General features: G+C 54.2%; 46 protein-coding genes (2 of these 46 cut by a window edge). 26 read left to right on the top strand and 20 right to left on the bottom strand.

What is annotated here, in order from left to right; translation table 11 throughout:
- Positions 1–533 carry the 5' portion of an oligoribonuclease gene (gene orn / locus RKA07_RS04340; RefSeq protein ID WP_200369066.1) on the bottom strand. 10 nt of this gene lie to the left of the window's left edge, so only the first 533 of its 543 coding nucleotides appear in the window; its start codon is at positions 531–533; the stop codon falls past the left edge of the window.
- Between the two features lie 236 nt (positions 534–769).
- Between orn and rsgA the strand changes: the two genes are divergently transcribed.
- Positions 770–1,825 (top strand): small ribosomal subunit biogenesis GTPase RsgA, encoded by a 1,056-nt coding sequence (gene rsgA / locus RKA07_RS04335; protein ID WP_200202573.1) that lies wholly within the window; start codon positions 770–772, stop codon positions 1,823–1,825.
- 19 nt (positions 1,826–1,844) lie between these two features.
- On the opposite strand, the gene motB is transcribed toward rsgA, so the two are convergent.
- Together motB and motA are read right to left on the bottom strand one after the other, a co-directional pair.
- On the bottom strand, positions 1,845–2,804 hold the full coding sequence (gene motB, locus RKA07_RS04330) for a flagellar motor protein MotB (RefSeq protein ID WP_200202574.1): 960 nt from the start codon (positions 2,802–2,804) through the stop codon (positions 1,845–1,847).
- A gap of 25 nt (positions 2,805–2,829) precedes the next feature.
- A complete protein-coding gene (motA, locus tag RKA07_RS04325) occupies positions 2,830–3,681 on the bottom strand; it encodes a flagellar motor stator protein MotA (RefSeq protein WP_310965665.1) in 852 nt (283 codons plus the stop codon).
- Positions 3,682–3,879: 198 nt separating this feature from the next.
- Here motA and asd point away from each other — a divergent pair, with 198 nt between their 5' ends.
- Positions 3,880–4,743, top strand: a complete 864-nt coding sequence (gene asd / locus RKA07_RS04320) for an archaetidylserine decarboxylase (protein WP_200202576.1) — start codon at positions 3,880–3,882, stop codon at positions 4,741–4,743.
- Here asd and epmA read toward each other — a convergent pair.
- Positions 4,729–5,697, bottom strand: coding sequence for an EF-P lysine aminoacylase EpmA (gene epmA / locus RKA07_RS04315; RefSeq protein WP_200202577.1), 969 nt, complete (start codon positions 5,695–5,697; stop codon positions 4,729–4,731). The genes asd and epmA overlap by 15 nt on opposite strands.
- A gap of 7 nt (positions 5,698–5,704) precedes the next feature.
- Positions 5,705–6,277: an elongation factor P gene (gene efp, locus RKA07_RS04310; RefSeq protein WP_200202578.1), complete on the bottom strand. Its 573-nt coding sequence runs from the start codon at positions 6,275–6,277 to the stop codon at positions 5,705–5,707.
- A gap of 45 nt (positions 6,278–6,322) precedes the next feature.
- Here efp and epmB point away from each other — a divergent pair, with 45 nt between their 5' ends.
- The 3 genes from epmB to RKA07_RS04295 all read left to right on the top strand — a co-directional run bounded on the left by epmB (position 6,323) and on the right by RKA07_RS04295 (position 11,689).
- Positions 6,323–7,372, top strand: a complete 1,050-nt coding sequence (gene epmB / locus RKA07_RS04305) for an EF-P beta-lysylation protein EpmB (protein WP_200202579.1) — start codon at positions 6,323–6,325, stop codon at positions 7,370–7,372.
- A 225-nt stretch (positions 7,373–7,597) separates the two neighbouring features.
- Positions 7,598–9,406 (top strand): cyclic-di-GMP receptor FimW-related protein, encoded by a 1,809-nt coding sequence (locus tag RKA07_RS04300; protein WP_310965664.1) that lies wholly within the window; start codon positions 7,598–7,600, stop codon positions 9,404–9,406.
- Positions 9,407–9,604: 198 nt separating this feature from the next.
- On the top strand, positions 9,605–11,689 hold the full coding sequence (locus RKA07_RS04295; protein ID WP_200202581.1) for an EAL domain-containing response regulator: 2,085 nt from the start codon (positions 9,605–9,607) through the stop codon (positions 11,687–11,689).
- 17 nt (positions 11,690–11,706) lie between these two features.
- Here RKA07_RS04295 and serB read toward each other — a convergent pair whose 3' ends face one another.
- Both serB and parC read right to left on the bottom strand, forming a co-directional pair.
- Positions 11,707–12,939 (bottom strand): phosphoserine phosphatase SerB, encoded by a 1,233-nt coding sequence (gene serB, locus RKA07_RS04290; RefSeq protein ID WP_200202582.1) that lies wholly within the window; start codon positions 12,937–12,939, stop codon positions 11,707–11,709.
- Positions 12,936–15,257, bottom strand: a complete 2,322-nt coding sequence (gene parC, locus RKA07_RS04285) for a DNA topoisomerase IV subunit A (protein ID WP_200369061.1) — start codon at positions 15,255–15,257, stop codon at positions 12,936–12,938. Before parC ends, serB begins: the two co-directional genes overlap by 4 nt.
- A gap of 281 nt (positions 15,258–15,538) precedes the next feature.
- On the opposite strand from parC, the gene RKA07_RS04280 reads away from it, so the two are divergent.
- Complete coding sequence (locus RKA07_RS04280; protein ID WP_200202584.1) at positions 15,539–15,802, top strand: hypothetical protein; 264 nt, start codon at positions 15,539–15,541, stop codon at positions 15,800–15,802.
- A gap of 107 nt (positions 15,803–15,909) precedes the next feature.
- Positions 15,910–17,547, top strand: coding sequence for a methyl-accepting chemotaxis protein (locus RKA07_RS04275; protein WP_200202780.1), 1,638 nt, complete (start codon positions 15,910–15,912; stop codon positions 17,545–17,547).
- Positions 17,548–17,583: 36 nt separating this feature from the next.
- Here RKA07_RS04275 and RKA07_RS04270 read toward each other — a convergent pair whose 3' ends face one another.
- The gene (locus tag RKA07_RS04270; protein ID WP_200202585.1) at positions 17,584–18,165 is read right to left on the bottom strand and encodes a YceI family protein; all 582 of its coding nucleotides are present in this window, start codon (positions 18,163–18,165) and stop codon (positions 17,584–17,586) included.
- Between the two features lie 30 nt (positions 18,166–18,195).
- A complete protein-coding gene (locus RKA07_RS04265; RefSeq protein ID WP_200202586.1) occupies positions 18,196–18,756 on the bottom strand; it encodes a cytochrome b in 561 nt (186 codons plus the stop codon).
- 545 nt (positions 18,757–19,301) lie between these two features.
- Between RKA07_RS04265 and RKA07_RS04260 the strand changes: the two genes are divergently transcribed.
- The gene (locus tag RKA07_RS04260) at positions 19,302–20,582 is read left to right on the top strand and encodes an EAL domain-containing protein (protein WP_310965663.1); all 1,281 of its coding nucleotides are present in this window, start codon (positions 19,302–19,304) and stop codon (positions 20,580–20,582) included.
- A gap of 6 nt (positions 20,583–20,588) precedes the next feature.
- Here RKA07_RS04260 and RKA07_RS04255 read toward each other — a convergent pair whose 3' ends face one another.
- Both RKA07_RS04255 and parE read right to left on the bottom strand, forming a co-directional pair.
- Entirely contained in the window at positions 20,589–22,364 is a 1,776-nt protein-coding gene (locus RKA07_RS04255; RefSeq protein ID WP_200202587.1) for an SLC13 family permease, read from the bottom strand.
- Positions 22,365–22,466: 102 nt separating this feature from the next.
- The gene (gene parE, locus RKA07_RS04250; RefSeq protein WP_200202588.1) at positions 22,467–24,362 is read right to left on the bottom strand and encodes a DNA topoisomerase IV subunit B; all 1,896 of its coding nucleotides are present in this window, start codon (positions 24,360–24,362) and stop codon (positions 22,467–22,469) included.
- A 221-nt stretch (positions 24,363–24,583) separates the two neighbouring features.
- Here parE and RKA07_RS04245 point away from each other — a divergent pair, with 221 nt between their 5' ends.
- The 4 genes from RKA07_RS04245 to torD are packed head-to-tail and all read left to right on the top strand — an operon-like array spanning position 24,584 to position 29,173.
- Positions 24,584–24,775 (top strand): periplasmic nitrate reductase, NapE protein, encoded by a 192-nt coding sequence (locus tag RKA07_RS04245; RefSeq protein ID WP_200202589.1) that lies wholly within the window; start codon positions 24,584–24,586, stop codon positions 24,773–24,775.
- A 58-nt stretch (positions 24,776–24,833) separates the two neighbouring features.
- Entirely contained in the window at positions 24,834–26,021 is a 1,188-nt protein-coding gene (gene torC / locus RKA07_RS04240) for a pentaheme c-type cytochrome TorC (protein WP_200202590.1), read from the top strand.
- Between the two features lie 15 nt (positions 26,022–26,036).
- Positions 26,037–28,505, top strand: a complete 2,469-nt coding sequence (gene torA, locus RKA07_RS04235) for a trimethylamine-N-oxide reductase TorA (protein ID WP_200202591.1) — start codon at positions 26,037–26,039, stop codon at positions 28,503–28,505.
- A complete protein-coding gene (torD, locus tag RKA07_RS04230) occupies positions 28,502–29,173 on the top strand; it encodes a molecular chaperone TorD (protein WP_200202592.1) in 672 nt (223 codons plus the stop codon). Before torA ends, torD begins: the two co-directional genes overlap by 4 nt.
- On the opposite strand, the gene RKA07_RS04225 is transcribed toward torD, so the two are convergent.
- From RKA07_RS04225 to RKA07_RS04200, 6 genes are all read right to left on the bottom strand, one after another.
- Positions 29,162–29,680 (bottom strand): protease complex subunit PrcB family protein, encoded by a 519-nt coding sequence (locus RKA07_RS04225; protein WP_200202593.1) that lies wholly within the window; start codon positions 29,678–29,680, stop codon positions 29,162–29,164. The two genes, torD and RKA07_RS04225, sit on opposite strands and share 12 nt — an antisense overlap.
- The gene (locus tag RKA07_RS04220; RefSeq protein ID WP_200369057.1) at positions 29,677–32,340 is read right to left on the bottom strand and encodes a S8 family serine peptidase; all 2,664 of its coding nucleotides are present in this window, start codon (positions 32,338–32,340) and stop codon (positions 29,677–29,679) included. Before RKA07_RS04220 ends, RKA07_RS04225 begins: the two co-directional genes overlap by 4 nt.
- An 83-nt stretch (positions 32,341–32,423) precedes the next feature.
- The gene (locus tag RKA07_RS04215) at positions 32,424–34,475 is read right to left on the bottom strand and encodes a TRAP transporter large permease subunit (RefSeq protein ID WP_200369056.1); all 2,052 of its coding nucleotides are present in this window, start codon (positions 34,473–34,475) and stop codon (positions 32,424–32,426) included.
- Positions 34,476–34,490: 15 nt separating this feature from the next.
- The gene (locus tag RKA07_RS04210; RefSeq protein ID WP_200202596.1) at positions 34,491–35,501 is read right to left on the bottom strand and encodes a putative solute-binding protein; all 1,011 of its coding nucleotides are present in this window, start codon (positions 35,499–35,501) and stop codon (positions 34,491–34,493) included.
- Positions 35,502–35,575: 74 nt separating this feature from the next.
- A complete protein-coding gene (locus tag RKA07_RS04205) occupies positions 35,576–36,637 on the bottom strand; it encodes a hypothetical protein (protein WP_200369054.1) in 1,062 nt (353 codons plus the stop codon).
- Between the two features lie 272 nt (positions 36,638–36,909).
- Positions 36,910–37,524: a TetR/AcrR family transcriptional regulator gene (locus RKA07_RS04200; RefSeq protein WP_200369053.1), complete on the bottom strand. Its 615-nt coding sequence runs from the start codon at positions 37,522–37,524 to the stop codon at positions 36,910–36,912.
- 156 nt (positions 37,525–37,680) lie between these two features.
- Here RKA07_RS04200 and RKA07_RS04195 point away from each other — a divergent pair, with 156 nt between their 5' ends.
- The 8 genes from RKA07_RS04195 to RKA07_RS04160 all read left to right on the top strand — a co-directional run bounded on the left by RKA07_RS04195 (position 37,681) and on the right by RKA07_RS04160 (position 49,036).
- Positions 37,681–39,477, top strand: a complete 1,797-nt coding sequence (locus RKA07_RS04195) for an acyclic terpene utilization AtuA family protein (protein WP_200202599.1) — start codon at positions 37,681–37,683, stop codon at positions 39,475–39,477.
- A gap of 23 nt (positions 39,478–39,500) precedes the next feature.
- Positions 39,501–40,367 (top strand): SDR family oxidoreductase, encoded by an 867-nt coding sequence (locus RKA07_RS04190; RefSeq protein WP_200202600.1) that lies wholly within the window; start codon positions 39,501–39,503, stop codon positions 40,365–40,367.
- 10 nt (positions 40,368–40,377) lie between these two features.
- The gene (locus RKA07_RS04185; protein ID WP_200202601.1) at positions 40,378–41,994 is read left to right on the top strand and encodes an acyl-CoA carboxylase subunit beta; all 1,617 of its coding nucleotides are present in this window, start codon (positions 40,378–40,380) and stop codon (positions 41,992–41,994) included.
- Positions 41,995–42,097: 103 nt separating this feature from the next.
- Positions 42,098–43,258: an acyl-CoA dehydrogenase family protein gene (locus RKA07_RS04180; RefSeq protein ID WP_200369052.1), complete on the top strand. Its 1,161-nt coding sequence runs from the start codon at positions 42,098–42,100 to the stop codon at positions 43,256–43,258.
- Positions 43,259–43,411: 153 nt separating this feature from the next.
- Positions 43,412–44,233, top strand: a complete 822-nt coding sequence (locus tag RKA07_RS04175) for an enoyl-CoA hydratase/isomerase family protein (RefSeq protein WP_310965662.1) — start codon at positions 43,412–43,414, stop codon at positions 44,231–44,233.
- A 151-nt stretch (positions 44,234–44,384) separates the two neighbouring features.
- A complete protein-coding gene (locus RKA07_RS04170) occupies positions 44,385–46,355 on the top strand; it encodes an acetyl/propionyl/methylcrotonyl-CoA carboxylase subunit alpha (protein WP_310965661.1) in 1,971 nt (656 codons plus the stop codon).
- Entirely contained in the window at positions 46,352–47,179 is an 828-nt protein-coding gene (locus RKA07_RS04165) for an SDR family oxidoreductase (protein ID WP_310965660.1), read from the top strand. The genes RKA07_RS04170 and RKA07_RS04165 overlap by 4 nt, the downstream gene beginning before the upstream one ends.
- Before the next feature lie 33 nt (positions 47,180–47,212).
- Positions 47,213–49,036, top strand: a complete 1,824-nt coding sequence (locus RKA07_RS04160; protein ID WP_310965659.1) for a long-chain-acyl-CoA synthetase — start codon at positions 47,213–47,215, stop codon at positions 49,034–49,036.
- Positions 49,037–49,233: 197 nt separating this feature from the next.
- Here RKA07_RS04160 and RKA07_RS04155 read toward each other — a convergent pair whose 3' ends face one another.
- Positions 49,234–50,214: an NADPH:quinone oxidoreductase family protein gene (locus tag RKA07_RS04155; RefSeq protein WP_200369048.1), complete on the bottom strand. Its 981-nt coding sequence runs from the start codon at positions 50,212–50,214 to the stop codon at positions 49,234–49,236.
- Positions 50,215–50,439: 225 nt separating this feature from the next.
- On the opposite strand from RKA07_RS04155, the gene RKA07_RS04150 reads away from it, so the two are divergent.
- The 5 genes from RKA07_RS04150 to RKA07_RS04130 all read left to right on the top strand — a co-directional run bounded on the left by RKA07_RS04150 (position 50,440) and on the right by RKA07_RS04130 (position 55,164).
- Entirely contained in the window at positions 50,440–51,057 is a 618-nt protein-coding gene (locus RKA07_RS04150) for a trimeric intracellular cation channel family protein (protein WP_200202608.1), read from the top strand.
- Positions 51,058–51,225: 168 nt separating this feature from the next.
- Positions 51,226–52,524, top strand: a complete 1,299-nt coding sequence (locus RKA07_RS04145) for an NCS2 family permease (RefSeq protein WP_310965658.1) — start codon at positions 51,226–51,228, stop codon at positions 52,522–52,524.
- Positions 52,525–52,554: 30 nt separating this feature from the next.
- Positions 52,555–53,097, top strand: a complete 543-nt coding sequence (locus RKA07_RS04140) for an adenine phosphoribosyltransferase (protein WP_200202610.1) — start codon at positions 52,555–52,557, stop codon at positions 53,095–53,097.
- 41 nt (positions 53,098–53,138) lie between these two features.
- The gene (locus RKA07_RS04135) at positions 53,139–53,810 is read left to right on the top strand and encodes a fumarylacetoacetate hydrolase family protein (RefSeq protein ID WP_310965657.1); all 672 of its coding nucleotides are present in this window, start codon (positions 53,139–53,141) and stop codon (positions 53,808–53,810) included.
- A 37-nt stretch (positions 53,811–53,847) separates the two neighbouring features.
- The gene (locus RKA07_RS04130; protein ID WP_200202612.1) at positions 53,848–55,164 is read left to right on the top strand and encodes an ABC1 kinase family protein; all 1,317 of its coding nucleotides are present in this window, start codon (positions 53,848–53,850) and stop codon (positions 55,162–55,164) included.
- Here RKA07_RS04130 and RKA07_RS04125 read toward each other — a convergent pair.
- Positions 55,157–55,840, bottom strand: a complete 684-nt coding sequence (locus tag RKA07_RS04125) for an SIR2 family NAD-dependent protein deacylase (RefSeq protein ID WP_200202613.1) — start codon at positions 55,838–55,840, stop codon at positions 55,157–55,159. The two genes, RKA07_RS04130 and RKA07_RS04125, sit on opposite strands and share 8 nt — an antisense overlap.
- Positions 55,840–57,243, bottom strand: coding sequence for an FAD-binding oxidoreductase (locus RKA07_RS04120; protein WP_310965656.1), 1,404 nt, complete (start codon positions 57,241–57,243; stop codon positions 55,840–55,842). Before RKA07_RS04120 ends, RKA07_RS04125 begins: the two co-directional genes overlap by 1 nt.
- 192 nt (positions 57,244–57,435) lie before the next feature.
- Between RKA07_RS04120 and serA the strand changes: the two genes are divergently transcribed.
- On the top strand, positions 57,436–57,671 hold the 5' end (the start) of the coding sequence (gene serA / locus RKA07_RS04115) for a phosphoglycerate dehydrogenase (protein WP_200369043.1). The gene runs 994 nt beyond the window's last position; only the first 236 of its 1,230 coding nucleotides appear in the window; its start codon is at positions 57,436–57,438; the stop codon falls past the right edge of the window.

The raw sequence follows: 57,671 nt of genomic DNA, 5'->3' as shown, positions 1-57,671 counted from the left end.
AAGAAGTGCTCGCGGTAGTGGCGCAGCTCTTCGATGGAGTCGCGGATGTCGTCGAGTGCCAGGTGGCTGCCTTTCTTTTTCACACCTTCGAGTACGTCTGGGCGCCAGCGGCGGGCCAGCTCTTTTACGGTGGAGACGTCGAGGTTGCGGTAATGGAAGAAGTCTTCCAGCTCTGGCATGTATTTCACGAGGAAGCGGCGGTCCTGGCCTATGCTGTTGCCGCACAGGGGGGACTGGCCTTTTTCCATGTATTCTTTCAGGAAGGCGATGGTTTGTTGCTCGGCTTCGGCTTCTGAGATTTTGCTTTCCTGAACGCGCTTGGCGAGGCCGCTTTCGCCGTGGGTGCGGGTGCACCATTCGTCCATGGCATCGAGCAGGCTGTCGGGCTGGTGTATTGCGATGACTGGGCCTTCAGCCACCAGGTTCAGTTCGGAATCGGTGATGATGGTGGCCATTTCGATGATGCGTTCTTTTTCCGGATCAAGGCCGGTCATTTCCAGATCGATCCAAACCAGGTGGTTGCCTGCTGACATTCTTTTTTCCTCATTATTCATCAAACATCGGTGGTAGGTGGAGCTGCCTTCTACCTACCGGGAACCGCTACGAGCACATCCATGTGCGCTTGTCGTCGGCCATCCTTGGCCGCCGGCATTCCCGGAGAATGCTCCGCACCCCTGCCCCAAAATTCGGTGCTATACCGTAAAGAACTAGCAATGCCGTATGATGGCATAGCAACGTCACTACTTACATCCGTGTTAACAGAGACCTTATGGCAAAACGGCAACTGAACAAGCAACAGCAATTCCGGATCAAAAAGATTCAGGAGGAGCGGGCAGCACGCGCAGCTCGTAAAGAAAAGTCAGTTCAGGCGCAGGCCGATGCAGGTGAGCTGGGGCCTGAGCAGGAAGGGCTGATTATTGCTCACTATGGGCAACAGCTGGATGTTGAGGCGTTGGAAGGTGAGCGCAAAGGCGATGTTGTACGTTGTTTCGTTCGGGCGAATATCGACAGCCTGGTGACGGGTGATCGGGTGGTTTGGCGGCCAGGCAAGAATGAAACCGGGGTGATTGTTGCCCGCTGCGAGCGTGATAATTTGCTGCAGCGGCCGGATAACTTTGGTGCGGTGAAGCCGGTCGCGGCGAATATTGATCATATTATTCTGGTGATTGCACCAGAGCCGGAGCCCCACGACAATTTGATTGACCGGTATCTGGTTGCCTCTGAGATTACGGATATTCCAGCGGTGATTCTGCTGAACAAGACGGATTTGATCACCGATCAAAACCGGGAGCAGATTGATGCTCTGCTGGCGCGTTATGCGGCTTTGGGTTATGAAATTGTGCGCACGTCTGCCATGCAGTTCGATGGCGCGCCTTCGCCGGAGGTTGAAGCGCTGGTTAAGGGTAAAACCAGTGCATTCGTGGGTCAGTCAGGTGTTGGTAAGTCGTCGATTATTCAAACACTGATGCCCGACGAGGCGATTCGTGTGGGAGCGGTTTCTGAGAGCACCGGCAAGGGCGTTCACACCACCACTACAGCGAAGCTGTTCCATCTGCCAATGGGTGGTGATCTGATCGATTCTCCGGGTATTCGGGAGTTCGGCCTCTGGCACATGACGCCGCAGGAAATTGAATACGGGTTTCGGGAGATTCGTGAGGTGATCGGTTACTGCAAGTTCCGCAATTGCAGGCACATGGGTGATCCGGGGTGTGCCATCGATGGGGCTGCAGAATCCGGAAAACTCAGCCCTGAACGCCGCCGTAGCTTTCATCGTATTCTGCAGGATATGGCTGAGCAGCAATCGCGGGGATTAAAAGTCGACTGACTCTCTGATACAGGGCGATCTACCAGTTTAGTTCGCCCGGAGCAGGCTCTTCTCTTTCCTTCTGCCAGTCGCCACTTTCCAATTTTTCCATGGCTTTTTTCTGCTCGTCTTCCGAAGGAACCGTGAGGTCAATCAGAGGTGCCCCTTTGGCGCTGGCACTGCTGTGAATGCTACTCACGGTTTTCTTGTTAAGTACGATGATGGAAATCCGGCGATTTACCGGCGCGGTGGGCTCGTCTTGGTCAAACAGTACGGAATCACTCAGCCCCACTACCCGGGCAATCTGTTGGGCTCGAACGCCACCGGCAACCAAGGCCCGGCGAGCTGTGTTGGCTCGGTCCGCCGAGAGTTCCCAGTTGGTGTAGCCAGGGCGCCCACCGAAGGGGGTGGCATCGGTATGGCCAGTGATACTGAGCTTGTTGTCTACGGCTCCGAGGGTTTTGGCCAACTCGAACAGAATTTCCTGTGAGTAGTACTTCAGTTCGGCCCTGCCGATGTCGAACATGGGGCGTCCAGAGCGATCCACAATCTGGATCCGCAGCCCTTCATCCGTGATATCAATCAGCAGCTGGTCCTTGAACTCCCTCAGGGTTTCGTTCTCTTCAATTCGCTGTTTCAACTCCTGAAACAACTCCTCCATGCGACGCTGCTCAAGGGTTTCTGACAAGGTATCAACCACCTCATCTGCAATCTCCATGGCGTCTGGCGCAATATCCTGACTGGTTTCATTGACAACAGACGCACTGCCTCCGAGGTCTACAGGGTTGGGCGTACCACCTTCCGTAAAACCGACGGGGTCGCGAAAATAGCCTTCCACTGCTTTTATCTGCTCTGGCGATGCAGTTGCGGTGAGCCAGAGCACAAGAAAGAAAGCCATCATCGCCGTTGCGAAGTCGGCAAATGCCACTTTCCAGGAGCCACCATGGTGGCCCGCGGCGATGACTTTTTTGCGTTTGATGATTATCGGCTGCTGTTCCACAAATATACTCCGGGCTCAGCCTGCGTTATTTTGCACGCACATGGTCGTTCAGTTCCTGAAACCCAGGTCGCTTATCCGTAGGTAATGCTTTTCGACCAAACTCGATGGCCATTTGAGGGGCCTGTCCGGAGACCGTCGCAACGATGGCAGATTTGACGCACTCGTAAGCTTTGAGTTCGTATTTTGCAGCATGCTCCATAGCGATAGAGGTTGGCCCGACAAAGCCATAGCCCATCCAGATACCAAGGAAGGTGCCCACCAATGCCGCTGCCACACTCAAACCTATGCGCTCGGGGCCTTCACTCAGAAAATTCATGGTGATCACAATACCAAGCACTGCCGCCACAATACCCAGACCGGGCAAGGCGTCCGCAATTTTATTTACGGCATGGGCCGGCTCTTCAAGCTCGTGCTGGCGACTGTCAATCTCGTTCTCCATCATGCCCTCCAGCTCATGGGTAGCCATGTTTCCGGCGCTGATGATGCGGAGATAGTCTGTGATAAAGTCGAGCAAGGCTTTTGATTTCATAATGGCCGGGTAACGGCTGAATATCGCGCTGGATTCAGCGTTATCAATATCTTCTTCGATAGACATAACCCCCTGCTTGCGGGATTTATCAAAAACCTCGTAGAGCAAACTCAGTAAATCCATGTAGTAGGATTTGTTGAATGGGGAACCTGTCAGCAAGCGCATAATGCCAGCAAACACTTCCTTCACGGTGTGCAGCGGATTGGCAATGATAAATGAGCCGAGGGCTGCACCGAAGATAATGAGCAGCTCAGTGGGCTGCCAAAGCACCATCAGGTTGCCGCCATGAAGAACGTAGCCACCAAGAACGCTGGCGATAACGATGATTGAGCCGATAATAAGTAGCATAGGTAAGACGTACGCCTTTATATTGTGGTTACAGGCTAGCGCCGATGTCGATCGCGGCTTTTATGGTCTGATGATAGCAAGCCTCTGCAGTATCCGCGAAGCCATGAAACAATTTCTATACATGCAACCTCCTGCTCAACACTCTTGCAGCAGTATTTGTTAAACTTCGCGCCTTTGAGCACAGAGGATCTCAATTAAATGTTCGACAAGCTGTTTATTCTGAGTCAATACGTCACTCCGCAGCTTGCGCTTTCCCGCGCTGCAGGCCGCCTGGCGGATAATGATCGCAATCCTGCGCTCAAAAACCGGGTAATCAAGTGGTTTGTGAAGCGCTATGGTGTGGATATGAGCGAAGCCGTGGAGCAGGACCCAACCGCTTACCCGAGCTTTAATGCATTTTTTACCCGCGCACTCAAACCTGGCCTGCGTCCGGTTGCCGGAGGCGAGAACACTTTTGTAAGCCCGGTAGATGGCGCCATCAGCCAGATTGGCCAAATAGCCGGCGATCGGGTTTTCCAGGCGAAGGGGCAATCTTTCAGCCTGCTGGAACTGCTGGGAGGCGATACCCAGCGGGCAGAGCCTTTCCACGGCGGCGAATTTTCTACTATCTATCTTTCGCCCAAGGACTATCACCGCATTCACATGCCTATGGCAGGTACGCTCCGGGAGATGGTTTATGTTCCCGGTAAGCTTTTTTCGGTAAATCCGGTGACTGCGGAGAATGTGCCTAATCTGTTTGCGCGAAATGAGAGGGTTGTGTGTATGTTTGATACGGCAGCCGGCCCCATGGCGCTGGTGCTTGTGGGCGCAATGATTGTGGGAAGTGTGGAGACGCCTTGGGCAGGGATTGTGGCACCAAATAGCAGTGGCGTTACAACGATTGCCTATGAGGGTGAGAGTGCGATTTCGTTTGCCAAAGGCGAGGAAATGGGGCGTTTCCGTTTGGGCTCTACGGTGGTAATGGTTATGCCTAAGGGCAGTATTCACTGGAATGCGGATCAGGCAGCGGAGAAAGTGGTTCGCATGGGCGAGGCATTTGGGGAGCTCTCAAGCCCTCTCTAGTGGGAATGCCAAGACGTCTGCTATGTTGCGGGCTCCCACTTTTAACATCAGCAGACGATCAAGCCCTAGAGCCACGCCAGCGCAGTCTGGCAAGCCGTGTTCTATTGCCGCCAGAAAGGCTTCATCAATCTCCATTTCAGGCTTCCCATTAGCGATTCGCAAACGGTTGTCTGCCTCAAAGCGGGCGCGTTGTTCGTCTGAGTGGGTGAGCTCCCAGTAGCCGTTGCATAACTCGATACCGTCGATGTAAAGCTCGAAGCGGTGAGCTACGTCGAAGCCGTCTACGCTGGAGAGTCTGGCCAGGGAGGCTTGTGAGGACGGGTATTGGTTTATGAATACGGGTGCTTCAGTGCCCAAGTTGGGCTCGACGGCGAAGCTCATTAGCAGGTCGAGGCAGCCGTCACGGCTGAGGTCTTCCAGTTGTTCGGGCTCTAGCCACTCACGGCAACGCTGGTGCAGGTCGTTTTTTGATACCACAAAGGGGTCGATTCCGGCCCAGGTGATCATTGCTTTGCGGTAGCTTAGCACCTGTGGTCTGGGGCATTGCAGCCAACCGCATACAAGGTCGGCGACTTCTTCCATAAGGGCCTTGTCATCAAAGCCTGTGCGGTACCATTCCAGCATGGAGAATTCAGGGTTATGGCGGCTGCCGCGTTCGCCGTTTCGAAAGACTTTTGAGATCTGGTAGATAGCACCCGAATCTGCGGCGAGCAGGCGCTTCATGTGGTACTCGGGGGAGGTCTGTAGCCAGCCGCCCTTTATACCCTGTGCATCTATCTGCGCAAATACGCCATCAAGGTTGGGCTCGGTTACGCCGCAGCGGCCCAGTATGGGGGTTTCAACTTCCAATACATCGCGCTGGGCAAAAAAGCCGCGCACAAAGGCTGATTGTTGTGCGCGGCTTTTCAAGGCTGCCCGGGAGGCAGTGGGCTGCCAATCAGGCTGATTTTTCATGTAGGAATCAGCTTTTCACCCGGTTCATGTACTCACCGGAACGGGTGTCCACTTTCAGCACTTCGCCGATGGTGATGAACAGGGGAACGCTCACAACTGCGCCAGTAGACAAGGTTGCAGGCTTGGAGCCGCCCTGCGCTGTATCACCTTTCATGCCCGGGTCAGTCTCAACCACTTCCAGCTCAACAAAGTTTGGCGGAGTGACAGTCAGCGGCGCGCCGTTATAGAGAGTAACCGTGTAGACGTCTTGCTCTTTGAGCCACTTGATAGTGTCGCCCACAGCTTTTGCATCTGCAGCGTATTGCTCGAAGGAGCCATCGGTGAGCATGAAGTGCCAGAATTCTCCATCGGTGTAGAGATATTCCATATCCTGATCCATAACGTCGGCCGCTTCGAGGCTTTCGCCAGACTTGAAGGTGCGATCCCACACGCGGTTGGTCATCAGGTTGCGTAGCTTGACCCGGTTAAACGCCTGTCCCTTACCGGGCTTTACAATTTCGTTCTCGACGATAATGCAGGGGTCGCCATCCAGCAATACTTTAAGACCGCCGCGAAATTCGTTGGTAGAATATGAAGCCATGAAATGTCCACCTGCCAAAATGCTGTTTAATTTTCAAAGGCCTCTATGATACAGCGAACCCCTACCTCTATAGAAGCCCGGCTTTCAGGAGATGATAATCGGAGCTGGCAACAGCTGCTTTCCGACTCGATCACTTCACCGCAGGAATTACTGTCGCGCCTGCGCCTGCCCGCTGATAAATGGCTGGCAGGTGCTGAGGCTGGGCACCAACTATTTCAGCTAAGGGTGCCTGAGCCGTTTCTGGATCGAATGGAAAAAGGCAACCCGGCAGATCCGCTACTGCGGCAAGTTCTGCCACTCCACGCTGAGACAAGTGCAGCGCAGGGTTTCGTTACCGACCCACTGCAGGAAGACGGGGCCATCCAGACAACAGGCCTCATCCGCAAGTACCGCAGCCGTGCCCTACTGATGGTAACGGGGCAGTGTGCTATCAACTGTCGCTACTGTTTCCGTCGGCACTTCCCTTATGGCGAACAGCGCCTGAGCCCTGCTGATCGGCAACAGGTCCTGGATACGCTTGCGGCAAGCCCGGAAATCAATGAAATAATTTTCAGCGGCGGAGATCCTCTCGCGGTTAACGATCAACTGCTGTCCCAGTGGGCTTCCGCGATCAGCAGCATCCCTCACATTCGCCGCATCCGCATTCACACCCGTCTTCCTGTCGTCATACCGCAGCGTGTGTGTGATGCACTGCTTAAGTGGATCAGCAATACGCCGGTGCAAGTTGTGATGGTCTTGCACATTAACCACCCGGCAGAAATCGATCAGCCAACCCGGCGCGCCATGGGTTATCTTCGCGCAGCCGGCGTAACTCTGCTAAACCAGAGCGTTATTCTCAGGGGAGTCAACGATGATGCGGAAGTGTTGGAGAACCTGAGCGAAACACTATTTGACGCGGGCATTATGCCCTACTACCTTCATGCGTTTGATCCGGTCGCTGGCGCACAGCATTTTGATGTTACGGATGAAGAAGCCAGATTACTGGTTAAGGACCTACTCTCCAGGCTACCCGGCTTTCTGGTACCAAGACTGGTTCGTGAAGTCCCGGGAAAGCCTGCAAAAACACCCATTGATCTGTTTGTCGATGGTCGTTGAGGCCACAAGACTGAACCTGTCAAAATTAAGATGTCAAATATTGTCAACATGTGATTTTCTAGCTTTCTTGCACTAGTTTGCTATTTTAAAGTCCAGTACTGTCTGAATTGTAGAAATATGTATTTACGGCGTTTTTCTGATCAATCGACGCATTACAGCAGTTATCGCTGCAAAGGTTGAGCGGAGCCGTATTACCAAACCTTGTCCTGATATTGGCGCATATTCATGGAAGGCACGATCCTCAAACCCGATCTCCGTGTTCCCGAGCAGAAAACGGCAAGTCTGTCGTTCTGCGATACTACGCCCAAGGCCTTCAAAGCCTGGATTGACCAGCTCCCTATGGCCAATATTGGCGAAGTGTCACGCCAGCTCTATCACGCGATCATCGAGCTGAACCACCTGTTTCTTGCGCCCCAGCAACGCCTTCAGTTTCTTGAGCTGGTTCGTGACAAGATTCATTTCGTGTGCAATGAGCTATCACGCCATTATTTGGGGCTCGCAATCGCCCTGCCTGAGAAGCAGCGCAAAATTGCCAATCTGTGTCAGGCACTTCAACTGCACCTCGCCGGCGGCTACAAACTCTGCCTTCTCGAAGCTCTGGACGAGGGCGGGCTTGATAAAAACCGTAAGTTGATTGCAACAGCCATTCATCGGGCGACGTCTGAACTTGCCTCGACCATTTTGCGCTCACACCAGCTCTACTGCCCCAGCCCGGCTCAAAGCTGGCTTGAGTGCCATCGCATGTTCCGGTTTGCTCATCGCAACAAGCTCACCGAAATGGCAGTAGAAGACAGCACCCTGAAACTAAGACCAGCCAGCACAGTCGCAGACAGCTACAAGCGCTTGCTTCTTCTCGGTTGCGCCAGGCCAAACCAGCTCAGGCAAACCGAGCTACTTCAAGCCTACGTCCTGTTTGAGGGCTGGACAGCGCACTCTCAGTGTGGAACCAACATTGGCGAAGACAGCCTTTTTGTTGTGAACCTGGAGCGGGATAACTCCCCGGTTTACAGAAGCCTGCTTGAGCACAAACCTGGCGACGAAAGCTTCGGTTTCGACACCAGAGAACTGGCGACCATGATTTCCGCGAGCCTGGATGCGAGGCTCCGCCAGCAGCCTGCCCCGGACACGCTGAAGATTCCGGGCAACGTGAACGAAACACTCCTCACGCACCTGAGCCAGGCTCTGGGTATTTTGGCAAAGAGAAACTTCAATCGGATTGCCAGCCAGGGAACACTCGAGGTATGTGTAGGGCTGACCGCGGCTCACTATTTCATTGCAGGCGAAAAGTCGTTTACAGAGTTCGTAACCGGCAATGACAACGGCCCTGAGGATGAAGAGAACGTTTTCATCCGCAAATCCCGCAAGCGTGAAGATGCCTGGGGTAGCGCTCATGATGTGGCGCCTAGCGATGAGCACCTGCACGCAGCCGACACGCCAATCAACTTTCGGGGCAGTTTTGGAAATACTCCTACGCCCACCACCGATAAAAACCGACCAAAGTCCCACTCTACATTATTGGTAAATACCAGTCCTGGTGGCTATTGCGTTTCATGGGAGGCAAGCGTTCCGCCCTCCATGCAAGCCGGAGAGATACTTGGTGTTCGGGAACAGCGCTCACACCCCTGGAGCATAGCGGTGGTTCGCTGGATTCGGCAGGTCAAGAACCACGGAACCCAGATCGGCATTGAACTGTTGGCACCCAGTGGCTCACCCTGTGGTGTTCGCTTGATCCAGAAGGTTGGAAACAGCAGCGAGTATCTTCGCGGACTTCTCTTACCTGAGATCAGCGTGGTCAACCAGGCCGCTACCCTGATTACTCCCAGATTGCCTTTTCAGCCCGGCAGCCGGGTATCCATGCTGCACGATGGCCGGGAAGATCAGGGGCAGTTAATTAAAAAAGTATCTTCAACTGGCAGCATCAGCCAGTTTGAACTTAAACTGCAGAAAAATAGCATAACACCCACGCCTACCAGCACCTCGTCGCCGGCAGGCGCCAGTGAAGATGATTTTGATTCTTTGTGGCCTTCGCTATGATCTTCTCCGGTGGGATACCCGGCATTCCGCCGGAGACTTGTTATTAAGCCGCAACCCCTGCATCATTCAGCGATAGCGATAGTGACAGTCCGGTCTCGCAGCACCAGCTCACAGTTTCCAATCAGATACTGTATCTAGGGTAGAGCACTCCTCTGCCGTGGCCGGCCCCGCCAACTTGTATGACGAGACGCCTAAGGAATGCAGAAACAGAACCCGACCGTACACCTCCTGATTCTCGACCCTTCACAGAACGATGCAGAGTCCCTGATCAGCCTGCTGAGAAACGCAGGTAAAGCCACAAGAGCACACCGCGTTACATCTGAAGAGGATCTGGAAGAAGCCCTCAAAAGTGGCAACTGGGATCTGCTATTGGCCCGTGATCTGGAGCAGGAGTTCACGGCAGACGCCGCTCTGGCCATGATAAAGCGCATGGACAAAGACATCCCTTGCCTGTTTCTGACAGAAGAGGAAAGCCGGGAAAGAACAGTTACTGTAATGAAGGCCGGCGCCCAGGGAACGGTAAAGTTCGAGCACAGCGACCTTCTGGTGCTCACGGTCAAACGCGAACTGAAAGCACTTGAAGACCGCCGCCGCCGCCGAGCGTTGGAGTCACATCTGCGCGAAGCAGAGCAACGTTGCCAACTTCTTCTGGAAAGCTCTAAAGACGCCATCGCCTACATCAACGATGGCATGCATATTTATGCCAACCAGTCTTATCTGGAATTTCTCGGCTACGACGACATTGATGACCTGATGTGCGTCCCTGTTCTGGATACCCTGACACCCGAGAGCCAGGCAGACTACCGATCCTTCATGAAGTCTTTTGCAGAGAATGGCGAGGATGGCTTGGCGCTAAACTGCACAACCAGGCGCAGTGACGACCACGAACTGAATGTCACCATGTCAGTGTCTGCTGCAACCTACGACGGCGAAGCCTGCACTCAGATCGTTTTGCAGCCTGAACATAGCGACGCCGAGCTTGAAGAGAAGCTGCGGGAGATCAGCAGCCAGGACCTTCTTACAGGGCTGTATAATCGCCAATACCTCATGAAAGAGCTCGAACAGGCGATTGCCAAAGCCGGCAAAGACAATGAAACCGGCGCACTGGCCTATATTGCTCTCGACAATTTCATGTCCATGAAAAGCGATGTGGGCATTTCCGGTGCAGATCTACTGCTTGGAGATCTGGCAGGCCTCCTGAGGCAACAGGCAGGGGATGACCTCATGCTGGCACGCCTGAGCGATGACGCGTTCGGACTACTGTGCCTGCCCTGCGATGAAAAATCGATGATCGCTCGGTGTGAGCAGATTCGCAAAGCTATAGATGAGCACCTCTTCGATATAAACGGCCGCACGGTTCCCCTGACTGTCAGCATTGGCATTGCATCCATCACTGAAAACTCACCCAAGACCGAAGAGCTTCTGGCCCGGGCACACATTGCCTCTTCCGATGTACGTAAGCAGGAAGGTCACTCTCAGGGCAATGGCATCGGGGTTTACAACCCGGTGGATCATGAAGCGCTGGATGACAGCAACTCGATTGATGCGATCCTGAAGGCATTGGATGAAGACAGGTTCCGTCTCATGTTCCAGCCAATTATCAACCTTCGCGGTGAAGGCGAAGAACATTACGAAGCTTTCGTTCGAATGCTCGACAAAGATGAGAAAGAAGTCTCGCCCTACGATTTCTTGCCTCCCATGGGGCCAAGCGACACTGCCATCAAAATTGACCGATGGGTTATCTTGCAGTCTGTAAAGCAGCTGGCCACCCACCGAGCAAAAGGCAAGGATACCCGCATGTTCCTAAACGTGACGGCGGAAACCCTGCAAGACAAGACCTTTACACCCTGGCTGAGTGTGGCACTGAAGGCAGCCCGTTTGCCGGGCGATTCGCTTGTTTTCCAGATCCGCGAAGGCGACGCAAACAACCACACGAAGCACGCCAAGGAGCTAACTAAAGCTCTGCACGAACTCCACTGCAAGGTTTCCATTGCCCAGTTCGGTTGCGCACTGGATCCGTTCCTTACGCTGAAACACATAAATGCGGATTACGTAAAAATAGATGGGTCTTTTACGGAAGAACTGCAGAAGAGCGACAAAGCCAAGGAGCAGATGAAGGAATTGGTACAGAGCCTGCAAAGCGCTGGCAAACTCACCATTATCCCTCTGGTAGAGAATGCCAGCGTTCTTGCTACTCTATGGCAGGCAGGAGTGAACTACATTCAGGGCTACTACCTGCAAGCTCCCGCCGCCGAGATGAATTACGACTTCGGGGATCACTGAGCCTGAAGAATGCCGGCTCACAGGCCGGCGTTCTTCAACCCCTGGTTGGTTTCACTTTCACGGAAGCCTATCAGATAGAGAATAGCGTCCAGACCAAGCGTTGAAATAGCATGCCGGGCAGACTCCTTAACCAGGGGTTTAGCCCGAAAGGCAACGCCCAAGCCAGCCTGGCTCAACATGGGCAGGTCGTTGGCGCCATCTCCCACTGCAATCACCTGCTCCCGGGAAATGTGTTCTTTACCCGCAATTTCCAGTAAAAGCTCTGCCTTGCGCTTGCCATCGACAATCTGGCCGGAAACCTCACCGGTTACCTTGCCATCCCGGATCTCCAGCTCATTGGCGTAGATATAATCAATGCCCAGCTTGTTCTGCAGGTGCCTGGCGAAATAGGTAAAGCCACCGGAGAGAATTGCAGTACGGTAGCCCAAGGCTTTCAGGCTCCGGATCAGATGCTCCGCACCTTCCGTCATCTTCAACCTGCTGGCAACCCGCTCCAACACAGATTCATCCAGGCCCTTCAGTAACGCAAGACGTTCAGCAAAGCTCTGGCTAAAATCCAGCTCACCCTGCATGGCACGCTCGGTGATCTCTGCAACCTGCTCACCAACACCCGCCTCCACTGCCAACTCGTCGATCACTTCAGCTTCAATAAGCGTGGAGTCCATATCAAACACCACCAGGCGGCGATTGCGGCGGAAGATAGAATCTTCCTGGAATGCGATATCCACATTCATCTCGCCTGCTATATGCAGAAAATCTGCTCTGAGCTGCTCAAGATCTGACGGCGTGCCTCGAACCGAGAACTCTACGCAGGCGATCCCGTCGCTGGAGGTGTTAAGTGACGGCCTGGCCGACAGCCTGGAAATATTATCAATGTTCAATCCATGCCGGGCAGTAATGGCAGACACTCTGGCGATCTGCTCAGCCTTGATGTCCCGTGAAAGCAAAGTAACGATATAACAGGCTCGATTACGGCCCTCCGCCCAGTTCTGATATTCCTCAATAGTGATCGGAGCAAACCTCACCTGAAGGTCCAGCGCGTGAAAGCGGAATAACAAATCACGGATTACAGGGGAGGATTTGGACTCGTCGGGAATCTCTATGAGAATGCCCCAGGTCAGGTGATCGTGAATCACCGCCTGCCCTATGTCGAGAATCCGAACGTCGTAGCGGCCCATGATGCCGGTAATCTCCGACGTAAGGCCGGGCTTGTCGCGCCCGGATACGTTTATCAGAACGAGTTCACTCACGGTTGGAAATCTCCATTTTCAGAACTCTCCAACTTGGAGCTTTCTTCTTCCTTTGCCCGGGCGGCCGAAGGGATAACCTCAATCGCATCAACACGCTGCAAGCCACGGGGCAACTTGTGCCCGCGCCGGCCGCGCTCCCCAATATAGTGCTCAAGATCGGCAAACTGCAGCCCCATCTTGCGCTTGCCCGCCCGAATTTCCAGCTGATCATCCTCGGCGAACACAGCTACAGCTACGACATACTCCTCGCGGTTCTGCACCCGTGCGGAGGGGATGCTGATAATCTTGTTGCCCTTACCTTTACTCAGTTCCGGTAGCTCACTGAGAGGGAACACAAGCATTCTGCCCTCATTGGAGATTGCCCCCAGATAGAGCTTTTTGTCGGTCGCCGGTATGACCACCGGCGGCATAATTTTCGCGCCCTTTGGCACACTGACTACTGCCTTGCCGTTCCGGTTTTTACTGATCATATCGTTCAATGACGTCACAAAGCCGTAACCACCGTCGGTCACCAGCAACGCCTTGCGAGCCGGGTCACCCATCAAGAGACCTGAGAAACTGGCCCCCGACGGTGGATTGATCCTCCCCGTAAGCGGTTCGCCCTGCCCTCGCGCCGACGGCAGGCTATGGGCCATCAATGAATAAGCCCGGCCTGTAGAGTCGATGAAAATAGTCTGCTGGTTATTGCGCCCTCGGGCAGCCAGAGCAAAACCGTCTCCGGATTTGTAGCTCAGCCCATCAGGATCTATATCATGGCCTTTGGCCGCCCGCACCCAGCCTTTATCAGACAGCACAACGGTAACCGGATCATTGGAAACCAGATCATTCTCACTGAACGCCTTGGCCTCTTCACGCTGAACAATGGGTGAACGACGATCGTCGCCATATTCTTCAGCATCCGCCAGCAGCTCGCTTTTGATCAGATCACTCAAGCGGGTTTCGGAGCCCAGAATGGACTGGAGCTCATCTCGCTCCGCGGCCAACTCGTCCTGCTCGCCGCGGATTTTCATTTCCTCAAGTTTCGCCAGGTGCCGCAACTTCAGCTCAAGGATAGATTCGGCCTGCTCCGAAGAAAGCCCGAACCGCTCCATAAACACTAATTTGGGCTTATCTTCCGTGCGGATAATGTGAATGACTTCATCAATATTCAGGTAGGCAATCAACAGGCCTTCAAGAATGTGCAAACGCGCCAGAACCTTATCGAGGCGGTGCTGCAATCGACGGGTCACCGTGGTACGCCGAAACGCCAGCCACTCCGTAAGCATCTGGTGCAGACCCTTCACACCAGGGCGGCCATCATTACCGATCACATTGATATTCACGCGATAGGTTTTTTCAAGATCTGTGCTGGCAAACAGGTGCGCCATGAGCCCGTCGAGATCCACACGGTTCGATCGCGGCACAATTACCAGCCGGGTCGGGTTTTCATGGTCCGATTCATCACGGAGATCCGCCACCATGGGCAACTTTTTGGTTTGCATCTGGTGGGCAATCTGCTCGAGAACACGATTTCCCGAAACCTGGTGTGGCAGATCCGTTACCACAATCTCTCCAGTCTCCCGCACCCAACGGGCACGCATGCGCAAGGAGCCACGGCCGGTCTCGTACATCTGAAGCAGATCTTTGCGAGGTGTGATGATCTCCGCATTAGTCGGGAAATCCGGCCCTTTAACATGCTCGCACAGTTGGTCAACTGTCGCGTCGGGCTCATCCAGTAGCCGGATACAGGCCGCGGTGACTTCCCTTACGTTATGGGGCGGTATGTCTGTCGCCATGCCCACTGCGATGCCGGTAGTGCCGTTAAGCAGCACGTGGGGCAGCCTTGCAGGCAACACTGAGGGCTCGTCCATGGTGCCGTCAAAGTTTGGCACCCAGTCTACGGTTCCGTGGCCTAGCTCTGTCAGCAACAGATCAGAGAAGCGCGCCAACCGGGATTCTGTATAGCGCATGGCAGCAAAGGATTTGGGATCATCTGGCGCACCCCAGTTACCTTGGCCGTCCACAAGCGGATAGCGATAGGAGAAGGGTTGAGCCATGAGCACCATGGCTTCATAACAGGCGCTATCTCCGTGGGGGTGGAACTTACCAAGAACATCACCCACGGTTCGGGCCGACTTCTTGTATTTTGAGGTAGATTTGAGGCCCAGCTCTGACATGGCGTAAATGATGCGCCGCTGAACCGGCTTCAGCCCATCCCCGACATTGGGAAGCGCGCGGTCAAGAATGACGTACATGGAGTAGTCGAGATAGGCTTTTTCGGTGTAATCCCTGAGTGATACCCGCTCAAAGCCTTCATCCGTGGTCTGAAACTCTGGCATGGATGCCTCTTTTGTTGCCTGTATTGCCTGATTTGAAATACGTTCGTGATGCTACCCTGTGCACCCGGAATAATCACGGGGCCGGTGCAGTGGGACATTATATGGAGCGCAGAGCTGATACACCAACAACCTGCAGATATATTGGCCAGAACAGCTCTTGCGCGTCTTATCTGGCCCCTTCCAATAGCGGAATTCCCGCATGGAGAGTCTGTAAGGTGCACCGTATGCTCCTAACCACTGATGAATAGAAGACCGTTTTCCCTTCAAACAAGCGGAACACTATGAAACCCAATCTAAAGGCCTGCGGGCAAGCGCTGACTACGGCGATAGTAAATGCGGCATTAGCCGTTGTACTGATGCTCCTTGTTGAGTTTGCAATCAGTGGCAGCTTTCAGGTTCCTGCACCCTACCTTTGGGCTGGCCTGCTTATAGGACTTGTTATTTTTGCTGCTCAGTTCTGGCGTCAACGCCACCTTTGCCGTTCTTGCAGCACCGACCAGGAAGCACCAGCAAACCCACACCAAAGCCTGCATTCCGACGCCTGACCCCCTGAAAGCTCGATCTATCCCAATCTGCATCTCAATTAAACCCTGACACCCGGCTCAGCGCTGCTATGATTTGAATAAATCATCAGCAGACACAAGAGCTCACTATGACCACCGGCAATCGCTTCGGGCTACGCTCAAAAATCGCCCTCCCTTTCGCCACCACCGCTATTGCCCTTATTTTTATAGGGTTATTTAGCGTTAGTACCACTCGCAACCTCGTCTCGGGTACGGAACGAATAGCCGATACCTACCTGACATCCGTTAGCCGCATCCTGAATGGAGATCGCGACCTCTATCAGGCTCTGGTGGCTCAAATGTCGTATGTGGACGCCAGAATCAACAACGAAGATGGTTCCCGATTTCTTACGGCGTTTAACGAAAATGCTGGCCAGGCCAGAGAGCGTTTTGAGAAAACCGTGGAGCAACTTGAAGGCACGGGCGTATCCGCCATTGAGCAGGGCTTTGACACTGCATTCAAGAAGTGGGAGCAATCGGCACGCAGCGTCATCAAACTGGCCGCAGAAGACCAGCCGGAAAAAGCCAGAAGCCTTGCAGCAACGGAAACCACCAGGCACTTCGAAGCCCTCCGCAACTATTTTGACCAAGTCGGCGCTCATGCAGATGATCAAGCTCAGGCAAGCGCACTGGCTGTATCGAATGAGGGCCAGAATAGCTCCGTGGCAATTCTCACAATTACCGTTATCGCAATTGCAGGCAGCATCGCGCTGTTCATTGTCGTCCTGAGGATGATCATCCGCTCTATATCAACGCTCAGGGAGCATCTGGACAACATCGCGCAAGGCGAAGGCGATCTGACCCACCGCATTCCTGTCGAAACGGACGACGATCTCGGCGCCTTGGCGAGGAGCTTCAATCAGGTTCTGGAAAACCTCCAGTCCATGGTGGCATCGATACAACAACTGACCATAGAACTGAGTCAGGGCGCAGACAGTCTGCGTCAGGCCTCAAACGACAACAATGAAGGTGTAAGCCAGCAAACCGGTGCCATTTCGATGGTTGCGACGGCCATAAACGAAATGCAAAGTGCTATAGAAGAGGTGGCCGGCAATGCATCTTTGGCTGCCGATGTCACAAGAGAGGCAGAGAACAAAGGCAATACCAGCGCAGACATTATCCGAAAGTCTTCAGATCAGGTTCGTCGCCTGTCAGCGCAAATCACCAAAGCGGTAGATGTTATTCGCAAACTCTCCGATGACTCCGACAATATTGCCTCGGTACTCGACGTAATCCGGGGCATTGCGGAACAGACAAACTTGCTGGCTTTGAACGCAGCCATTGAGGCTGCCCGAGCGGGCGATCAGGGGCGTGGATTTGCAGTGGTTGCAGATGAAGTTCGCACCCTGGCAAAGCGCACGCAACAATCCACAGAGGACATTCAGGCTATGATTGAGGCACTGCAAACCGGCGTTGCCGATATCGTGTCAGTGATGGAAACCGGAAGCCGGGAAGCAACAGAAACCGTAAAACTGGCATCGGAAGCCGAGCATCAGTTAAATGCTATCCTCGAAGCAATGACCAGAATCACCGACATGAACACCAGCGTTGCCTCAGCAACCGAAGAGCAAACTCAGGTGGTTGACGAGATTAACCGCAGCATCACAGAAATTAACGACTTGGCATCCGAAAGCGCGACGCGATCAAAAGACATTGACAACATCAGCCAGTCACTTGACGGTTACGCACGAGAACTGGAGAAACAAACAGGCAGGTTCCGGGTTTAACCCCGAAACCTGCCCTGGCAGGGGCAAGCCCGCAATTTACTGGCGAACGCCTTCAATCGAGATAGTAATTTCTACAGTCTCGGAGGCTTCGCCAAGGCTTGCAGGGATACCAAAATCTTCAAGCCGCAGCTCGGTTTCTGCCTCAAATCCCATGCGGTAGCCACCCCAGGGGTCCTTGCCGTGACCCAGCATTTCCACATCCAGGGTTACTTCGCGGGTTACACCGTGAAGTGTAAAATCACCCACAACATCCGCCTCACCGTCTTCATCAACGATCACTCGCTTACTTTTGAAGGTCGCTTGCGGAAACTTGCTCACGTTCAGGAAATCCTTGCCCCGCAAATGCTTGTCGCGTTCGGCATGGTTGGAGTCCAGACTGGCTGTATCAATGGTTACGTTTACGGTGCTGTTTTCAGGATTTTCTGCATCGTAAACAAACTGGCCATCAAAATCGTTGAAGCGCCCATAGAGCCAGCTGTAGCCTAAATGGGAGATTTTGAACGTGATGAACTGATGGGCACCTTCTACGTCAAACGCATAGGTTCCGCTGGCTTCATTAGCCTGAACACTTCCCACCAGTGCCATGGAAACAGCAGATGCGAGCAATAATTTCCTCATAATATTCTCCTTTTAAGTAAACAGAAATGTTCAATCATCCCCACGCGCCGGAACCAACATCCGACGCAAGGTTTCGTCCCGGTCTATGAAATGGTGCTTCAACGCACCAGCGGCGTGCAAAGCAGCCAGGCCAACCAATGCCCAGGTACTCCAGTAGTGCACCAACCCGGCGGTATCCTCCAGCCCTTTAATTTGGCCGGTGACCGATGGCACTTCAAACCAGCCAAATACGCTGATGGATGAACCATCAGCGGTTGAAATCAGGTAGCCGCTCACCATGGCGACAAATATCAGGACATACAATAGACCGTGAGCGGCACGAGCACTCAGAACCTCCCAACGCTTGTGCGCAGGAATTGATTCCGGTGATGGGGTGAATAACCGCCAAAGCAACCGAAATATCACCAGAGCAAACAGTAAAATACCCACACTTCTGTGAATGTCCGGACCGCGTCGATACCACTCGTCATAGTAGGACAAGTCAACCATCCAGAAACCAAGAGCAAACAAACCCAGCACTGCCACAGCAACAAGCCAGTGAGCAACTATGGCTAGCCAACCATAACCGGCGGGTGTATTTCTTATTTGCATAGCAACCAGGGCCTCCTTATCCACACTGAACGTTTGAGAGCTAAAGTATAGGAAGCAGCACCCTCAAATGAAATCGGAATGTTTTGCGCCCCATCATCAGAAATTTTGATCAAGCCAAATCCACTTTAAAAAAGTCTTGACTTTGGTCGCGTTCGGATTGTACGCATTGTCGAATTCCTTGTATCAACTACACTTACTCCACATTTGAAACACCCCTTCGGGGGCTACATTGATCATGGAGAACACGACATGGAACTTGAATTCGACGAATCTGTTGTAATCCCGAGCAACAACTGATTATTTGGCGGCTCTTGTCTTAAAGAGCCGCCAAAACCACCGCTAAACAGTGCAGACTCCACAAAGCTTACAACCTGTTTCAAATTTATTCATGAAACAGTGGTAATGCCATTCTTTTTTTGGCAACCTCCCTCCAACTATCAGTTTACTCTGGCTTTTCCAGTTCATAGCCAACACTGGTCAGTGATCGTTCAAGTGCGATTTTACAGTAGCACCTGATGTATTCGTTCAATGATTCAAAATACACTATGCAGCCTGAAGCAATCCCGGAAACGCTGGCGGATCCCGAGGTTGATCTGATATCACCGATGCTCCGCAGAGATGGCGATTCCTGGACAGCGGGCTTTCGTGGACTTACCTTGAGAACGGCCCTCCAGCCGATCTACAGCATTTCTCACAAGCGAACCATTGGCTACGAAGCGCTGATACGGGCGCAGGACCCGGACCTCTCGAACGTTCTGCCCATACACCTCTTTGAACTTCCATCGTCTGATGCAGAAAACCTTCTGCTTGACCGGCTTTGCCGATACCTGCATATGCAGAATTACAGCGGCATCGAAGACCAGCTTAACTGGCTGTTCCTGAACGTTTCTCCCCGGGCTGTAACCAGCGGCAGCCAAGCAGATTCTTTTTTTGGCAACCTGCTGGTAAAAACGAAGCTCCCACCCCACCGGATCGTCATCGAGATTGTTGAACAGCCAACAGACGACGCAGATCGTCTACGCGACACCGTTGCCTACTATCGTGAGCTTGGCTGTCTTACAGCCATTGACGACTTTGGCGCTGGACACTCGAATTTTGAACGAATCTGGAACTTGTCACCCGACATAGTAAAGCTGGATCGTAAATTACTGACGCGAGCCACTGAAGACCATAAGGCACGACAGATTCTGAACGGCATTGTTTCGCTGCTGCATCAATCCGGGTGCCTGGTATTATTGGAAGGTGTTGAGACCAGCGATCAGGCGATGATTGCTATCGATGCTGGCGTGGACTTTGTTCAGGGATTCTACTTCTGCCGGCCTAGTACAGATCTGGCCAGCCTTTCTGATGCACCGACGGATTTCGATCAACTGCTGCAGGACTACAAAGCAAGACATCAAATCACCCAGGACCCGACCCGTTATTTGGCAGACTTCTTCTGGAACGATTTTCAAAACGCCACCAAATTGCTGCAGGCTGACACCTGTATGGCACAAGCGTGCAGGGAGTTGCTGAATCACGGCCCGGTATCACGCTGTTACCTGGCAGATAGCCAAGGGGTTCAGATAGAAGATACACTGATATCGGATACAGGAAGCCGGGGGCTGGATCCGCGCTTCAAGCCGCTGGAAAGCACCAGCAAGGCAGACTGGTACAGGCAACAGTATCTTCGCCAGGCGCTGGCTCAGCCTGGCAAACTCCACGTTACCGCTCCCTATCTTTGTGTAACCGGCGCTTATATGTGCGTCACCCTGTCATTGTGCTTCACTCATCACGACAAGCAGAGGGTGCTTTGCTGCGATATTCTGGCCAACGCCCCGCAGTAACGACCATTAACCCGGGCTGACTCCGTACACCATCGCAATCACCGCCACAGACACCAGCCCAATAAACACATTCATCGGCAAACCAACACGCACAAAGTCCCCGAACCGATACCCCCCGGGGCCGAACACCATCATATTGGTTTGATACCCCAAAGGCGTGGCGAAGCTGGCCGAAGCTGCCATCATTACCGCAATCACAAAAGGCTCAGCCGCAACTCCCATCGTATTGGTCATTGATAGCACCACCGGAATGACCAATACAGCTGCTGCGTTATTAGTGATCACCTCTGTAAGCACCGATACCGAACAATAAACCAGAAACAGAGCCAGTAAAACATGCCCTTTGCTCAGGCCGAGAATCGCTCCAGCGAGGAATGTGGCTGCTCCGGTCTCCTGCAATGCAGCACCCAGTGCAAAGGAAGCCGCAATAGTAAGCACCACCGGAACGTCCACGGACTTCTGTGCCTGCCCTACAGAGCAACAGCCAGTCATAATCATCAGCGCTGCGCCCAGTAACGCGGCATTCAGCATGCTGAGAACACCGCAAGCTGCCAGCCCCACCAGCACAACCAGGATCCCCCAGGACAGCCAGGCACGATTGTGTCTGGGCGCCTCGGTTTCCAGGTCGTTAATAAGCAGAAAATCCTTGTTGTAACGCTGGCGACTTACAAACGCGGGCCGGGCCTCCAGTAACAACACGTCGCCGGGCTTGAGCTGAATATTACCCAGATTCCCTGATACTCGGGCACCACCCCGGGCAACAGCCAAAACTACCGCCCCGTAGCGCTCCCGGAACCGCGCATCACGAATGGTCAATCCCAGCACTTCTGATTGCGGAGACAGGGCCGCCTCCATCAGACAGCGTTCAGCGCGATGCTGACTCAAGCTGGGCTCATCTGCGTGCTCTGAAGGCACAATACCGTTAATCCGAAGCAGATCGGAGATTGCCTGGGTATCCCCCGCAAATACAAGGCGATCGCCACCACACAGGCGCTCTTCGGATGGCACCGCAGTCACTACGCTGCCATCACGCTCTATCTCAACCAAATAGAGCCGGTCCAGCTCCCTCAGGCCCGCCTCACCTACCGTTTTACCAACCAGTGGCCCATCAATGGCAACCGCCACCTCGAGAGTGAACTCCCTCATGGAGCCAAATTTGTGCCGATCTTCACGATTTGGAAGAGCGCGAGGCATGAACAGAAGGATTGCGGCAATACCCAGAATTGCCACAGGCAAACCAACCGCGGTGATCGAAAAAATGGACAGCCCGGGGCCACCCGTGAGTTGTTCGTACTGGCCGTTAACGACCAGGTTGGTGCTGGTGCCAATCATGGTGAGCGTGCCACCAAGGATGGCGGAATAGCTAAGGGGGATCATCAGTTTGGAGGGCGCGATGCCGATCTTTCTGGACCAGGCATGAACCGCCGGAATCATGGTTGCCACAACGGGGGTGTTGTTGAGGAAGCCGCTCAGCAGGGCAACCGGCAGAGTGATGCGCGCTTGCGCTGAGCGAACAGTTTTGGGGTTTCGGAGCAGGTGCCGGACCAGTAAATCGACCCCACCAGAATGATGAATACCTGCTGCCACCACAAATAGAGCTACAACAGTGATCAGGCCTGTATTACTAAACCCCGAAAGGGCCTGACCAGCCGAAATAATGCCACTGGCACTGAGCGCAATAAGCACAACCATCAGAACCAGGTGGGGCGCATAGCGTCCTGAACTCATAAGTATAAGCGCGGCGCCGGCCATGCCGAGCGCAAACCATCCCTGCCAGTCCATTACGGTATTTCCCGATCATAAAACCGGCAGGATAACGAGCCTCAAGACAAATTAAAAAGAATAACAATGTCTTTTTATAGGTCCAAATAGAATATCGATCGACTAACCCCCAACATCCGCCATGTTGCCGTAGGCCTCCAGCCAGGCTCTCCGATCTGACGCCCGCTTCTTGCCCAGAAGCATGTCCATTCGGCTGTCTGTGTCGTCACCCTCTTCAATGGTCAGCATAACCAGACGACGAGTATCGGGTGCCATGGTGGTTTCGCGGAGTTGCAACGGGTTCATTTCACCCAGCCCTTTAAAGCGGGTTACCGAAATCTTGCCTTTGCGCTTCTCGGCTTCAATACGATCCAGTATTCCTTGTTTCTCATGCTCGTCGAGGGCATAAAAAGTTTCCTTACCAAGATCCACACGGTAAAGCGGTGGCATGGCGACAAACACATGGCCTGCAGCAACAACGGGCCTGAAATGCTTGAGGAACAGAGCGCACAACAAGGTTGCGATGTGCAGGCCATCAGAGTCAGCATCCGCAAGAATGCAGATTTTGTTATAACGCAGGCCCCCAAGCTGATCCGAGTTGGGGTCTACGCCTATGGCGACAGCAATGTCGTGGATCTCCTGGGAAGCCAGTATTTCGCTGGAATCTACTTCCCAAGTATTCAGGATTTTACCGCGCAATGGCATCACCGCCTGAAACTCACGATCGCGGGCCTGTTTTGCAGAGCCTCCAGCAGAATCCCCTTCAACCAGAAACAGTTCAGAGCGAGCGGTATCACCACCAGAGCAGTCCGCCAGCTTTCCCGGTAAAGCCGGGCCGGATGTTACTCTTTTACGGGCCACCTTCTTGCTGGCCTTTAGCCTGCGCTGGGCATTGCTGATAAACAACTCCGCCAGCACTTCAGCCACATCAGTATGTTGGTTCAGCCATAAGCTGAAGGCATCCTTGACTACACCGGAAATGAAACCTGCAGCCTCCCGCGACGACAAACGCTCTTTGGTCTGCCCTGAAAACTGCGGTTCTTGCATCTTGAAGGAAAGCACGTAAGCCGCTTTTTCCCAGATATCCTCGGGAGAGAGCTTGACGCCCCTTGGCAGCAAACTGCGGAACTCGCAAAATTCCCGCATGGCTTCGAGCAGCCCGGTACGCAGGCCGTTTACATGGGTGCCTCCCTGAATGGTTGGAATCAGGTTTACATAACTTTCCATGACCGCTTCGCCGCCTTCCGGAAGCCACTGAATAGCCCAGTCAACCGCTTCATTCTTACTGGAAAAACTCCCGATAAAGGGTTCCAGAGGAACCACCTCTACATCTACCAAGGCAGAGCGTAGATAATCACGAAGCCCCTCCTCGTAGAACCACTCATCTTTTTCGCCAGTTTTTTCCTGCGTAAAGGTTACTGTCAGGCTAGGGCAAAGCACCGCTTTGGCACGCAGGTTATGGCGCAGGCGGCTCACAGAAAAATTCGGGCTGTCGAAATACTTTGTATCCGGCGTGAATTTTATGCGTGTGCCTGTATTTCGCTTACCAACTGTGTCGATAACTTCCAGCTCAGTGGCCTTCTCGCCATTGGCAAAGGTCATGTGGTGGAGTTGGCCATCGCGTTTTACGCTGATTTCAAGATGTTTTGACAGTGCGTTAACTACCGACACCCCAACACCGTGCAAGCCACCTGAAAAGTTGTAGTTACCCTGGGAGAACTTACCGCCTGCATGTAACCGTGTCAGGATCAACTCAACCCCGGACAGCCCTTCTTCCTTGTGAAGGTCAACCGGCATACCCCGGCCATCGTCTTCAACACTCAAGGATCCGTCGGTATAAAGCACCACATCGATGCGGCGAGCGTGGCCAGCCAGAGCTTCATCCACACTGTTATCGATGACTTCCTGGGCCAGGTGATTCGGGCGACTGGTGTCTGTATACATACCAGGGCGCTTACGCACTGGATCCAGGCCACTCAGTACTTCAATGGCATCGGCGTTGTATTGTTGCTCACTCATAGGCTGGACGTGACTCCGCAGGAAGAAAAATTCGTTCCCATAGCTTATGGATTCGCGGCCAAAGATCAACGGCTGATTGCGGTTCCTGCACCAAGGCCATACTTTGGTGAAACAGTCACGACTCAACAATCACGGCGAATAAATGACAAATATCAACTACACTCCCCTGTTATAAGCGCAGAGTTGAAAGAGCATATAAATAATATAGAGGGAGTATGGTCATGGGCGATCAGCCTGTTACTTCGGCAACGACCGATGAAGATGGTGCACCAATAACCAAAGCCCGGGAGTGGCGGGCTCTATTAATGGTGACTTTTGTAATCCTGCCAGCAACCTCCGTTGCCGTTGTGGGTGGCTATGGTTTTGCTGTTTGGATTGGACAAATGTTCTTCGGTCCCCCTGGCCACCCATGAATCCAACCACCAACCACTTCGGTTACAAACTACAAAAATCTGACTCGGGCAGAACCTCATGTTAAAGCGCATAAAATCCTTTTGGCGAATTCTCAACCGCCCGCCAGTCCACATCAGCTTGGGGCTGGTCATCATTACTGGTTTCGTTGCCGGTATTATCTTTTGGGGCGGCTTCAACACAGCTTTGGAGGTAACCAACACCGAAGCCTTTTGCATCAGTTGTCATGAAATGAAAGACAACGTTTATGAAGAGCTTAAGGACACTGTGCACTATGAAAACCGAACGGGGGTTCGCGCTACCTGCCCTGATTGCCATGTTCCGCACAACTGGACAGATAAGATTGCGCGGAAAATGCAAGCCAGTAAAGAGGTGTGGGGCGCCATCTTTGGCACCATCAACACCCCCGAAAAGTTCGAAGCCAAACGCCTGGAGCTTGCCCAGCATGAGTGGGCCAGGTTTTCGGCCAACAATTCGCTGGAATGCCGCAACTGTCACGATTACGACAGCATGGACTGGGACAAGATGGGCGACGAAGCCCGCCGTTTCATGAAGCCCGCTGCTGAACGCAACCAAAGCTGCCTCGATTGCCACAAAGGTATTGCGCACAATTTGCCCAAAGAGATGAACACCGGAGTTGACCCGGCACTTGCACGCTTGATGGAGCAGGCAGCTGGCGCGCGCCTGTCAACCGGAGAAACCTATTACACGGTCACATCAGTTGATCTTTACACAGACCCCGAACTACAGAACCTGGCTGGCTACCTAGATCCTGCCTCGTCTGTAAACCTGATTAGCACCAAAGGTGATGCTCTGGAAGTTCAGGTGTCTGGATGGCGCAAACAGAAAGGTTTCGGCCGCATCATGTACGAAGGCTTCGGCCTTAACGTAGCCAGTGCGGTTCTCGAAAAAGATGTTGCCACTGACGACGCCCGTTTCGATGTGGGCGAAAACAAAGTGGACGATTTAACAGGCCTCTCCTGGGAGCAGGCAGACATTACCTTGTGGGCGAAAAAGGGCGGTCTTCTCCCAGATCGTGATGCGCTCTGGGGCTATGCTGACCAGACATATTCCGATGGCTGCAGCGTTTGCCATGGCGAGCCCGCACCTGCACATTTTGACGCCAACACCTGGCCAGCAATGTTCTCTGGCATGGTCGGTTTCACCAATATGAACGCAGAGACCCAAGCGCTGGTACTGAAGTACCTGCAGCTGCACTCTTCCGATTTTGCTGAGAACGCACACTGACTTTTGAGGCATACCATGGCGATTACACGCAGACAATTTATGCAAGGACTGGCCTCCGTATCAGCAGGGGCCATGCTCGGCCCGGGCCTGTTAATGCGGGCAGCCGAAGCTGCCGTATCTGCTGAGGGGTCCTGGAAAACCACCGGCTCACACTGGGGCGCCATCAAGGCACTGGTGAAAGGCGGCAAGGTTGCTGAAATCAAGCCGTTTGAGCAGGACAAGTACCCGACTGAGATGATCAAAGGCGTGATGGGTGTTATCTACAACCCTTCCCGCATTCGATACCCCATGGCCCGGATCGATTGGCTGAAGAATCGCGAGAACAGCGACCGCACTCAGCGTGGCGACAACCGCTTTGTGCGACTGACCTGGGACGAAGCCCTTGATCTGTTTTATGAAGAGCTGGAGCGGGTGCAAACCACCCACGGCCCGGCTGCCCTGCACCACTCCACCGGATGGCGTCAGACCGGACAGGTGCACAGCTGCGGTAACCACATGGCTCGAGCCCTCGGCATGCATGGCAACTCAGTCGCAACAATTGGCGACTACTCCACCGGCGCTGCCCAGGGCATTCTGCCCTATGTTTTAGGCTCTACTGAAGTTTACAGCCAGGGCACATCCTGGCCGCTGATTCTGGATAACAGTAAAACCATCATTCTGTGGGCCAATGACCCGGTCAAAAACCTGCAGGTTGGCTGGAACTGCGAAACCCACGAATCCTACGAGTATCTGGAACAACTGAAAGGCAAGGTTGCCGACGGTAGTATCCGTGTAATCAGCGTCGACCCGGTTCGCTCCAAGACCCAAAACTATCTGGGCTGCGAGCAGCTATACGTCAATCCGATGACCGACGTACCCTTCATGCTGGGCATCGCCCACACTTTGTATAGTGAAAACCTCTACGACAAGAAGTTCATCGAAACCTACGCGCTGGGCTTCAAAGACTTCATTGACTATGTGATGGGCGAAACCGACGACAAGGTTGAGAAAACCCCGGCCTGGGCGTCAGCCATTTGCGGGATAGATGAAGACAAAATTCGTGAGTTTGCCCGCCTGCTGGCTTCGGATCGCACACAGCTTCTCTTTGGCTGGGCGGTTCAGCGTCAACAGCATGGCGAGCAGCCTTACTGGATGGGTGCTGTTATCGCCACCATGCTCGGCCAGATTGGCTTGCCAGGCGGCGGCATCAGCTACGCCCACCACTACAGCTCAATCGGAGTATCTGCCTCGGGTGCCAGTGCGCCAGGAGCCTTCCCGCGCAACATTGATGCGGGTAAAGAGCCCAAACACCCAAGCATGGATTACAAAGGTGCAAGCAGCACCATTCCGATTGCGCGTTGGGTTGACAGCATTCTGTCTCCGGGAGAGAAAATCGAATACAACGGCAGCGAAGTCACCTACCCCGAAATTCGTATGGTGGTCTTCAGTGGTTGTAACCCATGGCATCGCCATCAGGATCGAAACCGCATGAAGAAGGCTTATCGCAAGCTGGAGACTGCGGTTACCATCGATTTTGCGTGGAACGCCACCTGCCGCTTCTCGGATTTGGTGTTGCCCGCATGTACACAGTTTGAACGCAACGATATCGATATTTACGGCTCCTACAGCAACCGCGGCCTGCTGGCCATGCATAAGCTGGTGGACCCTTTGTTCCATTCGCGCACGGATTTCGACATATTCACAGAACTCTGCCGCCGCTTTGGTCGCCATGAAGAATACCGTCGCAGCATGGACGAAGGTCAGTGGCTGCGCCATCTATACAATGCCTGCCGGGATGAAAACCAGAAAGCCGGCTTCAAGATGCCGGAATTCGAAGAGTTCTGGGAAGCTGGCTATGTCGACTTTGGGGCTGGCAAGCCTTGGGTGCGGCACGCCGATTTCCGGGAAGACCCGGAACTGAACGCGCTGGGTACTCCTTCCGGTTTTATTGAAATCAGTAGCCGAAAAATCGGCCGCTACGGCTATGACGACTGCAAGGCCTATCCCAGCTGGATGGAGAAAGCCGAGAGATCACACGGTGGCCCGGGCTCTGACAAGTTCCCCTTGTGGCTGCAATCAGTGCATCCGGACAACCGCCTGCACTCACAAATGTGCGAATCGGAAGAGTTCCGTGCCACTTATACTGTTCAGGGGCGTGAACCCGTATTTATGGGCCCGGAAGATGCAAAAGCCCGAGGCATAGCAGACGGCGATCTGGTGCGCGTGTTCAACGACCGTGGCCAATTGCTGGCTGGCGCAGTAGTCTCCGACAACTTCCCGCCCGGCGTAATCCGTATTCAGGAAGGCGCGTGGTACGGCCCGGAAGATGCCAGTATCGGTTCACTGGACACATACGGCGACCCCAACACCCTGACCATGGACATAGGCACCTCACGATTGTCCCAGGCCACCAGTGCCAATACTTGCCTGGTTGATATGGAGAAGTTCAAGGGAGCTGCACCGGCAGTCACCTCGTTTGGCGGCCCTATTGAGGTCGAAGTATGAATGCAGACTGGCGCCATCCTGCGCTCTGCAACTGGTTTGCCGGCCTGTTTGCGGTCGAGCTGACCCAGGAGCAGTTACTGGCGTACCAACGGGGGGAAGGCGATGCCGTCCTCTCCTCGCTGGCAGAGCTGCCGGGGCTTGCCAGTGCTGTTCAACGGCTACGCAACGCATTTACCGGCCTGACTCTGCTATCACACTCGCGATTGGAACTGGCGGCAGATTTCGCCGCCATGTTCCTGATGGATGGGCAAAACAGCGCCCCTCCTTATGCGTCTTTTTACAGCTCTGAGGGCAATCGGTTTTTTGCTGAGCCGCAGGAACGCATGCAGGAACGGCTGGCCGCAAGCCAGCAAGAAGTTTCGGCAGACTTCCGGGAGCCATCCGACCACCTATCAGTGATGCTTGAATATCTGGGTGAAGGATTCGACGCCTTTCTGAACAAAGCAGAAAAGCCCGAATCCGGGCCTACTCTGGATCAGATAAAAGCCTTTATTGAAGAAGAGCTGCTGAACTGGCTGCCTGCATTTGCGGCGCGCTGCGAGAAGGTTAGTACCGTTAGCGATCTATACCCTGCTTTAGCGGTTCTACTTCTTGAGTTCTTGAAGGGTTTACCGGCGCTGGACGAAACGCCGATAAATATTGCAGAAAAAGCCGTCTCAGGGCGCTAAAACCAAATCCTTGTCCCGAATGCCTGACACCCGGATTTCCGGCCAGTCATGCGCTGGAACCGCCACCACCACACAGGCCGACGTAATAACCTGAGTGGTCATGGTTCCCGGCGCCGGAGAGCGAACGGCAACAGCAAGCCGTAGCGGGCTTCCGGTGCCCTCAGCTTTCGCCGAAACCAGGCTGACACTGTAGCCGCCCGTTGGCTTTTCGCCCAAGGTAATAAACAGCAGATGTTCCTTTTCAAGGTCCACCTGTCGCAGCTGCTGGACGGCTATATTCTGAGCCGGCAGATCGAGTAACTGCTGTAATCGTTCGGGGGTCTGAACATAGGCCAGTCCGGGGCCACTCAGGCCGCAATGGGCGGACTGGATAACCTGCCGAGCCAAAAGCTCATCGGGCCCCGTTTCAATAACGTCTGAAGATGCGCATCCCGCAGCCAACAAATACCCTGTCAGCAAAGTAACCAACGGCGCTCCTGCCAGCACCTTTCTGAATACTGCTATCAACGTTCAACTCCGATTTTTTTGGGTGCAGCCACGCCATGCGAATGTGGCATTTTCAGTTTGTAACCGGTAAATCCGGGACGAGGCAGTACATCAGGTGTTGCTGTGGAAATAGTTGGGCGAAAATAGCCTGTCGCCATACGGATATCCTTCAGATCGGTATTCTCATCGACAGTAATCACCTCTCGCATGCCGGTGACCGGGTACTCTGCACATGCCTCTCCCGACTGGCAAATAATACCGTCATTATCCAGATCTGAGCCTGCGACCAGATAGTAATCGCCTGGGGGCACATCCGCAAAGCTTGCGCCCTGCGTTCCGTCATTCAGACGAAAACCAAACTGATAGGTTCCATTTACGGCAGTCATGGAAACCTGAGCAGCGGCTTCAAGCTGACCTTGTTCATTGGGCTCAGTGTATACCAGCAATACAAAGTGCCTTCCCGCATTGCGTGCATTTTCATCCGTTACCAGCTCAGCCACCACAGGAATGTGAAGAACTCTGGTGCTATCGGTTGTGTAGTTCACCTCCAGACTGGTGCGTACCGGAACATCCTCTTCGAGTGCCTGCTCATTAAGCGTCACTGTAATTGAAAATGGCCGCACCGCCGAAAGGGTCACATCAAGCCATGCCGGGCTCGCTATGGTTGGATTAATCACCAGATTATTGGTTTGGTCACCCAGCACCTGCAACTCAACAGTCTGAGATAGCCTTGTTTCCGACGACAGGCTGATTGCCGCAGGCGATGCGGACAGTATGGTAACAGAGGGATTATCGATGGCGGCCAATACCGCCTTGGCCGAATCGATAGTGCCGTACCCGAGGGCACCTGACCTGCCGCCGGGAACAGGCGTGGTGAGCTGACCTCCTGCAAGCCAGGAAACCAATGTTCCAGTATTGAGATCTGGCTTGAGGCTCTTCATGAGGGCAAAAACACCCGCAACATGCGGAGCCGCCATAGAAGTACCCTGCAGCCCTGTATAATCCGGCTCAAACCCGTCGGGGCCAAGACTAGCACTGGAGCTGATAACCAGATCAGCCAAGCCATCTAGGTTTGCATCCCTGCGCACATCGCCTCCGGGAGCTGCAAGATCAATCCAGGGGCCAAAATTGGAGTAACCGGCGAGGCTGCCACCAGCATCCACTGCGCTTACAGAAAACACACCTTCCGCAGCAGCTGGATAGGCTGGGGAAGAGCTTGCCTGGTTGCCAGCCGCAGCCACCACAATCACGCCATTAGCGACAACTTCATCAATAGCGTTCTGCAACGCGGGTATTTCGGGCAAACCGCCAAGACTTAAATTAATGATGTCTGCCTTCACCGGTGTGCCAGAACCAACCCAGCGGATCGCATCAATCAGGTCCGTGGATGATCCTATACCACCTTCCCCCAAAACCCTGACTGGAAGCAGTTCGGCGCCAAAGGCTACGCCCGTTCCACCGAGCTGGTTCGTGGCATTGGCAACGACCGTGCCTGCGACGTGAGTCCCATGAAACACGTTGTTACCCGCAGCATTGCCTGGATCCCTCGGGTCACCATCCCGGCCGGGCGGGACATCATTGTCGAATTCTGCTGATACGAAGTCTGCTCCGGCAGGTATCAGGGTAACAACATTGGCTGCTATATCCGGGTGCCAGCCCAGCCCGTCTCTGAACAGCCCAGTATCAAGCACCGCCACTTTAACGCCGGCGCCTCCACCGGGAACAAGCTGCCATGCAGCAGGCAAATTGATCAGGTCATAATGCCACTGTTTGGGATATAGCGGCTCATTCATGGGGCTTTGAGCCGACACTATATAGTCAGGTGTCGCACTCACAACTCCGGGCTGTTGTCTCAGCGTATCAATCCAGTCAAGAGTATTCTGTTCGTTTGCTGATTGCCTGGACATACGACTGGCGGGCATAGTCACCAGCCAGTGCTGATGATCCAGTGCCCGGATTACATTGCCCGCAATCTGGTTAGATGCAGACATGGGTGTGCCTGCATAATCAGCCATGGCAACAACAGCTCTTCCTGGAACAAAGGCGTGCCTGGGCCAGTCAAGGTTCAATGCCAAAGACTGCGCACCGGCTGTTTTCGAAAGTACATAACGGACTGGCGGAGGGTCAAAATCATCTGCAGAAACCACCACAAGATAGTCGCCCGCCTCCTCCGTGGCTGGCAGACTGACGCTGGCAGAAAACATCTTGTTAATCGGGTCCGTTGTCTGCGATTCCAGCTCTGTCCCATCCAGACGGCGTAGCGCCAGTGTTACCAGAGGCCCGCCAGCCATCTCACTGAAGGTGCGCAGTGACAAACGCTCTCCCGGCTCAAATGGCACCCGAAACTGATCCTCCGGGTCCTTCGGGAAATCATCAAAAGGACTATTGGTGCCGCGGGACTCGTCCCTAAAGCTTACATACCCAGCGAGAATAAAGGAGGCAGGCAGCAGCTGGGGCTCCGTCAACGGGAGTTCGCCAAGAACGAGGCCATCTGCAGTGTCAGCGTCAACCCGTGTGTTGGCCTCAACACCTATGGTGCCAGCTAAAACAATCCTCGCCGGCGGAAGCAATACATCGCTGCCTCCATCTCCGCTTTCACCAGAGGGAGATGATCCTCCACAGGCGCCAAGGATTAGCGAGAGCGCCAAAGCGGTAGCAATCCTATTAGCTCTATAAACCATAACGCCCGCTCCAAATCGCAATTCAATGAGACATGCTTCCTCTCATTGTAGTTCGAATTCAGAGCGGGGTTTCCCAACTCGATCTACAGGGCGTAAAACAACATTGGAACAAACGCTACCAACAGCAGCGTCGGCCCCATTACGGCTATAGGCAACAGTAATCGCTCGTAGCGATGCCAGAAAGAACCAACACGCTCCGCTGCCAACACTTCGCTCTCCCCGACAACCTGTCGGGTAAGCAAGTGGTTCAGAGCCACTGGCGGGCTGAGATACCCCAGCTCAAATGCTACCAGGCAAACAATCCAGAAGTGCAATGGGTCAATACCCAACTGTATCGCCGGTTGTGCAACGGTTGCCGACACCAGTATGACGGCACCAAATGGGTCCATCACCATGCCGATGACCGTCAACAGAAGCACAATCACGAGCATCGCAAGCCATGGACTGGTCAGATGCTCCGGGAACAGAGTATGAACAATGTCAGACCGCTCAAGAATGCCTCCAAGGCAAATAGAGAAGCCGATCAAGGCCAGCAGAGCACCAATGTGCACGGCCGAATCACTGGCTGCCGCGCAGCTTCGTCCCCAGAATGCCTGTATGCGGGACTCGTTGTCTTCACGACTGCTGCTATCGGCATCCAGGAATACCAGCGCAAGCATCACCAACGGCAGGATCATTGGCGCACTGTACTCGTTGAACGACAACCCCAGAACCACATAAATGGTGAATATGACAGCCACAGCCAGGGCCACATAGGGCATCAGGGGTTTGAGCTGTTGCAACGAGGCCCTGAAAGCACCCGGAGCCGGGCGAGGCCGCCAGTTGCCTTCCGTTTTACATACGATGATTGAGAACAAAGAAGCAGACATAATGAACACCCAGAAGCCCCAATCGTACATTTCGGTGGTGGTAACCTCCTTGTTCAGGGCCGCAACCACAACAATCAGCAAGCAGGGATTCAGTACAACGCCCAGGCTTCCCGACATGGCCGTGGTCGCGAGTGCCAGTTGCCGCCCTGCACCTGCCCGGCGCAACTCATCGTAAACCACGCCACCAACGGCAAGAATGAAAATACCGGATGCGCCGGTAAAAGCGGTCGGAAAGGCCGTCGCAAAGATAATGACTGAAGCCAGCATGGGTGCCGGCAAGTTGTACGGCTTGATTACGTTCAACAGCAACTCTGGCAAGCGAGTCTGTTTCAGAACCATACCCACCAGAACATAGAGACCGATGTTGATAAACATCGAAGACAGGTTGGACATCATGCCGAAGTAGATAGCGAGGCCAGACGCATAGCCATCTACAAAGAAAAAGTAGCCCATCGCAATCAGGCCCATGGTGCAATACAGCGGCACGACCAACCCCGAAGACAGCGTCAGCCCACCCGCTCTTATGTGCTCGGGCACTTTCAGAAAGCGCAGAGCATTGATCACCATGAACAGGCCAAACACGCCCGTCCAGGCGTGCTGTAACGTGGCTGTAGACTCAGCCCCGGGCGAGCTGGCGAGGCGGCCCAGATACGCATCCATGGAGAACACCATCATACCGTTCACCAGGAACTGCACGCCCTGACTCAAGCGCCACTCTGAGCGGTTTCTGGGAAGTCGCAGTGCAATATGATCGGCATCCAGAGCTGCCACAGCTGCTGCCATCGCAAAAATTGCGATGAACAGATATTTGGTCAGCTCAATATTATCCAGCAGGAAAGATGCCAAGCCCTGCTCAACCGTTTTGAATACGCCCAACGCGGGCGTAGCGTGCTCAAGATTGTTCTGGTACGCAGCATGGCTCTCCGCGCAAAGCGCCAGATTTCGCTCCAGCGATGTGCGGATAGCCTGGGGGTTAGGTGGGGAATCAAACAGATCGTCCGGATCTGGCTTATAAGCATCTACCCTCTTGCGGACTTCTGCCTCGACATCCATTTCCATACGACAGGAGGGCTCTACTGCATCCGGATTCAGCAGATAATAATTCGGCCATGTCTGCTCACCAACCCACAGCAGGCGGGAATGGAGGGAATTGCCCATTCCCAGAAGAAGGGTCACAAATAGCAGCAAGAGCAGTATGGCCCCGTGCACTTTATGCACGGGGTACAGGGCTCTTGCGGCAGGGGCAGTTAATGCTTGCCAGTTCATGCCAATCCCGCCCTGTTATTCCCGGTTTTCCGAGGTGCATTCCGAAGCAGATGGATTGCTGGAACAGCGAATCTTGCTCAGCAGACTCAGCATTTTCGGGTGGTATACATCCGGTGCACCGTTCAAACCATCGCGCATTTCGATGCGGTTCTGGCGAAACATTTCCTGGTAACCTTCAACATCTTTTTCAGAAATGCGAACCCACTTATCTTCAGGAATGGCAGCTTCCTGCCGGCTAATCAGATTCATGGCTTGCGGGTACATATCCCAGGCTACCTGGCGGGATGCCTGCGCCGTTGCATCATCAAGAACACCCTCGCGAGCAATCACCTGAATAGTGAGCTGCGCCAATGGGTAATCCACAATGCCACCCTTTTCGCCAATGCCTTTGTAGAGTTCAAGCGCCTCATAGGCAAATGCAGGTGCGTAAGCTGTGTCAACCGAACCATTGTTGAACTTACCGGCAAAATTGGTGATATCTGAAGGCACAACCGTGGCTTTAATAAAGTTCACCATGTGTATTGCGTCTTTCTGATAGTCCAAAGTCGCCATACGCTTGCCCGCCAGATCGCCTGCAGTATCCATGCTGCGGTCGTTAACAAACAAATACCCTGCACCGGCGGGCACAATGCCCAAAACTTCATAACCATCCTGCTTCATAAGCGGTGCCGCTTTAGCTTGCGCCAATGTCGCCAGAAGGGTTTTAAGATCATCATAGCTGGGGATTGCACCAACAGCGCTAACGGTTCCCGTAAAGCGGTTAAATGGTCGGGTGCGAATGTCTGTGGCAGCAACTGCATCACACTGGCCGGCGTTGAAGTCGCCTACAGCAACACCCTCATCGGTATAGGGCTTCAGGTCGAAATCCACACCGTGAGACTTCATCTCCAGCGCATAGTCCTTAACCATATTGAACATATCACCGTTCGCACCAATCACATCGAAAACACACATTTTTACGGTTTGGGCCGAGGCGATGGGTGTGATGGCAGCGAGTGTCAGGGCTGTAAGGGATTTGCGGATCATAACAATCTCCGATTCATTCTTATGTTTATAGTGAGTTCAATAAGCGATCGAGCACATGCGCTGGAGCTGCCCGTTCAGAGCAAGCCGTCCAGGCTCATAGTCTCAATGTTTTCGTTATTTTGTTCAGAGCTCATTTTTCCGAAGAACGCCTGCGGTGTACGGTAGCCATATTCAGCCGTCCAGTATTTGTCTGACGAAAACTGGATAATGTATTCAGCCACAAAATCAGCCAGGCGATACTTTTCCCACACCTCAATGGTGTCGTCAGCTTCCGCAAAACGGTGAATCACGTCAGCCAGAACATCTGTGCGTCCGAAGGTTTCTGCAGCAACAGCCTCAAGTGCCATTGACGCACGCATACCTGCTTTCACGCCCATAGCAGAACTGTTTTCGAGCACTTTCCAGGGGTCGGGGGAGAGTTCTGGACGGGTGTCTGGCAGCAACAGCCAAACCATGGCGCGAACGGCGTTGGGCAACCCACCTGTTTTTTCGTTATCAATACAGGTTGCCGCGCGCTCTGCCTGAGGGGCTATATTGCGCGGTATTCCCGCACGCGCACCTGAGTTGGCATCATTTACAACCGCTTGCAACCCGGTCAGCAATCCAAGCAGAAAGGTAATCTCGTCTTGCTCACTGAACAGAAACGGACATTCAAGGGGTTCTTTGGCAGGATCAAAATCGTAGGCCGCCATGGCTCTTTGGAAGGCGATCAACCGACGCTCTGCGGTGAGTGCGTAAAAGCGCTTGGCTCGTTCACGGGCGTCTTTGGCTTGAGGCACATTACCTTCATAATCTGCCCGCAGGTAATCAAGCTCGGCTTCCCAGGCACGGTATTCCATGCAGTTGGCCGCCAACAGCATCAGCAACGATCCACTGGTATCCGGCGCATCATTGATCCGCGAAAAGGAGTAGATCAGGGGGTCAACACCCTCCCCAAGAGCACACGCCATTTTCGGGTCGGACATTTGCATAACGTAAGGAGTGGCTTCACTCTCAGCGTAATTCGCCAGCACAGTCCCAGTGACTTTGTGTATGGGGTTTGCCGAACACCCTGCAAACAATACTACCGTTGCCAGTAAAGCCAGTTTGTTGCGCGCCGCCACAAGACGACCTGCATACGTTGCCAATATGGACATGATTAAGTCACTCTGCTCTGCTTTGTTTTTATCTATGAGGAAGACAGTTGGTTCTGTCATTCCGGGAGCAAGAGTGCGTTGAAAGCTGTCCTACAAAAATGGCTCGTTTGCCGGCCTGCCCATGCTGATCAGGCCAATGGCCTGATCCGGACCGCTGTTTGATGAGATTTTTTGACTTAAAACAATAACTTCGAAAACGAACCTTCGCATGCATCCTGAAATTAATTTACTGACAAAATGCATGCTCTCACTAGAATCTGCCGATCCAGCCGCTAGCTCAAGCCAAGCATTGCCACCACTTGATCGGTTAAACCATCCTGGGTCAAGCCGCCACGATCCGGTCGATACCAGGTTACGGTCCAGCTCAGTGCGCCGGTTAGCATACGGCGCACCACAAAAGGATCCGCTTTAAGCGCACCCTCTTCTTTAAGCCCACGTAGCACGTCCAGCCACAAAGCTTCGTATATGTCGCGAAGCTTCAGCACCTCTGCCCGGGAAGCTTCAGACAAACTGCGCCACTCGAATACCAGAACGGCCATCGCCTCCCCGGTCTGGCCATTAATAGATTCCAGCTCTGCGCTTATGAGCGCCCTCAGCTTCTCCCGATTGGATGTCGCCTTACTCATGGCTGCTTGCATCACGGCGGTGTTCAGCCTGATCGTTTCAACCATCACTGCTTTAAGAATTTCTTCTTTGGTACGGAAGTGATGAAAAAGGCTTCCCGACTGAATACCCACCGCAGCGGCAAGGTCTCTCACAGTGGTGCGTTCATAACCTTTTTCGCGGAACAAACGCGCGGCTTCCCGAAGCAGCCGTCCGCGGGCACTGTCTGATGCTGACACCAGGTTATCGGCGATGAGTGACTGAAGTATTTTTTCTTGATTCACGGGCGTATCCAGCGGCTTTACAAAGAATCTGCATTCTACCTTAGATTTGCCTGTTTACAAACCAAGCGCTTGCTTGGTATCGTCTTGTCAACGGTTCAACAGTTGCCGGCACATATTCTTGGTATTCACGGCAACACAGCTACAGGATGCACAGACATGACGAATTCACCGAAGACTATCCGGATCGGCTGTTCCTCCGCTTTCTGGGGCGACACTGAAACGGCCGCAGCGCAACTGGTTCACAAAGGTAATATTGATTACCTGGTCTCCGACTATTTGGCCGAGGTCACCATGTCGATCATGGCGGGCCAGAAGATGAAAGACCCAAGTCAGGGCTATGCGCGGGATTTTGTTGAAACTGTTATGGGGCCGCTTTTGGCCGACATCAAAGAGAAAGGAATTCGCGTACTGAGCAATGCTGGTGGCGTGAACCCGGTAGCCTGTCGTGATGCCTTGCAAGCCCTGTGCGAAAAAGCCGGTGTAGACATGAAAATTGCCCTGGTACTCGGGGATGACCTGCTTCCCCAGAAACAGGCCCTGAGCAAAGCTGGCATCACCGAAATGGCTACCGGTGCACCTATGCCCGCAATGATGGTTAGCCTGAACGCTTACCTTGGCGCATCTGGTTTGGCAGCTGCCCTGGACCAGGGTGCAGACATTGTTCTTACTGGCCGTGTGGTCGACAGTGCTTTGGTGCTTGCGCCTCTGGTTCACGAGTTCGGCTGGGACTGGAAAGACTACGACAAACTGGCGCAAGCCAGTCTCGCCGGTCACTTATTGGAGTGCGGAGCGCAATCTACCGGCGGCAATTTTACCGACTGGGAAGACGTTGCTGATGGATTCGCCGATATGGGCTTCCCCATTGCTGAAGTTAGCGCAAACGGCGAGTTCGTTGTTACCAAGCCGGAAGGCACTGGAGGCCTGGTAAGTCGTGGCACCGTTGCTGAGCAACTGGTTTACGAAATTGGCGATCCCCGCGCCTATTTACTGCCCGATGTAACCTGCGACTTTACGGATGTTGAGCTCATAGAAAGCGGGCCTGACCGTGTAACCGTTCGAGGCGCCCGCGGCTTGCCACCCACCGACAGCTACAAGGTATCTGGCACCTGGCCCGATGGCTTCAAATGCACAGCAACCTTCCTGCTTGCTGGCATTGACGCTCCTGAAAAAGCCCAAGCGGTAGCCGACGCCATCCTCACCAAAACCTCTCGCCTGTTCCAGGAGCGCGGCCTGGGTGACTACACCGAAACCAGTGTCGAACTGCTGGGCACGGAAACCACATACGGTAAGCAAGGTCGCGGCCATGGCAGCCGGGAAATCATCGTTAAAATCAGCGCTGCCCACCCAAAGAAAGGCGCGCTGGTGCTGTTCTCCCGAGAAATCGCGCAAGCCGCCACCGGCATGGCCCCGGGCCTGACCGGCATTGTGGGTGGGCGCCCATCCGTTTGGCCAAAAATCCGGCTCTATTCCTGCCTGGTTCCCAAGAGCGACGTTGCCGTCTCTGTTGACCTGAACGGCGAGGTAACCCCCGTTTCCATAGATACCGCGGGCGGCTTCCAGCCCGGCATGATCAAGGATCAAGCCCCGATTCAAGCCGCGTCGGCAACCGATACCACTGTGCCCCTGATTGACTTGGCTTGGGCACGCAGCGGCGATAAAGGTGACCACAGCAACATTGGCGTTATTGCTCGCAAGCCCGAGTTCGTTCCTTTTATTGCAGCCGCGCTGAGCGAAGAAGCCGTGGCCGAATGGATGGAACACACGCTGAACCCGGAAAGCGGCAAGGTTACTCGCTGGACCCTACCCGGGCTCCACGCATTCAACTTCCTGCTGGAGCACAGTTTGGGTGGTGGTGGCGTTGCCAGCCTGCGCATTGATCCGCAGGGCAAAGCGTTTGCTCAGCAGTTGCTGGAATTTCCGGTGCCCGTTCCTGCCGGTCTAGCGGCCTCCTGAACAGTTAAGAAGGATTTGGAGTTATGAGCTATCAATCGGTTTTCCGCCCAGACCTATTCAAGGGCCAGACTTTTATCGTAACAGGTGGCGGTTCCGGCATCGGCCGCTGCACGGCCCACGAACTCGCATCTCTGGGCGCCAAAGTGGCGCTTGTCGGGCGCAAAGTCGAAAAAGTTGAAGCTGTAAAAGCAGAGATACTTGAAGACGGTGGCATTGCCTCAGCTCACGTGTGCGACATCCGTGAAGAAGAATCCGTTAAAGCCACGGTAAAAGCGATTATTGAAGAGCATGGCGGCCTAAACGGCGTAGTCAATAACGCTGGCGGCCAGTTCCCCTCTCCTCTGGCAGGAATCAACCAGAAAGGCTGGGAAACAGTTGTTCGCACTAACCTTACTGGCGGCTTTTTGATGGCGCGAGAGGCCTACACCCAGGCGCTATCAAAGACCGGCGGTTCCATCGTAAACATTGTGGCAGATATGTGGGGCGGCATGCCCGGCATGGGGCACTCAGGTGCAGCACGGGCTGGCATGGTGAACTTCACCCAGACAGCCGCCGTGGAATGGGGCACCTCTGGCGTTCGGGTGAATGCGGTAGCACCAGGCTGGATCGCTTCCAGCGGCATGGATAACTATCCCGAACACATGAAGCAATGGATTCGCAGCCTTGGCGATAATGTACCCATCAAGCGGATGGGTACTGAATCTGAAATCAGTGCGGCAATCTGCTTCCTGCTGAGCCCTGGCGCCTCCTTCATCAGCGGCGACTGCCTGCGTATAGACGGTGCGGCGTCCCAAGGCTCCCGGATATGGCCCCTGCCCAAAGCAAAAAACAATGAGCCCTTCAATGGCTTCCACCGGGCTGTAACGCCCAAAGTGCTCAGCGAGGATTGAGGATACGTTTATGCAAACACTGGAAACCAGCGTTAACCCGCAATCGGATGAATTCCGTGGTAACACCGAGGCTATGGAAGAACACATCCGGACCTTCCGTGATGTAGAACAAAAAGTTCTCGACCTGGCAGAAGCAGCACGGGAAAAGTTTACCAAGCGCGGAAAACTCCTGCCCCGGGATCGCATCAACCGCTTGCTGGATCGCGGCACACCGTTCCTGGAGCTGTGTTCTCTGGCCGGCTACAAAATGCACGATGACAAGGACGGCAGCATGGCTGGCGGCGGCATCATTGCAGGCATAGGGACCGTTAGCGGTATCCGCTGCCTGATTCTCGCCAGCAACAGCGCCATCAAAGGTGGCACTATTACGCCAGCAGGCCTGGATAAAACCCTGCGCCTGCAGCAGATCGCGAAAGAGAACAAACTGCCGGTTGTCTCACTTTCCGAGAGCGGTGGCGCCAACCTGAACTACGCTACGGATATCTTTGTGCAGGGCGCACGGGGCTTCGCCAACCAAGCCCGCATGTCCGCTGCTGGCATTCCTCAGGTCACCGTAGTACACGGCAACGCCACTGCCGGCGGCGCCTACCAGCCTGGCTTATCTGATTATGTAATTGCTATCCGCGGTAAGGCCAAAATGTTCCTGGCCGGCCCTCCGTTGCTAAAAGCTGCAACCGGTGAAATAGCAGATGACGAAGAGCTTGGTGGTGCAGAAATGCACGCACAGGTCGCAGGAACAGCTGAATACCTGGCTGAAGACGACGCAGACGGCATCCGTCAGGCCCGGAATATCCTGGAAGCCCTGCCCTGGAACGAACATCTCCCGCCAAAGCGCGAGCTGACATGGGATGAACCTCTTTATCCTGCAGAAGAGCTGCTAGGCGTTATCCCCTCAGACTCCAAAAAGCCCTACGACGTGCGTGAGATTCTGGCGCGCATTGGTGACGGCTCCAGGTTTATGGACTTCAAAAATGAATTCGACAGCCAGACAGTATGCGGCACCATCCGCATAGAAGGACACGCTGTCGGAATCATTGGCAACAACGGCCCGATCACTCCAGCCGGCAGTGCCAAGGCGGCACAGTTCATTCAGTTGTGCGATCAGGCAGGCACACCGCTGCTGTTTTTGCATAACACCACTGGCTTCATGGTGGGCACACACTCCGAACAAAACGGCATCATCAAGCATGGGTCGAAAATGATTCAGGCTGTTGCCAACTGCCGCGTGCCTAAAGTCGCCGTGGTGATCGGCGGCTCCTACGGTGCCGGCAACTACGCCATGTGTGGTCGCGGCCTTGATCCCCGCTTCATCTTCGCCTGGCCCAACAGCCGAACCGCCGTTATGGGCCCAGCCCAGGCTGGCAAGGTGATGCGCATTGTTGCGGAAGACAAACAACGCCGCAGCGGCATAGAGCCCGATCCCAAAACCCTCGATTTCCTGGAGCAAGCCACTGCCAAAAAACTGGAAGATGGTTCAACAGCCCTGTTCGGTACAGCCCGCTTATGGGATGACGGCCTGATTGATCCACGGGATACCCGCAGAGTGGTGGCACTGGTACTCGACATGTTCCGGGAAGCCGATGCGCGCCAGCTCCGGCCCAACACCTTTGGCGTAGCGCGGCTCTGATCGGGCGCTAATCCAGACTGACGACATACTGGTAATCAAAAGATAGAAAACGTGCTTCAAACGAACGAAAGCACGAACCAAAAAACAGCAGGAGAATAACACCGTGAAATTTACAGCCGAACACGAAGCTCTGAGAAAAACCGTCCGCGATTTCGTGCAAAAGGAAATCAACCCACATTGCGACGAGTGGGAAGAGGCCGGCCACTTCCCCATTCGGGAAATATTCAAGAAATTGGGTGACCTTGGTCTTCTGGGTATTCAGAAGCCTGAGGAATACGGCGGCATGGGGCTGGATTACAGCTACAACCTGGTTGCCGCGGAAGAGCTGGGCATGGCCAACTGTGGCGGCGTACCTCTGGCAATTGGTGTGCAGACCGACATGTGCACACCTGCAATCGCCCGCTTTGGCTCAGACGAACTGAAGCGCAGCTTTCTGGCTCCGGCCATTACCGGCGACATGATCGGCTGCATTGGCGTCAGTGAAGTAGGTGCTGGTTCTGACGTGGCTGGCCTGAAAACCACAGCCAAGAAAGACGGCGATGATTACATCATCAACGGCTCCAAAATGTGGATCACCAACAGCCCCCAGGCGGATTTCATTTGCTTGCTGGCCAACACCAGCGACGACAAACCGCACAAGAACAAATCACTGATCATCGTACCCATGAATTCCCCGGGCATTACCATGAGCCCGCACCTGAACAAGCTGGGTATGCGCTCCTCGGAAACTGCCCAGATCTTCTTTGACGATGTTCGTGTTCCCCAGCGTAACCGCATTGGCGCCGAGGGCACTGGCTTCATGATGCAGATGCTCCAGTTCCAGGAAGAACGCATGTGGGGCGCCGCCAACGTTATCAAAGCGTTGGAAAACTGCATCGACCAGACCATTGAATACTGCCGCGAGCGCAAAACCTTCGGAACGCCACTGATCGACAACCAGGTTATTCACTTCCGCCTGGCCGAGCTGCAGACAGAAGTAGAGGCCCTGCGCGCCCTGACGTACAAAGCCTGCGAGCTGCACATTGAAGGCAAAGAAGTAACCAAACTCGCCTCCATGGCCAAGCTGAAGGCCGGCCGTCTGGGCCGTGAAGTGACCGACAGCTGCCTGCAGTACTGGGGGGGCAACGGCTTCATGTGGGACAACCCGGCATCCCGTGCATTCCGTGATGTTCGTCTGGTGTCTATCGGCGGCGGTGCCGATGAAATCATGCTGGGAATCATTTGCAAATTTATGGGCACCTTGCCTGGCAAGCGCAAAGGCTGAAATCTGGCGCCTGACCGGCAGCCGGGTTGAACTCTTCAGGACACACCCGTGGTATGTCCCTGTAGGGCTCGATCGGGCCATCCCTGGCCCTCAACGGTCCTGAAGAGTTCAACCGGGCTACCGGCCCCAAAATAATGTTCGTGGAGTCGTTTTATGGAAACCTTGCCTCATTGCGAAACACTACTTCTGGAAAAACAGGGGCCAGCCCTGCACGTCACCATCAACCGACCAGACTCCCGGAATGCCATGAGCCTGCAAATGGTGGCAGAGCTGTCCACAATCTTTACCGAAGTAGAATCTGATTCCAGCATCCGCGCCGTGGTCATCCGCGGTTCCGGCGGCCACTTCTGCGCTGGCGGTGACATCAAAGACCTGGCCGGTGCCCGCAGCCAGAAAACCGGCGAAGGCGAGGCTGACCCCTTCTATGTTCTGAACCGCGCCTTTGGGGCGATGATTCAGCAAGTGAACGAATCCTCCAAAGTCGTCATCGCCGTCACCGAAGGTGCGGTAATGGGCGGCGGATTTGGTCTGGCCTGTGTATCCGATGTTGCTATTGCAGGACCCACAGCCAAATTCGGCATGCCGGAAACCTCCCTCGGCATCCTCCCGGCGCAAATTGCCCCGTTTGTAGTAGAAAGAATCGGCCTTACCCAGGCTCGCCGACTTTCCCTACTCGGCTTGAGAATCGGCGCTGAAGAAGCCTGCGCACTGGGCATTGTTCACCAGGTCGCATCATCAGACGTCGAGCTGGAAGACATGCTGGCTCACGCTATTGAGCGCGTTCGCAACTGTGCGCCAAACGCTACAGCTCAAACCAAAGCCCTGCTTCACCGGGTTGGGCACGAATCCATGAGCGGGTTACTCGACAGCGCGGCCGAAATGTTCGCCGCAGCCGTTAGAGGCGGTGAAGGCAACGAAGGCACTATGGCATTCATGCAGAAGCGTCCACCAGCTTGGGCAGACACGACCGAATGATGAGGGAGCGCTTGGGTGCGGGGGAGTTTTCAGAAAATGTAGAGGGCCATGGATGGCCCGAAACAAGCGCACAAGGATGTGCTCGTAGCGGTTTTCTGAAAACTCCCCCGCACCCAAGCACGAACTGGCACGAAATCAAGAGACCAGCACAATGCTAAAAAAGTTACTGATAGCCAACCGGGGCGAAATCGCAGTACGCGTTATTCGCACCGCCAAAGCCCTCGGATACCGCACCGTCGCCGTATACTCCGAGGCTGACGCCAACGCCATGCACACCGAACTGGCAGACGAAGCCGTTTGCATAGGGCCGGCCCAAGTATCCGCGTCTTACCTGAACGCCGACGCCATACTCGATGCCGCCCGCAAAACAGGCGCCGACTGCATCCACCCGGGTTACGGTTTTCTCTCCGAGAACTCAGGCTTTTCAGAAGCCTGCAAAGAAGCTGGCATCATATTCGTAGGCCCCCCGGCGGCCGCCATCGAACTCATGGGCAGCAAGCGACGCTCTAAAATCGCCATGCAAAAAGCCGGCGTGCCGGTTGTTCCAGGATATGAAGGCGACAACGCCAGCGACGACGAACTCATTGCTGCCGCAGCCGACATCGGCTACCCGCTGATGATTAAAGCCTCTGCCGGCGGCGGTGGCCGAGGCATGCGCCTGGTGCACAGCGAATCCGAACTGGCCGACAACATCAAACGGGCACGTTCCGAATCCAAGCAAGCCTTCGGCGATGACGAACTCATACTCGAAAGAGCAGTAATCGAACCCCGCCACGTAGAAATTCAGGTGTTCGCCGACCAGCACGGCAATGCCGTATACCTCGGCGAGCGGGACTGCTCCGTACAGCGTCGCCACCAGAAAGTCGTTGAAGAAGCACCCTCCCCCTTCGTGACCCCGGAACTCCGGGCCGCCATGGGCGAAGCTGCCGTTAAAGCGGCGCTGGCCTGTAATTACGAAGGCGCAGGCACCGTCGAATTCCTCGTCGATAAAGACCGTAACTTCTACTTCCTGGAAATGAACACCCGCCTGCAGGTAGAGCACCCGGTTACAGAACTGATCACCGGGCAGGATCTGGTCGCCTGGCAGCTTACCGTTGCCGAAGGCCTGCCCTTGCCGCTGGCTCAGAATGACATCAAATTGAACGGCCACGCCATCGAAGTCAGGCTGTACGCGGAAGACCCATCCAACGGTTTCACGCCGCAGACCGGCCCCCTGCATGTTTTTCAGCCTGCAGAAGGCGAAGGCCTGCGGTATGACACAGGCGTGCGCTCCGGCGATGAAGTTACGCCGCACTACGACCCCATGCTGGCAAAAGTCATCGCCTGGGGTGAAAACCGCGACGAAGCACGCCGCCGCCTGATTCGCGCCCTGGAAGATACAACCGTATTTGGCGTCACCACCAACCGGTATTTCCTCGGCCGCATCATTGCTGACAGCACCTTTGGTGCTGGTGAAGCAACTACGGCATTCCTGCAGCGGGCATTCAGTAACGATCCCTCACTGCAGCCAGTGAAGCTGAACATCCGCCAGCTTGCCATTGCAGCTTGCGTATTGGCGCACGATGTATCCGGAGCCAAAGCCTGGAGCAACGCACCCGCCACTAACACACCAATGAAGTTGGCCGTCGGTGACGAAGCGCTAGAACTGCTGGTGCAGAGTAGCGGTAACAACCTGTCCTGCCGCCTGGGCGACCAAAGACATGAGCTAGTCGTTACCAGCATGAAAAATGGCATCTTATGCATTATCGACAACGGCATTCGTCAGCGTTGCCAATATCACCGCGACGGGGATTCCCTATATTTGCAGGCGTTCGGAGAGTCGTGGTCGGTCACTGATCTCACTCACCAGCCTGCGGCAGGTGCGAATGGTGCCGGTAGTGGGCGCATTCAGGCCTCAATGGACGGTGCCATTATCGACGTCCTGGTAGAGCCTGGCCAAGCCGTTAGTCAGGGCGACACCCTGGTTATATTGGAAGCCATGAAGATGGAACACCCGGTCAAAGCCGATTGTGACGGTGTCGTTGCTCAGGTGCTGACCACCAAAGGTGATCAGGTTAAGCGTAATCAATTGTTGGTGGAAGTGACCACCGGCGAAGCATCCGAACAGGAGAACAAACAGTGAACACATTGAAAAACCAAACCGTATTTATTACCGGCGCCAGCCGGGGCATCGGCCGTGCCATCGCCCTTGCCTGTGCACGCCAGGGCGCGAACGTTGTTATTGCTGCAAAGTCAGACACACCTCATCCCAAGCTACCAGGCACCATCCACACCGTAGCCGAAGAAGTTCGTGAAGCCGGTGGCCAGGCACTGCCGTTGGTACTCGACGTACGCGATGAAGATCAGATCAAGCAGCGTATAGATGAAGCTGCTGAACACTTTGGCGGCATTGACGCCCTGATCAACAACGCCGGCGCCATTCGCCTGACTGGTGTAGAAAACCTGAAGGTAAGCCGCTTCGATCTCTTGCACCAAGTGAATGCCCGTGCTGTGCTTGCATGCAGTCAGGCCGCTCTACCCTGGCTAAAAAAATCCAGGCGTGCCCACATTCTTAGCATGTCACCGCCGCTGAACCTTGACCCAAAGTGGTTTGCTCAGTTTGGGCCATACACCTCTACAAAATATGCCATGACCATGATCAGCATCGGTATGGCTCAGGAATTCAAACGCTACGGTATAGCCGTTAACACGCTTTGGCCGAAAACGCTTATCTCGACCGCAGCCATTGAGCATGAAGCGGGCGGAGCGCAAATGATGGCCCAAGGCCGGACTCCCGAGATCATGGCAGATGCTGCGGTTAGCATCCTGAATCACTCTATTGAAGAGATGACAGGGCAAAACCTGATCGACGAAGACGTGCTGCGCCAGGACGGCGTAACCGATTTTGAAGGCTACCGTTATGAGGCCAACGACAAGCCGTTGTTGCCAGACCTCTACCTGGACTAGCCCAAACTTATAATAACACCTGACGGAAAGACCATGAGCCAAGATAAAATTACTGGGATGGATCTAATGCGCAGCCTGCCGGGAGTCTTCAAACGACTCCCGGCAATTGCCAAAGGCTATTACTACTACTCAGTGAAGGATGCGAGCAAACCTCTCGCCCTCGGAACTCTCGTTGAAAAAAATGCCGAAAAGCATCGCGATAGGCCGGCAGTGTTGTTTGAGGACCGCAGCATCACCTGGGGCGAGTTCAACGCCTGGTCCAACCGCATCGCGGCTTACTTTCTGGCTCAGGGGTTGAGCAAGGGCGATTCAATTGCAGTTTTCCTGGAGAATCGCCCGGAAATTCTGGCAGTAGTCACAGGCGCAGCCAAGATTGGCGTTGCCTGTGCCATGCTGAACTCCTCCCAAAGAGGAAAGGTGCTGGAACACAGCATCAATCTGATCAAACCGAAAATGATTGTGGTTGGTGAAGAGTTGGTGCCTGCATTTGATGACATCAAAGCAGGCGTTCAGTTTGATCACCCCACGCCCCATCTGTTCCTTGCTGACACCAATACCCTCAATGCCTTCGGTGATGCGCCCACTGGCTACGCCAACATGGCACAGCAGGTGAGCACCTTTAACAGCAACAACCCGGAGCTGAGCGACCCACCCAGAACCGGAGATACAGCCATTTACCTGTTTACCTCCGGTACAACCGGCCTGCCCAAGGCCGCACCCGGATCGCACACCAAGTTCGTGAAAGCGTACGGCGGCTTTGGAATGATGGCGCTTTCAATGACGCCGGACGACGTCTTCTACTGCACCCTACCCTTGTACCATGGTACTGGTCTGGTGGTGTGCTGGAGTGCCGCCCTGGCAGGCGGCTCCGCCTTCGCCCTGCGCCGCAAGTTTTCAGCCAGCGCCTTCTGGGACGACGTGCGCCGCTATGATGCTACAGCCTTCGGCTACATTGGCGAACTCTGCCGCTACTTGCTGAATCACCCGCCAAGTGATCAGGATCGCAACCACCGCCTGACCAAAATGCTGGGCAATGGTTTACGGCCTTCCATATGGAATGAGTTCAAAGACCGTTTTGGCATTGAAACCGTGTCGGAACTCTACGCCTCCAGTGAAGGCAACATCGGCTTCAGTAACTTCTTCAATCTGGATAACACCGTCGGCCTGTCTACTGCGCCGTACAAACTGGTGAAATTCCACGATGGCACCCGCGACCCGATTCGCAACGAGAAGGGAACACTGGAAGAAGCCGAAAAAGGCCAACCAGGCCTGCTTATCGGTGAGAATACAAAGAAATGGACGTTTGAAGGCTACACCCAGAAAGAAGCCACCGAAAAATCCCTTATTCGGGATGCATTCAAAAAAGGCGATTCCTGGTTCAACACGGGTGATGTTCTGAAGTCGATTGGTTGTGGGCATCTACAATTTGTGGATCGAATGGGAGACACCTTCCGCTGGAAAGGCGAGAACGTTTCGACCAACGAGGTGGAAAACATCATCGATGGCTCTGGCATGGTGGAAGAAGCCATTGTCTATGGTGTGGAAATCCCGAAAACCAACGGCAAGGCCGGCATGGTGACTCTGGTTCCGGACAAGTCCAGCTTCGATATCAACAAGTTGCTGGACTATATGCGAGCAAACCTGCCTGCTTATGCGGTTCCGGTATTCGTGCGGGTGACTGATGCTATCGAGAAAACGGGCACCTTCAAGTACCGCAAAGTGGATATTCAAAAGGCCGGCTATGCGCTGAACCGTTCAGATGAAGCGATTTATGCGTGGCTTCCTAAAACTGAGCGCTACACGCTGCTGACTCCCGAACTGGTAGCGGATATTGATGGTGGGCAGTTTAGTTTCTGACCGTTTTGTGGCCTGCTGGTTACGGCCCTAGCCTTTTAGATCGGGGTTAGCCATGCAGGACGGGTCTTCCCAAAATCCGCTACGAGCACATCCGTGTGCACTTGTTTCGGGCCGTCCTTGGCCCTCTACATTTTTGGGAAGACCCGTCCTGCATGGCTTTCAGAGTTTGGTGCAATAGTCCTTAGCGCCCAGGCAACTCAAGAGCCAACCTTAAGCACTACCTTCCCGGTAGCCCGCCGCTCAGACAGAGCACCCAATGCCTTGGCATAATCCTCAAACTCGAAGACTTCACTGATCTTTGGATCGATTTTGCCTTCAGCATAGAGCTTCATCAACTCCATCATGTTCTGGGCACTCGCCTCCGGCTCGCGCTGGGTAAAGCTGCCCCAGAACACCCCAACAACCGAACAACCCTTCAACAGCGTCAGATTCGCAGGGATTTTGGGAATATCGCCGGCAGCGAAGCCGATGATCAGGTGGCGACCGTTCCAGGCCATGGCTCTCAGAGCCTGCTCGGTGAAATCACCACCAACCGGATCGTAGATCACATCCACGCCCTTGCTGCTGGTCAGACGCTTTACAGCGTCTTTCAGAGACTCTTCGGTGTAGTTGATCAACTCATCCGCACCCGCCGCCTTAGCCACTTCCAGCTTCTCCGCTGAACTGGCAGCCGCAATCACACGTGCACCCATCGCCTTACCCAATTCCACAGTGGCCAGGCCTACGCCTCCGCTGGCACCCAGAACCAGAAGGGTTTCGCCTGGCTGGATGTTTGCGCGCTGTTTGAGAGCGTAATAAGACGTGCCATACACCATGGTGAAGCCAGCGGCTTTCTCGTCGCTCATACCTTCCGGGATTGGCAACAAGTTATGCTCAGGCACAATAACTTCTTCAGCAAAAGCACCATAGCCCGTGAGGCCAGCAACCCTGTCACCAACCTTGAAGCGGGTTACCTTATCTCCCACCGCAATCACTTCACCCGACAACTCTCCGCCCGGGGAAAACGGCATGGTGGGCTTGAGCTGGTATTTGCCCTCGATAATAAGCGTGTCAGGAAAATTGAGCCCCGCCGCTTGCACTCGAACCTTAACACCACGGCCTTTGGCTTCCGGGCTGGGAACATCTTCAATAACCAAGGTATCCGCTGGGCCATATTCTTTACAGAGAATTGCTTTCATGGGGGACTCCTTTTGATGAAACCTGTTTTTATTGAATGACGCCAAGCTAAACAGACTCTCGCCATGAAGCAAATAAAGAACCTTTATCCATCACAATAAACACAGCTTATACCCTGTATACCAAAGACGCTGGCCTGAAGATGAATCACTTATGGTTTTCCGCTATCCTTCGCGTTCCTGACTCGAACTATTTTAAAACCACCCGGCCTCCTCTCAGGGCTCATCATGCCAGATATAATCTACCTGCTTGAAATGATTGGAATTATCGCCTTTGCCATCTCAGGCATGGTCGTTGCCAGGTCCAAAAATATGGATCCAGTCGGGGTGTTTACCATCGGATTTATCACCGCCCTGGGCGGCGGCACCCTGCGCGATCTCATCATGGACAACCATCCGGTTTACTGGATCAAGCACGAAGAGCAGCCCATCCTGATTCTTGCCATGGCAATTGTATTCAGCTACTGGAAGCGTTCAGAACGTATTCGCGAGTCCTGGATCGTGTTTCCAGACGCCATCGGGCTTGGCACTTTCTCGATACTGGGAGCGCAGCTGGCTCTCGATCTGGGGCACTCATGGTTTATCGCTTCATTGCTCGGGGTAATGACTGGCACCTTTGGGGGTGCACTGCGCGACACTCTCTGTAATGAGGTGCCCTTTATTTTCCGTAAAGATCAAATCTACGCGTCTATTTCGTTTGCCGGCTGCTGGCTTTATTTCCTGTGCCAGTGGGCTCTTGCAAGCGAAACGCTGTCACTGACCATTGGCTTGCTGTTTATCGTTATTGTCCGGATGGCGGCAGTGCGTTTCGATATCCGCTTGCAGCGAGATCCTGTACAAAGTTGATAGCCAGAGCCTGTAATCACGGGCCCTCTAATCATCACTTGGCGTGGCAACCCTCAACCGGTAAGATTACCGTTTTTTCACGCATGTTTTTTCGATTATCGACTGTTTTTCGCTCTTAACAGACTCCCACACCCTACTCACTGGCATCCTGAGAGGCAGACACCCGTCATGCTCGAACGACTGTTCCAACTTCAGGCCCACGGCACCAACGTTCGTAAAGAACTGGTAGCGGGCATCACCACCTTCCTGACCATGGCGTACATTATCGTGGTCAACCCGGACATGCTGTCCACCACCGGAATGGATTATGGTGCGGTATTTGTAGCAACCTGTCTCGCAGCTGCTATCGGCACCCTGATCATGGGCCTGTGGGCAAACTACCCGATTGCCCTGGCTCCGGGCATGGGGCTGAACGCCTTTTTCGCCTTCACTGTTGTAGGCAGTCTCGGGTATAGCTGGGAAGTCGCACTGGGTGCGGTGTTCCTCTCCGGCCTGATCTTCTTCCTGTTGAGTATTTTCAAAATCCGCGAATGGATCATCAACAGCATTCCCCTGTCCTTGCGCTTCGGGATTTCAGCCGGTATCGGTTTCTTCCTGGCACTGATCGCTCTCAAGAATGCTGGCATCGTGGTAGACCACCCCGCCACTCTGGTTGGTTTGGGCGAACTGAAGTCTGCCGAGAGCCTTCTGTTTTTTGGCGGTTTTGTCCTGATCTGTGCACTTTCATTCCGCCGCATAACCGGTTCGGTGATGATTGGCATTATTGCGGTCACTGCCATTGCGATGATGCTCGGTATGGTGGAATACAATGGCTTTGTCTCCGCCCCACCAAGCCTTGCACCCACGTTCATGAAAATGGACATCGCAGGCGCGTTGAACGTTGGCATGATCAGCATTGTGTTCGCTTTCCTGTTTGTTGATCTGTTCGATACGTCGGGCACGCTGATCGGTGCAGCACAGCGCGGCGGCCTGTTGGATAAAAATGGCAAGCTACCGCGCCTGGGCCGGGCTCTTATGTCTGACTCTGTTGCGACCATGTCTGGCGCCGCCCTCGGCACCTCAACCACCACCAGTTACATTGAGTCCACTGCAGGTATTTCTGCGGGTGGGCGCACCGGCCTGACTGCTGTGGTTGTGGCGCTGCTGTTTCTGGCGTGTCTGCTGCTGGCACCCATCGCGAGCATTATTCCGGCCTATGCCACAGCACCCGCACTGCTTTACGTTGCTGTGCTGATGACCGGCGGCCTCAAGCTGATAGACTGGGACGACATCACTGATGCAGCGCCAGCTGTGGTTACCGCTCTGGTAATGCCGCTGACATTCTCAATCGCTAACGGCATTGCGCTAGGCTTTATTACTTACGCAGTGATCAAGGCTCTGAGTGGACGCTGGTCTGACCTGAATGTGAGCGTTATTGTGATCTCTGTTGTTTTCATCCTGAAATTCATGTTTCTGGACGCAGGTTAAACTGCGCCCAGTATGAGAGCCTGACTTTTTATGGATTACTTTGCCCAAAGCATCAAGCAAGCCATCCGCACAGTGCCAAACTGGCCAAAGCCCGGTGTCGATTTCCGGGATATAACCACGGTTCTGCAGGATAAAACCGCTTTCCGGAAGCTGATTGATGCATTCGTACACCGCTACCACGGCCACGACATTGATGCTGTGGCTGCGGTGGATGCCCGCGGATTCATCATTGGTTCGGCGTTAGCGTATGAGCTCAACGCCTCACTGGTACTGGTGCGCAAGAAAGGCAAGCTGCCGTTCGACACTCTGGTGGAGGACTACGAGCTGGAATATGGAACCGCATCAGTAGAGCTACACCAGGATGCGTTCAAACCCGGCGACAAAGTGATACTGGTGGACGATCTGATCGCCACCGGTGGCACCATGCTCGCCGCCAGCAGGTTGATTCGCCGTATTGGTGCTGAAATTATCGAAGTGGCTGCCATGATCGACTTACCCGATCTTGGCGGATCTGCCAAGCTGCAGGAAGAGGGCCTCAAGGTCTATACTGTATGCTCGTTTGAGGGCGAATAGAGACTTAGCCCCTATTTTTGCAAGAGCACCGGGAGGTCGTCATGGATTCTTATCAGCACCACTGGAAAGACGGCACTCCGGTGCACCTGCCACTGGGCAAGATCGTATGCGTTGGGCGGAACTACGCGGAGCACGCGAAAGAACTCAATAACCCGGTGCCTTCTGAACCCCTGTTGTTCATCAAACCCGCCACCTCGGCAGCCCATGTCACACGCCCTCTTGAATTCCCGGCCAGTCATGGCGAGGTGCACTTCGAAACTGAATTGGCGGTGCTGATCGGCAAACCCTTGACCAATGCATCTGCCAGCGAAGCCCAGGCGGCCATTCTCGGTTATGGTCTGGCACTGGATTTGACCCTTCGGGATCTGCAAAACCAGCTTAAAGAAAAAGGACACCCTTGGGAACGAGCCAAAGCTTTTGATGGCGCCTGCCCTCTGTCTCCTTTTGTAGCGGCAGACCTCTTCCGCAACGACCACATCACCTTTAGTCTGGATATTGACGAGCAGCGCCAGCAAAGCGGTGACTCCCGGGACATGCTGTTCCCGATCATTCCGCTGATTGCCCATATAAGCCGTCACTTCACGCTACTGCCCGGCGACGTAGTGCTGACGGGAACACCCAAGGGCGTTGGTCCTTTGCGCTCAGGGCAAACACTGGCGCTACAACTGGAAGATCAGTTGTCCGTTTCCACCAAAGTGGTTAACGTTGGCTGACACAATCTTTCTTTATAAAGAGTACGTATAGTCAGGCATGGCAAAAAAACCGGTTACCTCACGCAGTGGTCGTTTCTTCAAACTTGCTGGCATGACTGCCTCGGTGGCGGGTCAGTATGCCGGCCAGAAAGCACGCAGTCTGTTCAGCGGCGAAAACGACGAAGGTGCCCGCAGTGAAAGCTACACCCGCATGGCCAACCGCATTACCGACACGCTCGGTGAAATGAAAGGTGCCGCCATGAAGGTGGGGCAAATTGCCTCCCAGACCCAGGATTTCCTGCCCCGTGAGTTCTCTGATGCGCTTCAGAAACTGCAGAAAGAAGCGCCCCCCATGCCGTTTGAGATTATCCTTGAACAGATAGAGACCGAACTGGGCAAGCCGGTTGGCGAGTTGTTTGAGTACCTTCAGGAAAAGCCCTACGCTGCAGCGTCCATCGGCCAGGTGCATCGAGCCCGCCTGCATGACGGCACGGATGTGATCGTGAAGGTACAGTACCCGGGCGTGGATGAATCCTGCGATTCAGACCTGAAACAACTTCGGCTGGCGCTGAAGCTTGGTGGTCTGCTGAAAATGCCGAAAGAGTCGGTCGATCAGTTGTTCAAAGAGATTCGCGAGCGTCTGCGGGAAGAGCTGGATTATGAGAATGAGGCCCGCAATATTGCGCTGTTCCGCGAGTTTCACAAAAGCGATCCGTGGGTGGTTATTCCTTCCGTAATTCCCAGTCACTCAACCCGCCATGTACTTACTCTGATTCTGGAGGAAGGCGATCATGTGAGTGAGGTGACCCCGGAGCGCTATGATCAGGCTACGATCAATCTGATCGGCCATCGTATGTTTAAGACCATGGCGGATCAGTTATTCCGCTTTCAGTGCATTCATGGCGATCCACACGCAGGGAATTTTGCCTATCGGCCGGATGGCAGCGTTGTGATGTACGATTTTGGCTGTGTTAAGAAGCTGAAGCCGGAGATTGTTGAAGCTTACCGTAATGCGGTTACGGCGGCGCTGGCTGAGGACTATAAGGCGCTGGATTCTTATCTGATTGATTTGGGTGCGCGGGTTGGGAGCCAGCCGGCTATTGATGAAGCCTACTACGCGATGTGGCGAGATATTCTTGTGGTGCCGTTTGATTCCGAGCAGCCTTATGATTTTGGTGAGTCGAGTATTCACAAGAGTGTGGCGGCGAAGACGAGTACGGTGTTCAAGTATCTGGATTCGTTCAAGCCACCGGTTGAGAGTATTTTTATTGATCGGATGATTGCGGGGCATTATTGGATGCTGAAGCGCCTGGGGGTTCAGGCGGCTTTTGGTGAGGAGCTTCGTAAGTATCTTGCCGAATCATCAACTATCTAGATAGAAAGTTCGCTGCCCATTCTGCAACGCCCTCTCCTGCACCTTTTCTGATAACCCTTGCACGGGAAACTCCTGCGGTTTCGCCGGGATCTACCACCGTAATCGGCACGTCTCGTTCCACTTCGTGAATCAGTCCTGCAGCCGGGTATACCTGTAGTGATGTACCGACGATCAGCAGGTCGTCTGCGGTGCGAACTATGTCAGCCGCTGCTTGTAGCATGGGGACGTCTTCGCCGAACCAGACGATGTGCGGGCGTAGTTGCTCCCCATATTCACAGGTCTCGCCAAGTTCTATGTCACGGTAGCCTATGTCGTAAACCAGGTCAGGATTAACCGAGCTGCGGGCTTTGGTGAGTTCGCCATGGAGGTGAATTACGTTGCTGGAGCCACCGCGTTCGTGCAGGTCATCTACGTTTTGGGTGACGATGGTTACCCGGTGACGCTGTTCCAGCTCACCCAGCAATTTGTGGGCGCGGTTTGGCTGAACCTTGGCGAGTTGGCGGCGGCGTTCGTTGTAGAAGCGCAGTACCAATTCCTTGTTTCGGGCGAAGGCTTCGGGGGTGGCAACATCGTATACGCTGTGCTGCTCCCATAGCCCGCCGTTATCGCGGAAGGTGGAGAGACCACTTTCGGCGCTGATGCCAGCGCCGGTGAGTACTACGATATGCCGTTGCATTAGTCGAATATCTTGCCGGGGTTAATGATGCTGTTAGGGTCGAACACCTGCTTGATCCCTCTCAGGTACGCAATCTCCGCCTCGCTGCGGGTGTATTGCAGGTAGGGCTTTTTGGTCATGCCTACGCCGTGTTCGGCGGAGACGCTGCCCTGGTATTTTTCGACGATTTCAAATACCCACTTGTTCACCTGCTGGCATTTTTCAAAAAAGTCTTCTTTTGCCATGTCTTCAGGCTTCAGGATGTTGAGGTGCAGGTTGCCATCGCCAATATGGCCGAACCAGATGATTTCAAAGTCCGGATACTGCTCCGCCACTAATGCGTCAATTTCCTGCAGGAATTCCGGCACTTTTGAAACCACTACCGAAATGTCGTTCTTGTATGGGGTGCGTGGTGCTATGGATTCAGAAATGCGCTCACGTAGCTGCCATAGGTTCTGAGCCTGGGTTTCGCTCTGGCTGATGACGCCGTCCAGTACCCAGCCGTTTTCCATGCACTGCTCAAACAGGCTCATGGCGTCGTCCATTACCTGATCCGAAGTGGCTTCAAATTCCAGCAATGCATAATAAGGTGCTTCGGTTTCAAACGGCGCCTGCACTTGGCCGTGGGCCAAAACGTGCCCCATGGCTTCGTGGGAGAAAAACTCGTAAGCCGTCAGATCCAGCCCACCCTGGAAAGCTTTGAGCACGTCCATGGTGTTACCCAGGTCGTTAAGCCCAAGCACCAGCACAGTGAGGTTGTCAGGTTGGCGCGTGAGCTTCATGGTGGCTTCGGTGATAAAGCCCAACGTGCCTTCGGCTCCGATGAACAAATGGCGCAGGTCGTAGCCTGTGTTGTTCTTCTCCAGATCCTTGTTCAGTTCGAGGATATCACCCTTGCCTGTGACCACTTTCAGCCCAGCAACCCAGTCGCGACTCATGCCATAGCGGATAACCTTTATGCCGCCTGCGTTGGTAGAGATGTTACCGCCAAGCTGGCTGGAGCCCGCTGATGCAAAATCCACCGGGTAGCAAAGATTGTTCTCTTCAGCAAAATTCTGCAGTTGCTCCGTTACAACACCCGCCTGGCAACGAACCAGTCGGTCGCTGGCACTGAAGTCCAGGATCTGATTCATGTTATCGAAGGCAACAACCACTTCCCCATTGGCAGCTACCGCACCAGCACTCAAGCCAGTCCGCCCACCAGACGGAACCAGCGCAATGCGGTTTTCGTTGGCAAACTTCACCAACGCTTGAACCTGTTCTGTGGTTTTCGGGAGAGCAATAGCTATGGGATTCGGCGCGTATATACGCGTCCAATCCTTGCCGTAACTCTCCAGATCAGCCGGGTCAGTCAAAATCTTACCGGGTGCGTCACCGGTGGCTAACAGCTCTTTCAGGGAGGCAATGATCTGTTCAGAGTTCATGAATGCTTCAGTCTCGTCAGGGTTGGGCCGGTCATGCAGAATAAATAGTTTTCAGTTCAGTTGATCCAGACGAACCGGCGCGCTGTGAAAAGTTGCTTTTATGGTATCATACCGCTCCTGTTCTGTGAGCCAGCCCCGACGATCACTGGCTGCAGGTGATTTCATGCCACGAAAGGTTCGGAAGCAAAGCCCATGTCAACGACGTCTCTCGAAAAGAGCAAAATCCGAATTCTGCTGCTGGAAGGCGTGCACCAGTCCGCACTGGATACCCTGAATGCTGCAGGTTACACCAACATTGAGTACCTCAGTCACTCTCTGGCCGAGGAAGACCTGATTGAGAAGATTGCCGATGCGCACTTTGTAGGCCTTCGCTCGCGCACCCAGTTGACTGCCAAGGTTTTTGAAGCAGCCAAGAAACTGGTTGCTGT

The organism is Marinobacter xiaoshiensis (assembly GCF_031631795.1).
GTDB lineage: Bacteria > Pseudomonadota > Gammaproteobacteria > Pseudomonadales > Oleiphilaceae > Marinobacter > Marinobacter xiaoshiensis.
Note: the sequence above shows the minus strand (reverse complement) of the source record. Positions and strands in the feature narration are given on the sequence as shown.

Coding starts and splice junctions, on each gene's coding strand:
- RKA07_RS04170 (WP_310965661.1), top strand. CDS start 44,385: ATGCTAAAAAAGTTACTGATAGCCAACCGGGGCGAAATCGCAGTACGC.
- efp (WP_200202578.1), bottom strand. CDS start 6,277: ATGGCTTCATATTCTACCAACGAATTTCGCGGCGGTCTTAAAGTATTG.
- RKA07_RS04265 (WP_200202586.1), bottom strand. CDS start 18,756: ATGCAAATAAGAAATACACCCGCCGGTTATGGTTGGCTAGCCATAGTT.
- motA (WP_310965665.1), bottom strand. CDS start 3,681: ATGCTACTTATTATCGGCTCAATCATCGTTATCGCCAGCGTTCTTGGT.
- RKA07_RS04280 (WP_200202584.1), top strand. CDS start 15,539: ATGAAACCCAATCTAAAGGCCTGCGGGCAAGCGCTGACTACGGCGATA.
- RKA07_RS04245 (WP_200202589.1), top strand. CDS start 24,584: ATGGGCGATCAGCCTGTTACTTCGGCAACGACCGATGAAGATGGTGCA.
- RKA07_RS04205 (WP_200369054.1), bottom strand. CDS start 36,637: ATGTCCATATTGGCAACGTATGCAGGTCGTCTTGTGGCGGCGCGCAAC.
- epmA (WP_200202577.1), bottom strand. CDS start 5,697: ATGAAAAATCAGCCTGATTGGCAGCCCACTGCCTCCCGGGCAGCCTTG.
- RKA07_RS04140 (WP_200202610.1), top strand. CDS start 52,555: ATGGATTACTTTGCCCAAAGCATCAAGCAAGCCATCCGCACAGTGCCA.
- RKA07_RS04255 (WP_200202587.1), bottom strand. CDS start 22,364: ATGGACTGGCAGGGATGGTTTGCGCTCGGCATGGCCGGCGCCGCGCTT.
- RKA07_RS04120 (WP_310965656.1), bottom strand. CDS start 57,243: ATGAACTCTGAACAGATCATTGCCTCCCTGAAAGAGCTGTTAGCCACC.
- RKA07_RS04260 (WP_310965663.1), top strand. CDS start 19,302: ATGCAGCCTGAAGCAATCCCGGAAACGCTGGCGGATCCCGAGGTTGAT.
- torC (WP_200202590.1), top strand. CDS start 24,834: ATGTTAAAGCGCATAAAATCCTTTTGGCGAATTCTCAACCGCCCGCCA.
- RKA07_RS04275 (WP_200202780.1), top strand. CDS start 15,910: ATGACCACCGGCAATCGCTTCGGGCTACGCTCAAAAATCGCCCTCCCT.
- torA (WP_200202591.1), top strand. CDS start 26,037: ATGGCGATTACACGCAGACAATTTATGCAAGGACTGGCCTCCGTATCA.
- RKA07_RS04185 (WP_200202601.1), top strand. CDS start 40,378: ATGCAAACACTGGAAACCAGCGTTAACCCGCAATCGGATGAATTCCGT.
- RKA07_RS04135 (WP_310965657.1), top strand. CDS start 53,139: ATGGATTCTTATCAGCACCACTGGAAAGACGGCACTCCGGTGCACCTG.
- asd (WP_200202576.1), top strand. CDS start 3,880: ATGTTCGACAAGCTGTTTATTCTGAGTCAATACGTCACTCCGCAGCTT.
- RKA07_RS04220 (WP_200369057.1), bottom strand. CDS start 32,340: ATGGTTTATAGAGCTAATAGGATTGCTACCGCTTTGGCGCTCTCGCTA.
- RKA07_RS04300 (WP_310965664.1), top strand. CDS start 7,598: ATGGAAGGCACGATCCTCAAACCCGATCTCCGTGTTCCCGAGCAGAAA.
- RKA07_RS04125 (WP_200202613.1), bottom strand. CDS start 55,840: ATGCAACGGCATATCGTAGTACTCACCGGCGCTGGCATCAGCGCCGAA.
- RKA07_RS04295 (WP_200202581.1), top strand. CDS start 9,605: ATGCAGAAACAGAACCCGACCGTACACCTCCTGATTCTCGACCCTTCA.
- epmB (WP_200202579.1), top strand. CDS start 6,323: ATGATACAGCGAACCCCTACCTCTATAGAAGCCCGGCTTTCAGGAGAT.
- rsgA (WP_200202573.1), top strand. CDS start 770: ATGGCAAAACGGCAACTGAACAAGCAACAGCAATTCCGGATCAAAAAG.
- RKA07_RS04145 (WP_310965658.1), top strand. CDS start 51,226: ATGCTCGAACGACTGTTCCAACTTCAGGCCCACGGCACCAACGTTCGT.
- RKA07_RS04150 (WP_200202608.1), top strand. CDS start 50,440: ATGCCAGATATAATCTACCTGCTTGAAATGATTGGAATTATCGCCTTT.
- parC (WP_200369061.1), bottom strand. CDS start 15,257: ATGCCAGAGTTTCAGACCACGGATGAAGGCTTTGAGCGGGTATCACTC.
- RKA07_RS04195 (WP_200202599.1), top strand. CDS start 37,681: ATGACGAATTCACCGAAGACTATCCGGATCGGCTGTTCCTCCGCTTTC.
- RKA07_RS04155 (WP_200369048.1), bottom strand. CDS start 50,214: ATGAAAGCAATTCTCTGTAAAGAATATGGCCCAGCGGATACCTTGGTT.
- RKA07_RS04190 (WP_200202600.1), top strand. CDS start 39,501: ATGAGCTATCAATCGGTTTTCCGCCCAGACCTATTCAAGGGCCAGACT.
- RKA07_RS04175 (WP_310965662.1), top strand. CDS start 43,412: ATGGAAACCTTGCCTCATTGCGAAACACTACTTCTGGAAAAACAGGGG.
- RKA07_RS04130 (WP_200202612.1), top strand. CDS start 53,848: ATGGCAAAAAAACCGGTTACCTCACGCAGTGGTCGTTTCTTCAAACTT.
- RKA07_RS04210 (WP_200202596.1), bottom strand. CDS start 35,501: ATGATCCGCAAATCCCTTACAGCCCTGACACTCGCTGCCATCACACCC.
- RKA07_RS04160 (WP_310965659.1), top strand. CDS start 47,213: ATGAGCCAAGATAAAATTACTGGGATGGATCTAATGCGCAGCCTGCCG.
- RKA07_RS04270 (WP_200202585.1), bottom strand. CDS start 18,165: ATGAGGAAATTATTGCTCGCATCTGCTGTTTCCATGGCACTGGTGGGA.
- parE (WP_200202588.1), bottom strand. CDS start 24,362: ATGAGTGAGCAACAATACAACGCCGATGCCATTGAAGTACTGAGTGGC.
- torD (WP_200202592.1), top strand. CDS start 28,502: ATGAATGCAGACTGGCGCCATCCTGCGCTCTGCAACTGGTTTGCCGGC.
- RKA07_RS04215 (WP_200369056.1), bottom strand. CDS start 34,475: ATGAACTGGCAAGCATTAACTGCCCCTGCCGCAAGAGCCCTGTACCCC.